This is a genomic window from Scytonema sp. UIC 10036, assembly GCF_009725235.1.
On record NZ_WJFC01000083.1, the window covers coordinates 1 to 54,959 of the forward strand.

43 protein-coding genes are annotated in these 54,959 nt (G+C 42.2%); 24 read left to right on the top strand and 19 right to left on the bottom strand.

The genetic code is table 11. The features are described 5' to 3' along the window. Positions 1 to 79: 79 nt before the first annotated feature. Genes F7734_RS31650 through F7734_RS31660 form a run of 3 tightly spaced genes read left to right on the top strand, consistent with a single transcriptional unit; the run spans position 80 to position 1,578 of the window. On the top strand, positions 80 to 664 hold the full coding sequence (locus F7734_RS31650; RefSeq protein ID WP_155748523.1) for a hypothetical protein: 585 nt from the start codon (positions 80 to 82) through the stop codon (positions 662 to 664). A 12-nt stretch (positions 665 to 676) separates the two neighbouring features. Next, a complete protein-coding gene (locus F7734_RS62310) occupies positions 677 to 1,117 on the top strand; it encodes a hypothetical protein (protein ID WP_207714264.1) in 441 nt (146 codons plus the stop codon). An 11-nt stretch (positions 1,118 to 1,128) separates the two neighbouring features. After that, positions 1,129 to 1,578, top strand: coding sequence for an HNH endonuclease signature motif containing protein (locus F7734_RS31660; RefSeq protein WP_347566321.1), 450 nt, complete (start codon positions 1,129 to 1,131; stop codon positions 1,576 to 1,578). 125 nt (positions 1,579 to 1,703) lie between these two features. On the opposite strand, the gene F7734_RS31665 is transcribed toward F7734_RS31660, so the two are convergent. Continuing rightward, positions 1,704 to 1,880 (bottom strand): hypothetical protein, encoded by a 177-nt coding sequence (locus tag F7734_RS31665; protein WP_155748524.1) that lies wholly within the window; start codon positions 1,878 to 1,880, stop codon positions 1,704 to 1,706. An 80-nt stretch (positions 1,881 to 1,960) separates the two neighbouring features. On the opposite strand from F7734_RS31665, the gene F7734_RS31670 reads away from it, so the two are divergent. Together F7734_RS31670 and F7734_RS31675 are read left to right on the top strand one after the other, a co-directional pair. Then, positions 1,961 to 2,227 (top strand): type II toxin-antitoxin system ParD family antitoxin, encoded by a 267-nt coding sequence (locus F7734_RS31670; protein WP_155748525.1) that lies wholly within the window; start codon positions 1,961 to 1,963, stop codon positions 2,225 to 2,227. Continuing rightward, a complete protein-coding gene (locus tag F7734_RS31675; protein ID WP_155748526.1) occupies positions 2,227 to 2,532 on the top strand; it encodes a type II toxin-antitoxin system RelE/ParE family toxin in 306 nt (101 codons plus the stop codon). The genes F7734_RS31670 and F7734_RS31675 overlap by 1 nt, the downstream gene beginning before the upstream one ends. On the opposite strand, the gene F7734_RS31680 is transcribed toward F7734_RS31675, so the two are convergent. Together F7734_RS31680 and F7734_RS31685 are read right to left on the bottom strand one after the other, a co-directional pair. Further along, positions 2,515 to 2,805: a hypothetical protein gene (locus tag F7734_RS31680; protein WP_155748527.1), complete on the bottom strand. Its 291-nt coding sequence runs from the start codon at positions 2,803 to 2,805 to the stop codon at positions 2,515 to 2,517. The two genes, F7734_RS31675 and F7734_RS31680, sit on opposite strands and share 18 nt — an antisense overlap. A 47-nt stretch (positions 2,806 to 2,852) precedes the next feature. Further along, the gene (locus F7734_RS31685; protein WP_155748528.1) at positions 2,853 to 3,104 is read right to left on the bottom strand and encodes a hypothetical protein; all 252 of its coding nucleotides are present in this window, start codon (positions 3,102 to 3,104) and stop codon (positions 2,853 to 2,855) included. Between the two features lie 456 nt (positions 3,105 to 3,560). Here F7734_RS31685 and F7734_RS31690 point away from each other — a divergent pair, with 456 nt between their 5' ends. The 4 genes from F7734_RS31690 (at position 3,561) to F7734_RS31705 (ending at position 12,517) form a co-directional block, all read left to right on the top strand. Continuing rightward, positions 3,561 to 9,296 carry an alpha-2-macroglobulin gene (locus F7734_RS31690; protein ID WP_155748529.1) on the top strand — a complete coding sequence of 1,912 codons (5,736 nt, stop codon included), beginning with the start codon at positions 3,561 to 3,563 and terminating at the stop codon, positions 9,294 to 9,296. Positions 9,297 to 9,572: 276 nt separating this feature from the next. Continuing rightward, complete coding sequence (locus F7734_RS31695; protein WP_155748530.1) at positions 9,573 to 9,773, top strand: hypothetical protein; 201 nt, start codon at positions 9,573 to 9,575, stop codon at positions 9,771 to 9,773. Next, positions 9,770 to 9,958 (top strand): hypothetical protein, encoded by a 189-nt coding sequence (locus tag F7734_RS31700; protein ID WP_155748531.1) that lies wholly within the window; start codon positions 9,770 to 9,772, stop codon positions 9,956 to 9,958. Before F7734_RS31695 ends, F7734_RS31700 begins: the two co-directional genes overlap by 4 nt. 1,086 nt (positions 9,959 to 11,044) lie before the next feature. Continuing rightward, positions 11,045 to 12,517 carry a hypothetical protein gene (locus F7734_RS31705; protein ID WP_155748532.1) on the top strand — a complete coding sequence of 491 codons (1,473 nt, stop codon included), beginning with the start codon at positions 11,045 to 11,047 and terminating at the stop codon, positions 12,515 to 12,517. A 167-nt stretch (positions 12,518 to 12,684) separates the two neighbouring features. On the opposite strand, the gene F7734_RS31710 is transcribed toward F7734_RS31705, so the two are convergent. The 3 genes from F7734_RS31710 to F7734_RS31720 all read right to left on the bottom strand — a co-directional run bounded on the left by F7734_RS31710 (position 12,685) and on the right by F7734_RS31720 (position 17,062). After that, entirely contained in the window at positions 12,685 to 13,899 is a 1,215-nt protein-coding gene (locus F7734_RS31710; protein WP_155748533.1) for an FAD-dependent oxidoreductase, read from the bottom strand. A gap of 249 nt (positions 13,900 to 14,148) precedes the next feature. Further along, a complete protein-coding gene (locus F7734_RS31715) occupies positions 14,149 to 15,675 on the bottom strand; it encodes an NAD(P)/FAD-dependent oxidoreductase (protein ID WP_155748534.1) in 1,527 nt (508 codons plus the stop codon). Between the two features lie 412 nt (positions 15,676 to 16,087). Then, positions 16,088 to 17,062, bottom strand: a complete 975-nt coding sequence (locus tag F7734_RS31720) for an aldo/keto reductase (protein ID WP_155748535.1) — start codon at positions 17,060 to 17,062, stop codon at positions 16,088 to 16,090. A gap of 330 nt (positions 17,063 to 17,392) precedes the next feature. Between F7734_RS31720 and F7734_RS31725 the strand changes: the two genes are divergently transcribed. Continuing rightward, positions 17,393 to 18,655 carry a glycoside hydrolase family 10 protein gene (locus tag F7734_RS31725; RefSeq protein ID WP_243147196.1) on the top strand — a complete coding sequence of 421 codons (1,263 nt, stop codon included), beginning with the start codon at positions 17,393 to 17,395 and terminating at the stop codon, positions 18,653 to 18,655. 28 nt (positions 18,656 to 18,683) lie between these two features. On the opposite strand, the gene purT is transcribed toward F7734_RS31725, so the two are convergent. After that, complete coding sequence (purT, locus tag F7734_RS31730) at positions 18,684 to 19,853, bottom strand: formate-dependent phosphoribosylglycinamide formyltransferase (RefSeq protein WP_155748536.1); 1,170 nt, start codon at positions 19,851 to 19,853, stop codon at positions 18,684 to 18,686. 130 nt (positions 19,854 to 19,983) lie between these two features. Between purT and F7734_RS31735 the strand changes: the two genes are divergently transcribed. Then, complete coding sequence (locus F7734_RS31735; protein WP_155748537.1) at positions 19,984 to 21,759, top strand: bifunctional serine/threonine-protein kinase/formylglycine-generating enzyme family protein; 1,776 nt, start codon at positions 19,984 to 19,986, stop codon at positions 21,757 to 21,759. Positions 21,760 to 22,010: 251 nt separating this feature from the next. On the opposite strand, the gene F7734_RS31740 is transcribed toward F7734_RS31735, so the two are convergent. Next, positions 22,011 to 22,976 carry a DUF1517 domain-containing protein gene (locus F7734_RS31740; RefSeq protein WP_155748538.1) on the bottom strand — a complete coding sequence of 322 codons (966 nt, stop codon included), beginning with the start codon at positions 22,974 to 22,976 and terminating at the stop codon, positions 22,011 to 22,013. Positions 22,977 to 24,008: 1,032 nt separating this feature from the next. Between F7734_RS31740 and F7734_RS31745 the strand changes: the two genes are divergently transcribed. Beyond that, positions 24,009 to 25,247 carry a glycosyltransferase family 4 protein gene (locus tag F7734_RS31745; RefSeq protein WP_155748539.1) on the top strand — a complete coding sequence of 413 codons (1,239 nt, stop codon included), beginning with the start codon at positions 24,009 to 24,011 and terminating at the stop codon, positions 25,245 to 25,247. On the opposite strand, the gene thiS is transcribed toward F7734_RS31745, so the two are convergent. Together thiS and F7734_RS31755 are read right to left on the bottom strand one after the other, a co-directional pair. Beyond that, positions 25,244 to 25,456 carry a sulfur carrier protein ThiS gene (thiS, locus tag F7734_RS31750; protein ID WP_166482277.1) on the bottom strand — a complete coding sequence of 71 codons (213 nt, stop codon included), beginning with the start codon at positions 25,454 to 25,456 and terminating at the stop codon, positions 25,244 to 25,246. The two genes, F7734_RS31745 and thiS, sit on opposite strands and share 4 nt — an antisense overlap. Continuing rightward, positions 25,449 to 26,570: a thiamine phosphate synthase gene (locus tag F7734_RS31755; protein WP_155748541.1), complete on the bottom strand. Its 1,122-nt coding sequence runs from the start codon at positions 26,568 to 26,570 to the stop codon at positions 25,449 to 25,451. The genes thiS and F7734_RS31755 overlap by 8 nt, the downstream gene beginning before the upstream one ends. A 168-nt stretch (positions 26,571 to 26,738) precedes the next feature. Here F7734_RS31755 and F7734_RS31760 point away from each other — a divergent pair, with 168 nt between their 5' ends. Then, positions 26,739 to 28,709, top strand: a complete 1,971-nt coding sequence (locus F7734_RS31760) for a DUF1565 domain-containing protein (RefSeq protein WP_166482276.1) — start codon at positions 26,739 to 26,741, stop codon at positions 28,707 to 28,709. Here F7734_RS31760 and F7734_RS31765 read toward each other — a convergent pair. Next, complete coding sequence (locus F7734_RS31765) at positions 28,666 to 30,174, bottom strand: helix-turn-helix domain-containing protein (protein WP_243147197.1); 1,509 nt, start codon at positions 30,172 to 30,174, stop codon at positions 28,666 to 28,668. The two genes, F7734_RS31760 and F7734_RS31765, sit on opposite strands and share 44 nt — an antisense overlap. 257 nt (positions 30,175 to 30,431) lie before the next feature. Here F7734_RS31765 and F7734_RS31770 point away from each other — a divergent pair, with 257 nt between their 5' ends. From F7734_RS31770 to F7734_RS31790, 5 genes are all read left to right on the top strand, one after another. Further along, positions 30,432 to 31,331: a pyridoxamine 5'-phosphate oxidase family protein gene (locus tag F7734_RS31770; protein WP_155748542.1), complete on the top strand. Its 900-nt coding sequence runs from the start codon at positions 30,432 to 30,434 to the stop codon at positions 31,329 to 31,331. A gap of 182 nt (positions 31,332 to 31,513) precedes the next feature. Then, positions 31,514 to 31,930 (top strand): hypothetical protein, encoded by a 417-nt coding sequence (locus F7734_RS31775; RefSeq protein ID WP_155748543.1) that lies wholly within the window; start codon positions 31,514 to 31,516, stop codon positions 31,928 to 31,930. A 73-nt stretch (positions 31,931 to 32,003) separates the two neighbouring features. Next, positions 32,004 to 32,765, top strand: coding sequence for a MinD/ParA family protein (locus F7734_RS31780; RefSeq protein WP_155748544.1), 762 nt, complete (start codon positions 32,004 to 32,006; stop codon positions 32,763 to 32,765). 95 nt (positions 32,766 to 32,860) lie between these two features. After that, the gene (locus F7734_RS31785) at positions 32,861 to 34,294 is read left to right on the top strand and encodes an AAA-like domain-containing protein (protein WP_155748562.1); all 1,434 of its coding nucleotides are present in this window, start codon (positions 32,861 to 32,863) and stop codon (positions 34,292 to 34,294) included. Positions 34,295 to 34,316: 22 nt separating this feature from the next. After that, on the top strand, positions 34,317 to 34,472 hold the full coding sequence (locus F7734_RS31790; RefSeq protein WP_155748545.1) for a hypothetical protein: 156 nt from the start codon (positions 34,317 to 34,319) through the stop codon (positions 34,470 to 34,472). Here F7734_RS31790 and F7734_RS31795 read toward each other — a convergent pair. The 3 genes from F7734_RS31795 to bla all read right to left on the bottom strand — a co-directional run bounded on the left by F7734_RS31795 (position 34,426) and on the right by bla (position 39,339). Next, complete coding sequence (locus F7734_RS31795) at positions 34,426 to 35,805, bottom strand: DUF2254 domain-containing protein (protein WP_155748546.1); 1,380 nt, start codon at positions 35,803 to 35,805, stop codon at positions 34,426 to 34,428. The two genes, F7734_RS31790 and F7734_RS31795, sit on opposite strands and share 47 nt — an antisense overlap. Positions 35,806 to 35,923: 118 nt before the next feature. Further along, a complete protein-coding gene (locus tag F7734_RS31800) occupies positions 35,924 to 38,218 on the bottom strand; it encodes a site-2 protease family protein (RefSeq protein WP_155748547.1) in 2,295 nt (764 codons plus the stop codon). A 92-nt stretch (positions 38,219 to 38,310) separates the two neighbouring features. Beyond that, entirely contained in the window at positions 38,311 to 39,339 is a 1,029-nt protein-coding gene (gene bla, locus F7734_RS31805) for a class A beta-lactamase (RefSeq protein WP_155748548.1), read from the bottom strand. Between the two features lie 711 nt (positions 39,340 to 40,050). On the opposite strand from bla, the gene F7734_RS31810 reads away from it, so the two are divergent. The 4 genes from F7734_RS31810 to F7734_RS31825 all read left to right on the top strand — a co-directional run bounded on the left by F7734_RS31810 (position 40,051) and on the right by F7734_RS31825 (position 45,808). After that, positions 40,051 to 41,100 (top strand): RRXRR domain-containing protein, encoded by a 1,050-nt coding sequence (locus F7734_RS31810; protein ID WP_155748549.1) that lies wholly within the window; start codon positions 40,051 to 40,053, stop codon positions 41,098 to 41,100. Positions 41,101 to 41,158: 58 nt separating this feature from the next. Next, positions 41,159 to 42,358 (top strand): FAD-dependent monooxygenase, encoded by a 1,200-nt coding sequence (locus F7734_RS31815; RefSeq protein WP_155748550.1) that lies wholly within the window; start codon positions 41,159 to 41,161, stop codon positions 42,356 to 42,358. Positions 42,359 to 42,429: 71 nt separating this feature from the next. Continuing rightward, positions 42,430 to 43,776, top strand: coding sequence for a pyridoxal-dependent decarboxylase (locus tag F7734_RS31820; RefSeq protein WP_155748551.1), 1,347 nt, complete (start codon positions 42,430 to 42,432; stop codon positions 43,774 to 43,776). Positions 43,777 to 44,155: 379 nt separating this feature from the next. Beyond that, positions 44,156 to 45,808: a heme peroxidase family protein gene (locus F7734_RS31825; protein WP_155748552.1), complete on the top strand. Its 1,653-nt coding sequence runs from the start codon at positions 44,156 to 44,158 to the stop codon at positions 45,806 to 45,808. A 334-nt stretch (positions 45,809 to 46,142) separates the two neighbouring features. Here F7734_RS31825 and F7734_RS31830 read toward each other — a convergent pair whose 3' ends face one another. Beyond that, on the bottom strand, positions 46,143 to 47,174 hold the full coding sequence (locus F7734_RS31830) for a diacylglycerol kinase family protein (RefSeq protein WP_243147198.1): 1,032 nt from the start codon (positions 47,172 to 47,174) through the stop codon (positions 46,143 to 46,145). A gap of 139 nt (positions 47,175 to 47,313) precedes the next feature. Here F7734_RS31830 and F7734_RS31835 point away from each other — a divergent pair, with 139 nt between their 5' ends. Continuing rightward, a complete protein-coding gene (locus tag F7734_RS31835) occupies positions 47,314 to 47,523 on the top strand; it encodes an RNA-binding S4 domain-containing protein (protein WP_155748553.1) in 210 nt (69 codons plus the stop codon). 28 nt (positions 47,524 to 47,551) lie between these two features. Here F7734_RS31835 and F7734_RS31840 read toward each other — a convergent pair whose 3' ends face one another. The 3 genes from F7734_RS31840 to F7734_RS31850 are packed head-to-tail and all read right to left on the bottom strand — an operon-like array spanning position 47,552 to position 50,322. Next, positions 47,552 to 49,063 (bottom strand): adenylate/guanylate cyclase domain-containing protein, encoded by a 1,512-nt coding sequence (locus tag F7734_RS31840; protein ID WP_155748554.1) that lies wholly within the window; start codon positions 49,061 to 49,063, stop codon positions 47,552 to 47,554. A 57-nt stretch (positions 49,064 to 49,120) separates the two neighbouring features. Further along, positions 49,121 to 50,152 (bottom strand): chemotaxis response regulator protein-glutamate methylesterase, encoded by a 1,032-nt coding sequence (locus F7734_RS31845; RefSeq protein ID WP_155748555.1) that lies wholly within the window; start codon positions 50,150 to 50,152, stop codon positions 49,121 to 49,123. 2 nt (positions 50,153 to 50,154) lie between these two features. Continuing rightward, positions 50,155 to 50,322 (bottom strand): hypothetical protein, encoded by a 168-nt coding sequence (locus F7734_RS31850; RefSeq protein ID WP_155748556.1) that lies wholly within the window; start codon positions 50,320 to 50,322, stop codon positions 50,155 to 50,157. A 330-nt stretch (positions 50,323 to 50,652) separates the two neighbouring features. Between F7734_RS31850 and F7734_RS31855 the strand changes: the two genes are divergently transcribed. Beyond that, the gene (locus F7734_RS31855; protein WP_155748557.1) at positions 50,653 to 52,029 is read left to right on the top strand and encodes a hypothetical protein; all 1,377 of its coding nucleotides are present in this window, start codon (positions 50,653 to 50,655) and stop codon (positions 52,027 to 52,029) included. A 153-nt stretch (positions 52,030 to 52,182) separates the two neighbouring features. Here F7734_RS31855 and F7734_RS31860 read toward each other — a convergent pair. Beyond that, a partial coding sequence (locus F7734_RS31860) for a hybrid sensor histidine kinase/response regulator (protein WP_155748558.1) occupies positions 52,183 to 54,959 on the bottom strand: 2,777 nt, incomplete at its 5' end.

The following is a 54,959-nucleotide window of genomic DNA, read 5'->3' on the forward strand; positions in this document are numbered from 1 at the left end:
TAAAATTTGTTATGAAGTTAAGAAATTTTATTCACTTTGTTCGGGAATACCAAGTTATCAACATTTTAGGAGATAACTAATGGCATCAAAAGATGAGCTGCAAAGTACTTTGAAAGAAAAATTTAGTATCAATAAGAATATCAGTCAGCCCCTTACTAAGGAAGAGTGTGAAAGACTAATCAAGCTTCTTGAGAGTGAACCTAGTGCTGTAAAGCTCGTTGACTCTTATGCTAACAAAAACTCTACTCTGGGACGTAATAATTCTAGTTACGCTAGGGCACGCAATCAAGCAGAACATAAATTGGCGGCTTTACAAACAGAATACCTTGAGTTAGAAAAATCTATTGCGTCTATAGAGGAAGCTAAAACAAATCTTGAAAATAGAAAGAGGCTTTTAGAGGAAGAACAGAAAAAGCTTCAAGATGAAGTTGAAAACTTAACTTCTAAAAATCAGTCACTATCTTCTAAAGTTCAGACCTTAACAACTCAAAATGACGAGATTATGAATGCTAATGCACAGTTGAAGAAAGATAACAAAAATTTAAAAAATATAGTCGATCAAATTAAACTTAAGTTGGCAAGAGATACAAAAGAACTTCTTCAGTATGAAGATAACGAGATCCGAAAAGCCATAATTAGGCTATTTAGATGGACATTGGGATAAGGAACCAAACTGATGGCAAGCCTAAAAAAACAAAAAAGAAATTTCAACGGCATGAGTTATGGGGAGTTACAAAGTACTAACTCAAAGAACCGAAGTCAACTCAAAAAAGAACATCAGAAGTGGTTAAAAGATAATGGCTATAAAAATGTTGGATGGGATAATGTTATCAACCTTTACAAAAAAAATGAGGAGTTTCTAGAGAAATCCCAATTTGAGGATATGACTCTAGAGGAACTTTTCTTAGAAGCCGATCGCATTGGTAATAAGTATCTCACTCCCAATGAGATAGAAGAGTTTAACCAGCAGTTGTCTAAGGAAGTTGCTGAGATTGGAGATCTAATAGAGCAGCAATTTCCCGATACTGAGATTGAAATTATTGACTATAGCAATACAATAACTAAGAAATCTCGGCAGCAACGCAATCAAAAGACATACCGCACAACTAAACTTTAGTGAGGGATACCGTGGATTTTGAAGGCAAAGAGCTTAAAGAGTTATTTGAGTTAGCAGACAAGATTGGCAACAAGCGATATAACCGACTGACTCGCCAGGATCTTGAGGATTACAAGAAATTTGATAACTGGCGATATATTAATGGTGACAGCGAGTGTGGGACGACAAAGGAAAGTCAGGATTGGGCAAAGGAGCATTCAGATTGGGACTGTCCAATTTGTGGAGATAGATTCTCTGAATGTGGTGGTAGGACAATTGACCATAAATTACCGCGATCGCAGTATCCTTGGTTGTCAATGGACTTTAGAAATTTTTGGGTAATTTGCAGAGCTTGCAACGAACAGAAAGGGGAGATGCATTGGTTTGAGTACGAGCATTATATGTTCGTTCATCATCCCAATTTATTGCCTGCTATACAGGATGCACGTCCTACCCAATTGTTAAAGTCGTTGAGGGAATAAGTTATACCATTTTAGATTTTGGATTTTAGATTTTGGATTGAGCAAGTCGCAGCTAGACTTGATTTGGACTAACTATTTGTTGCATTCTTAGCTAAAACAATCATATGCCTCACATCTTACCCCCCTTAGTCCCCCGCTTGTATCCAGCAATCTGCTGCTGCTTGCGATTGCCCACACATCAAATAACAGCGTGCAGCATTTGACCAGTTTTTGGCGCTTTGGTAGCACAGAGCGGCTTTTTCCCAATCAGCAAGAGGTTCTTGGCTTCTATCCTGTTTTAATAGGTTTAACCCTGCTTGCAATTCAGTTTTTTGTAAAATTGGGATGCTCCCGCTTTATGATTAAAATAGGGTAAAAAAATTAATTATTTAGAGAAAAAACTATGTATATCCAACTTAAACCTGAACACGAGCAATTTATTCAAGCACAAGTTGCAAGTGGTAGATATACGAATCCTGAAGAAGTTGTAGCTAAAGCGTTAAAACTACTGGAAGAATGGGACAAGGGTTATAAGGATTGGGAAGAAGAAACTCGACAAAAACTGGCTGTTGGACTTGCTCAAATTGAACGGGGAGAGGTGCTTGATAGTGAGGTAGTAATTGCTCGGCTGGAAGGAAAGTTACAAAAAGCCCGTGAGGGTCAAGAATAATGCAATACTCTATTTCATTAGAAGCCAGTCGTGATTTGGATGATATTTTAGATTATTTCCTAACTCGTGATATCGAAGCAGGTGAACGATTCCTTCGGGAGTTTAATAAAAAGTGTCAATATCTTACAAGATTTCCAAATATTGGAAGAAGTTACTCAAATTTTGATCCAACACTTAGAGGAATACCTTTAAATAGCTATATTATTTTTTATCGATTATTTGAAGATAAACTTGTGATTGCACGGGTGGTTAGCGGTTATCGAGATTTAGAATCTTTGTTTTCTGACTCAAATTTGGATAAATAGTTCTTGTGGATTGAGTGTCTTCACCTGTCTGAATGTAGCGTATTGAATTGCAAACCCTGTATGTAATACCATTTTACGAAAAGGATGATACAAATCGAAAACGTAAAGACTAAACACCATTGTATCAATCACCATCAGGGCCGTCCAACGGATTTCCAAGTCTGTACCCGACTTTCTGATTCCATCGGTAACGTTTCCGCCCGTTGACGAATACGAGTCAGCACTTGTTCGCGTTGACCATAGCGTTTTTGCAATAAATCGCGGATTGTCCATTAGAAATAAATAATTTTCACATTATTAGAGAGACGCAAGCACGCTCATTAATTTTTAATCTCGTCCTGCTTGTATTCTTTGCCATAACGGTAAGGAGTATCATGATTCGAGTCGTCATTTTGGTTCCAGAGAGCCAGCAGCCTTGTAGAACCATCGGGATGACATCCAACGGATTTCCAAGTCTGTATCCGACTTTCTGATTCCATCGGTAACGTCTCCGCCCGTTGACGAATACGAGTCAGCACTTGTTCGCGTTGACTATAGCGTTTTTGCAGTAAATCGTAGACTTCTTGCTCCATCGAAATTCTCTTTATGTTCCGCCAACCGTTTAATGCCCTCGACTAAGTCCTAATGATAATTAAACCATTGAGTTGGTATAAAATGCGATTAAATATAAATACGGAAGAAAGTATTGATAATAATTACTGTAAAAGTTTTGCCATCCATGAATTGATTAAGAATTGTATTGATTTTCTGGAAACAGTGGAGAGAATTAGCTATCTATAGGAATCCTCTTTTTTCTCTGCGTACTCAGCGCCTCTGCGGTTTAATAAATTACTTTTGAACCGCAGAGGACGCAGAGGACGCAGAGGTAAGGAGAGAGAGCTATTAATTTCCTGAAGTTTTTATCTACTTTGACAGGGCGCTTCTGTGTCTACCTTACAAAAATAGATATTTTAGAGCGGAAAGGGAGTAACGAGTGATTAATTCCTCTCCCTCTAACTACTAACAACCAACCACCAACCAATCCCTCTATGTTCCCCAAACTTTTTCTACGCTTCCTGCTGATTCTGACACTTTTAATAGGAATAGCAGGGTGTGGTTTTGTCAGCTTTGCCCCAAAAAAAGAGAAGCTTCCTACAGTTTCTATACTTAACCCACCACAGTTACCAGACTGGATAGAACAGATAAGCCCATTGAGTGATAGCGAACCTCTTAACCAAATCCGCATCCGGTTTAAAGAGGCTTTAATTCCAGTTGAGAGTCTTGACAGCACAGAACAACAGGGTTTGTTGCAAAAATTTGAAATAGTACCATCTATCCCAGGTCATTTTCGATTTTTGACACCACGTATGGTGGGATTTCAACTAGAGGAAGCACTTCCAAAAGCAACGCGATTTCAAGTGACGCTCAAAGCAGGTTTGGCAGATTTAAAAAATCACCGCCTCGATCGAGATTTAGCTTGGACTTTCAATACCGAACTTATCAAACTCACTGGGTTACCTGGCAAAAATCCGATTGAGAAGGATGAAATCGAACCAATAGATTTACAGCAGAAATTACAATTCACTTCTAATACGGAATTAAATTTAGCTTCTGTGCGATCGCATTTACAACTTCTTGAAGAAGGCAAAACTAAGAGTATAACTTTCAAAGTAGAATTGGCAAAAGAAGAAAAGCTCTCAGAACCTCAAGACCCTTTAGAAAAATTTGACCCTTCATCTCGTCAATGGATTTATAATTTAATTCCTCAAGAAAATTTACAAAAAGGAACTAATTATCGTCTGGAATTTTCTCCAGGGTTACTTCCTGCTTATGGCAATTTACCCAGCGAACAAGCGTTTGCGAGTAAGCTATCAACTTATTCTCCTTTAGAATTTAAGGGAATCCAGTTTTACGGTCAACCCGATGCAGGTGGAACTTATGGTAGATTTGTTCAAGGTGCTCCCCAACTTGTATTTAATAATGAATTAGTGGCAAGTTCCGTTATTGAAAATATTAAAATTAATCCTACACCAAAAGCTATTTCTCGACTCATCCAAGCTAACGACCGAGAAAAATTTATTCTTATTAATCCTTATGCCTTAACACCTTCAACAAGTTATACAATAACTATTGGTGCAAATATTAAAGATAAATTCGGGCAAACTCTAGGTAAGCCTGTTACGGTTAAGTATGAAACAGGAGATTTAGCTGGGGATATATGGGTTCCTGAAAGTTTGAATATTTTTCCATCAGGGAAAAACTTAAAACTCAATATTTCTACAGTCAATCTGCCAGATTCTAATTATAAAGCCGCTTATCAAGTTGTTCAACCAACAGATTTGGTTTATTTTAATTCTGCTTATCCTAAAGGCGAAGGTAACGATCTATTACCCAAAATCTCTGAGTGGAAAAGCTTTAAGGTATCGGAGAAAAAAAATCAGTCCTTGGAATTGAGCGTTCCCATACGAGAAAAACTGGGTGCTGCTACCGGAATGTTAGCTTATGGGGTGCAAGCACGCACAAATACGTATCAGGAAAATGGGAAGGAACTTTGGCGAGAACCTACGTTTTATGGTATGGTTCAAATGACTAATTTGGGCGTCTTTACACAGTGGTTTCCAGAGTCAGGCTTAATTCGAGTTCACCATCTTTCTAATGGCTCACCTGTAAAAGCGGCTGATATAGCAATTTATCAATCCAAATTAGAGGCAAAATCGCGTCCTCAACCCATACCTTGCGCTTCTGGGAAAACTGATGAAAATGGAACTTTGAGGCTCACCCGTGACGATTTACGAGAATGCTTTGCAGGTTCTCAAAGTTCTACCAAAGAACCTTTATTACTTGTTATTGCACGAGAAGATCGAGATTGGGCTTTTGCTCGTACTGAAGAATATAGCGGTGCTTATGGCTACGGAGTTGACGCCAGTTGGGAAGATGGCAAATTGTTATCCCGTGGAGTCATTTTTCCAGATAGACAGTTGTATCAACCAGGAGAAAAGGCTTGGTTCACGGGTTTTGCTGATTACTTACAAAATGGAGAATTCAAACAGGATAAAAATTCCATTTACCAGTTAACTCTTCTAGCTCCAGATGGACAAAAGACAGATTTAGGGGCTAAAACCACGAATGAATTTGGGACGTTTTCTCTAGAGTTAGCGATCGCAAAAACTCAACTTCTTGGCTACTATACAATCCAAGCCAAAGGAAAAAACGGACAAGAAATTTCTGGAGAGTTTCGCGTTGCTGAGTTTAATCCGCCCAATTTCAAAGTAGACCTGAATTTAGATAAAGAAGTTGCTTTTCTTAATGATACAATAGAAGCTAAATCTACAAGTCAATATTTATTTGGCTCTCCTGTAGAAGGAGGACAAGCTAAATATGTTGTGACTCGCCAGCAGACGAATTTTATTCCCAAAGGATGGGAGGAATTTACATTTGGCAGACAGTGGTTTTGGCCAGAAGAACCCCCTTCTTTACCGAGCGATGTTTTGCAAACAAATGCCGTACTTGATGCTAATGGACAAAGCAGTCAAACGGTGATGGCAAAAGATTTGCCTTATCCAACGATCTACCGGGTTGATATTCAAGTCTCAGATGTTTCCAACTTATCGGTGGCAAATGCCAAAACATTTACCGCATTACCCAGCCATCAACTCATTGGGTTAAAAAGTAATTTTGTTGGTGAAGCTGGTCAAGATTTTCCTTTTGAGGTTATTGTGACTGACCATACAGGAAAACCGCGAGAAGGTCAACGGGTATTGTTGGAACTTCAACAAATGAAGTATAACAGTGTGACTCAATTAGTCGAAGGGAGTGCAACAGGGAAAACCCAAGTTGAATATAAAACAGTAGAAAAAGCAGAAATTACATCAACAAATAAACCGCAATCCGTAACGCTCAAACCCAATGAATCCGGTTCTTATCGCATTAGAGCAAATTTTAGCGATGCAAGAAATGACGTAAGCGCAACGGATATCCAAATTTGGGTGACAGGAGAAAATCCAGTATTTTGGGGTAATAGAGAAAAAGAGCGTCTGGAAATTCAACTGGATAAAACAACTTTTAAACCCGGTGAAACGGCAACTGTACTGATTCAGTCTCCTTATTCAGAAGGAGAATTGTATTTTGCTGTCATTAAAGACAAGCCTCTGTATCAGCAAATTATTAAAGTGAAAGGAGGAGCACCGCAAGTTCAATTTCAAGTTACACCAGAAATGCTACCAAATGCAGCTATTGAAGCTGTATTGGTACGACAGGGTGCGCCTCTCAACCAAGTAGAACCGGGAAGTTTGAGTAACTTAGCTAGGATTGGTTTTGCTTCTTTTAAGGTTAACTTGGATGATAAGTATTTAAAAGTACAAGCGACTCCAGTACAAGCGTCTCTCGAACCGGGTGCAGAACAAACAGTACAATTGGAACTTAAGGATAACCAGGGGAATCCCACCAAAGGACAGTTCACGGTTATGGTGGTTAATGAGGCGGTGCTGCAACTTTCCGGTTATCGTCCTCCGGATTTGGTTGCTACGGTATATGCCGAACAGCCGATATCGACTCGCTTTAATGATAACCGCCAAAATGTGGTAGTCGCACAACAAACATTAGCTGAACCTAAAGGCTGGGGTTATGGCGGTGGGTTATCAGCAAGTGCAGCAAATACGCGCATTCGTAAGGACTTTCAAGCTTTAGCTTACTACAATGGTTCTGCGATCGCCGACACTAATGGTCGAGCGCAAGTTACTTTTAAAGTCCCGGATAACCTAACGACATGGCGAGTGATGGTTGTCGCCACTGACGAAAATCTCCGGTTTGGTAACTCGGAAGCAACGTTTATCACGACCAAACCATTAGTCACTAATGCAATACTGCCACAATTTGCCCGTCCCGGCGATCGCTTTCAAGCTGGTTTATCAGTAACTAACAATACTGGGACGACGGGAACCCTAACTATTAATGGTGAAGTGGGCGGTACAGTTCAGTTTGCTGAAAATAACCCCACATCTGCTGCTTTGCAAACCCAAACTGATGCAGCTACCCGTGCTTATCGCTTTCCCATGGTTGCAAATCGAGTGGGAGAAGGTAAAGTTCGTTTTACCACTCAACTGAATGGGGCGTCAGCAGATGCTTTTGAAGTTCCTTTGGCGATTCAGCAATTAGAAATCACCGAACAAGTTGTGGAAACAGGCGCAATTGCTCCTCGAAAGAATGAAGTCAAGATTCCCCTAAATATCGAGAACAAGACTTTTCCTGATGGGGGAGGTTTAGATATCGATCTGGCGAGTACTCTCATACCAGAAATTAAAGCACCAACACAGCAAGTTTGGGAAAATGATGATTTTCCTTTTGCGGAACCTGCAGCGAGTCAACTTTTCATTGCTGCTGGGTTGCAAACTTTGTCTGAAAAATACGGTCAGACATTTGCGGAGTTTAATCCAAGCAAACGTGCTTCCCAAGCGATGGAGAAATTGCAAAAACTCCAACTCGCAGATGGTGGTTTTGCTACTTTCCCAGGAGAAGAAAAGTCAGACCCTTGGGTTTCTTCCTATGCGGCTGAATCTCTGGCAAAAGCAGATCGGTCTTTCCCAAGTTTGGTAAATTCAGAAATGATATCTCGTCTCAAGAGTTATTTACAGAAAATTCTGGCAAACCCAGGACAGTATGAATTTTGCAAAAAACAGCCATGTAAAAGCCAATTGCAGCTCAATGCTTTGATGGCTTTGGCAGAATTAGGAGATCAGCGCAATACTTTCCTCGGAGATATTTACCGTCAGCGCAATGCTTTTGATTTATCGACTCAGATGAAGCTGACAAGGTATTTATCCCAATTTCCCGAATGGCAAAATGAGTCCAAACAACTGTTGAGCCAGTTGCAACAGAATACATATTATACCAGTCGTGATGCAGTTGTTAGTTTACCTCGCACCTGGGAATGGATGAATTCACCAACAGTTATACAAGCACAAGCTTTGCGGTTGTTTATTGCTCAGCAGTATCAACCAGATGCGATCGCTAAATTATTGCAAAGTTTGCTGGCGTTACGTCGCAATGGTACATGGCAAACTCATTATGACAATGCTCAAGCGCTGACAGCTTTGGTGGAGTACAGCCAACTGCAACCAACACCACCCAATTTTGTTGCTACAGTGCAATTGGCGGGTAAGAAATTGGGACAACAAAAATTTGAAGGTTACCGCAATCCGAGTTTAGCGGTGAAAGTTCCAATGGCTGAATTACCTCGCGGGCGTCACGATCTACAACTGAAAAAATCCGGACAAGGAACATTGCACTATCTGGTTGCTTATCGCTATCGATTGCAAGGAAATCAACCGGGAAGGTTTAATGGTTTGCGGGTTACCAGGGAAATTAGCCCCGTGCATCAAGATAAAGTCTTGCAAAAAGTCGGTTTATATGCTAGTGATAAACCATTGACTGTTGCCACCGGGCAAGTGTTTGATATTGGTTTGGAAGTCATTACAGATCGTCGAGTGAATCATGTGGCAATAACCGACCCCTTACCCGCAGGTTTTGAAGCAGTGGATGAGAGTTTTCAAACGGCGACATCTGCATTACTTGCAAAAGCCGATGCTTGGCAACTTGGGTTCAAGACGATTCATCGCGATCGCGTGGTTGCTTATGCAGACAGTTTGGAACCGGGGGTTTATCAGCTTCACTACTTGGTGCGTTCTGTGACACCCGGTACATTTCTCTACCCTGGAGCGCAAGTCTACTTACAGTATGCGCCAGAAGAGTTTGGACGAACTGCTGATTCTACATTAGTGGTTCAGTGATTCAAAAAACCTCTGCTAGCATAAAAGTTACGATCCGTCAGTCGAATGGCACTAGAAAAGGAAGCAGTATGGCAACAATTTAGAAGCGATTCGCCTCCAGGTTGCGATCGCATCGAAATCAGCCCGCGCCGATGAACCGCAAAGACGCAAAGTACACGAAGAAAGAGGAGAGAAGATCGGTAATCTTATAGCGGAAAGGGAGTAATGTAGAAAAACTGGAGTCTCTTCTCGTATGTTACGTGGTAAACTACGCGGCAATAGAAATGAACGATAAACATGAAGTCAGAAACACGAAATACTTTGCTAAGAGCTTACATTCAGTTACAGCAAATTATTGATGATTTGTACGTAGCTTCTGAGAAAGCTTTAGAAAATAACGATCTTGAAGACGCTAGCTTACTCGAGAGTAGAGCAGATAAACTATATGAAGAAGGTGAAAATTTGGAATTTGTCATTTCAGAATTGGAGGAAAGATGAAAACAGTTGAAGATTTAAGGACACGTGCTAAAGAACTCAGTAAGCAAGCTGTTGAGCTTAGGCGAAAAGGTTCGGAAGTTTACGAAACTAACCAAGAACTAGCAAAACAATTCAGACAACAGGCTAGAGAAGCTATGAAGCGCTGTCAAGTATTGATACAAGAATTGAAACGTCAACAAGGTTAAAGCTAAAAACTGGCGCTTCCTTAAGAACTATCAGTTTTAGCTCAAAGTATATGATGCCTCGCTTATGGGGGCATTTTTATTTTACAAGTATCGCGTGTAAGCTTGGTACAGAGAGTTAAGAGATGAATGAACTTAAAGCCAAAATTAAAGAATATGCACATCTAGTAGTCCTTAATCATCAATAACCGGATACAAGCGTTTGAGTTTGATTCTTGCCTCAGTGGTAGTGAAGTCATTTTATACGATGCTTTAACGGAGCGGGAGCGGTTTCTCTGTTGGCGTGTCTCAGCTATTAGTTGGCTTAACGAGTTACATTTATTACTCTATTTCAACAAGACAACACGATCGCCAAACTTAGCCGCCAGTTTTTGATCGTAAGTCAGCACCTGAGTATCAGATTGATTTGAATTTTTAGCTTAACCGACAAGTATTGGGACCGATGGATTGGGGAGGGAACTCGATCGCTTGTTTCCTCCCTTTCCAAGGCTCAAAATTAGCGAACGGACAGCAACAAGCCTAAATATCTTCGGAATAGCCGTAGCACAATAAATTTTCCTCTGGAGAGGTTTACTTTATCTTTAAAATAGAAAACCATATTATGAATTTTATGTAAAATTTTTGAATGTTTCCTGATTGAGTTGGATGATATACCCTAGTATGCAGTTGTAAGAAAAACTGGAATTATATTCAGTTTAGTTAGATACAAAAGCCAAGATATTTGCCCAAAATGTCTCAGGGTTTTGTAAGCTAGTCTTTTAAGCAATCTCGTTGAAACGGGCATATTCCAACTGAGAAAAAACACCGGACGATTGGAAACCGCAAATATGCAGGCAAATTCCTCCGACGTAGACTTAATTAAGTCTCCAAAAGCAGGCTTTTGCTGATTCTGTCAATGCACAAGCAATGCTAGCGCACACAGATTTGAGTGGGTTCAATACGGTTCGGATGATTTCTCAGGCTAGAAGCCTGGGACTAAACAAACGAAGCCTGCGCTTCTCTGGCTTTGTATGTCTAGCCCTAGGTTTCTAGAAGCGTAAATACTTTCAGATAGAGCAAGTATATTCTCAATTAGGAGTCACCATAATTATGACGACAACGAAAAACTCTTCACCGATTGTTAGCTTAAGTTCTGAGCCAGCTGTTTCCTTTGAATTAAAAGATGTTGTGATTCCAGCACAGTCAGGCGTCGCCAACGTCAGTGTGAATCTAGACTACAAAGCAGGAATAGACAATACTCAGTTCCGCAATATCTTACCAGTGGCGGAGTTTGTCAAAGATAGCCTGACGAATTCTCGCAATTCGAATGAGTACTATGAAATCATCAACAGAAATGTCACCACATCACTGCTGAATAATAGCAGTTTTGATTTCGCATCGGTTCTGGACTCAGCATCAATAAAATTGGATATAGCACCAAATGCTGGCATTCCTTTCGCATTTAGCAACACCATCGCACTCACTCCTGATGGCAAAACTGATGCATTAGTTTCTTTTGAATTAAAAGATGTTGTGATTCCAGCACAGTCAAGTGTCGCCAACGTCAGTGTGAATCTAGACTACAAAGCAGGAATAGACAATACTCAGTTCCGCAATATCTTACCAGTGGCGGAGTTTGTCAAAGATAGCCTGACGAATTCTCGCAATTCGAATGAGTACTATGAAATCATCAACAGAAATGTCACCACATCACTGCTGAATAATAGCAGTTTTGATTTCGCATCGGTTCTGGACTCAGCATCAATAAAATTGGATATAGCACCAAATGCTGGCATTCCTTTCGCATTTAGCAACACCATCGCACTCACTCCTGATGGCAAAACTGATGCATTAGTTTCTTTTGAATTAAAAGATGTTGTGATTCCAGCACAGTCAAGTGTCGCCAACGTCAGTGTGAATCTAGACTACAAAGCAGGAATAGACAATACTCAGTTCCGCAATATCTTACCAGTGGCGGAGTTTGTCAAAGATAGCTTGACGAATTCTCGCAATCCGAATGAGTACTATGAAATCATCAACAGAAATGTCACCACATCACTGCTGAATAATAGCAGTTTTGATTTCGCATCGGTTCTGGACTCAGCATCAATAAAATTGGATGTAGCACCAAATGCTGGCATTCCTTTCGCATTTAGCAACACCATCGCACTCACTCCTGATGGTAAAACTGATGCATTAGTTTCTTTTGAATTGAAAGATGTTGTGATTCCAGCACAGTCAGGTGTCGCCAACGTCAGTGTTAGCTTAGACTACAAAGCGGGAGTAGACAATTCTCAGTTCCGCGACATCATACCAGTGGCGGAGTTTGTCAAAGATAGCTTGACGAATTCTCAAAATCCGAATGAGTTCTATGAAGTCATTAATAGAAATGTTACTGAGCAGACGTTTTCCGATTTAGGATTGTCCTCCGTTCTAGACTCTTTGAGTATTACATTAGGTGTGGTACCAAATTCAGGTATTCCTTTCCCCTTTACTAATACAGTAACCATCACCCAAGACGGGATTACTCAATTGCACGGGAATCACGTACTTGAACCTAACAGTGTGATTGCTGGGATCTAGCTTGGAATTGACGACAATTTGATATTGCTGTAGGTTTTGGTTGACAGGTTCAATCAAAACCTACTTTCTTATTTACGTCTCAGTCAAGTCGAACTCAAAGTTCTCGAACATCGTCAAGACAGCTTTCCCTTATATGCAAAAGTCCAAGACACTTACACAGAAGAATATTACCCAATTAATTGAGCAACCTGGATTGCGGAAACAATCGCTCCTTCATGCAATCCATCTCCAAGATAAGCTCCTGCATAGTAGGTGTTGTTTTCTCCATTGGTCATAATAACTTCGTTTCTGTACCTAAAGGAATCAACAGTGTATAAGGGAGTGTGATGTTCCTGAATATGAAGGATTTTGTCTTTAGCGATCGCATCATTTAGATTAAAAGCCAGACTGTATTGTAGAGTCGATGATATTCCACAAAGCTGGTTGAGGTAAGCGTTATATCCCCATCCAGTATCAGTTTGGAAAAAATCAAATTCTGAAGATTGTTTAATGCCGTGTCTGTCATACATCGAAGTATCTGTATGTATAACCGTTTTTGCTAAATTTTTCTGCCAAGGTGAAAACCGTTTCCTTTCTTCATCTGTTGGATCGGATACTAATTTCATTACCTGGTCGGGAGGTGTTGCAAAAACCACCTTGTCGAACAGATATTTTACATCACCAGATAGTCGAATTGTAACAGAGTTTGGTTGTCTGAAAATTTCGCTAATTTCAGCATTAACCAAGATGTCACCCTTAAAGCGTTCCAGAATTTTTTCAATATAGGAATAGACTCCTCCTTTAATCCTTACCCAGTCTACAAAGACATAATCTCGCAGCGTAGGAATTGCTAGTTCTGCTGGGAAATTATCGATGGCATTAAATGGCATTGAGTAGCTATACATAGTGAGCAATTTTAGCCACCAATTCTGAACGCATTGGCGTTTCAAAAATTTAGACATTGACCGCTCGCATAGCTCCTGTATTCGGATAAAGCGTATCTTTAAAGATAATCCCAAGGAACAGGCGTAGAAAGTTTTAAGCTTAAGTGACTCAATGGTACGCTGAATTCCTGCGAAGTTTTTTTGGATTGCCAACTCTGAAAGAAAGTGACGACCATCTTTTAAGAAGAGTGCCGAACCCATATTTACGGGTTCTAATTCTACGTCTAGTTCTTGCATTAATTTTAGGAAGTTGTGAAATGCACGAGGAAATTCGAGTACGCCTCCTTCTAAAAGCTGCTGACAATGGGAGTGATTGGGTTGAACGTTTTTATTTAATGTCCGAATATGCCCGCCTAATATGGGTTGTTTTTCAAAAACTGTAACGTGATGACCTTTTTTATTAAGTAGATATGCAGTGACCATACCGCTTGCGCCGCCACCAATTATTGCTATTTTCATATGTCATTCTTTACACCTCTTTCGTTATTAGTAAAATCCGTGAAAAACTAGTTTCTTTAAATTAAAAGATACCTTATAATATAAAAACTCTTGTATCGGAATTATTTCTCTTTACCCTTTCTCTGCGCTCTCAGCGTCTCTGCGGTTTTTTTAATCATTCAAATGCTATTTCATTTTTGAAAAATAATACTTATTTAAATGAACCGCAAAGACGCAAAGAGCAAGGGAGAAAGAAGAGAGGTAATTTTATCAAATTGGATCTCTTGATAATGTTTGATATAGAGTGGCTCCAGTCCAAAATGTAGGAGCAAATCCTGGATAACCAGATGAGGCATTACAAAAGTAGAAGTTTTTTAAGGATGTTTCGTAGTTTAATCTGCTAATTCCCATATTACGGGGGGTAAGGTTGGAACCATAGGAATTTCCTTGTGGACACCAGCAAAACCTTTCGTTTGTTGTTGGACTTCCAGTAATTTTAAAGACAATGTATTTTCTGAAATTAGGAATGTATTTTTCTTCAACTACATCTAAAATGGAGTTCAGGATTTCTTCTTTTTTTTGTCGGTAAGCTTTTTTGTCGGTTTCTTTCAGTTTTTTAAAGTAATCGTAGTTAGCAACAGTCAAGAACTCGATAATTTGACATCCTTCTGGACATTCTTGCTCAGCTTCGGTCATTAATGTGGGTGTTGTGATGGCAAAACTAGGTTTGGAAAAGTCATGCTTTTCATACATTTGATAAAAGGCTTCATTCAAATCTCTTTGTTCGGTATGGAAGGTGTTCCATTTTCCAAATCCATAGTCTCGAAGATCGATATCTTTGACGACGCAATAGACCATATAGTTAGAGGGGGAATACTCATAATTCAGTTTCTTGCGTACTGTCCTGGAGAAGTTTTCTACTCCTATCATATGGGCAGCTTTTTGAGGATCTATATTGCAGATAATGTTTTCTCCAGTAAATTCACGAATTTGATGGGTGATGCGATCGCGTGCTTTGACTCCTGTTATAGTTTTGTTTGCGATCGCAAAATGCGTGACTTCCTGATTGAGAAGAATTTCGCCTCCATTCTCCTCAATAACTTTGACTAATGAGTTGATGACATGCTCAAAATGGTGTGTGGGGTAAAAAGCGCCTTCTTGATATCCTGTGAATAAGATCGTCCAAGCGTAAAAAGAGAGTTGATTGGGTGGTAACAAAAAATCAGGCCATTGCAATGCTAAAAGTGTTTGTGCTTCTTTAGGTAGTTTGAATTTGTCAAAAACATCTTGAAGCGTACTGTTAAGATACTTGACGGCGCAGGATACTTCACCAAAATGTTTGAATAATTCAGTAGGGTTAATTGGCGGTGCTAGTCTCTTGAGTCCCTCGCTAGCCTTTCGTACTTCAAGGACAAATTTCCGAATCTGGGAGATATGTTGAGGAAAGAGATCGGACAGTCGCCGGATTAACTCTTCGGATTCTGACGGAATGTTTAGCGAGTAGTCTGGCATTCTCATGCGATCGAAACCGTTAGGATCGTAGCGCTCGAATGTCACTTCTTTATCTAAGTTCAGTTTTTTCAAAACCTGGTTTACGGTATGCCCTTCACCGCAATCCCAAACATAATGGAGTTGGGCATTAAACTTATACTTTTTTGCCAACGTAAAAGTGTGACCAAAACCTCCTGGATATTCATGGGCTTCCAAAATTTGAACTCTCTTCCCGGATTTTGCCATAAGAGATCCAAATACCAATGCTGATAAGCCACTGCCTACAATCAAGTAATCCGGTTGCATTTTGACCTCCGTTTGGATATACCTTTGCAATGTTTATTCGCTGGCTATACTATGTCGCTGGCTATACAAGCAAGTTTAAAACCCTTGATTCTTGGTTTTTGATTAGTCCGCGTAGGCAGACTGTGTTTGTGCAGTAGAGAATTCTATCCGCTCAGAACTTTTCAAATATCCTCTGTCTTTTTTCCAACATAATTTCTACAACTAAACATTCCCTCTGTCTTTTGGGAGAAGAAATTATTAAATTTTTTCGCTTATGCAAGCAGATAAATTTACATATTGACATAATTACTTGTTCTCGAACGACATTCACAGAGCGATCGCAAAGTGTGAAAATAAACAGTATTACGCTACCAAATATCAATCCGCCTCAAATCCTTACCAATGACCAATGACCAATGACTAATGACAAAATTTACTTCGTCTGAAAAATATTTTGCACCATTTTTTTCCCCGAACTTCCTGCCGCATTATCCAATTCTGCCACTTCCCCAGCATCCAACTGCCAACCCAAAGCGCCAATATTGTCCCTTGCTTGCTCCACAGATTTTGCTCCAGGGATCGGGATAGTTCCTTTACTAATACACCAATTGATTGCCACTTGCGATATAGTTTTGTTTCTTGCCTCCGCTATCTCTCGCAAACAAGCCAATAATGGACGAATTCCTGGTAATAACTGCCTAAATAATAAACCACGAATCCCTTTAGGAAAAGGACCCTTTTCTGAATATTTTCCTGTCAATAATCCTAATGCCAAAGGGCTGTAGGCAATCAATTTGATTCCAAGCGCATCACACGTCTCTTTCAATCCCAGTTGAGTGACAGGATAGGTAGATAACAGCGAATACTGAACTTGTAAGGTTGAGATTGGCACTCCTCGCTCTGCAAATCTTTTATATACCCATTGCAGCCATTTGGGACCATAGTTCGATAAACCGACTCCTCTAACAAGCCCTTGTTCGTAAAGATCGGCAAGTCCATCTAAAAGTGCGCCCTCTTGCCAAGGAGCATAATTTGCTGTAGACCAATGCATTTGTACCAAATCCACATTTCTTCCCAAGCGTTGGGCTGAGGACTGACAAGCAGACACCATCGATCGCCGTGTCAATCTCCACGGATAAGCAGCAAGTTTTGTGGCAATGCAAATATCGTTTTTGTTTGAACCCACATACGCCTGGGAAAACCGTCCCAAAAGTTGTTCGCTTCGCCCGTTTAATCTCCCTGTTCCGTAAGAATCTCCCGTATCAAATAAGGTTACGCCATGACTTACGCAAAGGTTAAAAACATTTTGTAACTGACTATCCATACTTTCATCGTATCCCCAGAGCAAGCGGTTACCCCATGCCCAAGTTCCACAACCCATAAATGGAAGGGAGAGTTCATGCGTCATTTTATACTCGTCCTTTACAGAAGCTTCTTCAAAAGTTCATCGTAAGACAACCTAGTCAAGAAGATTGGTATCCATAATATGACATATTCACTATTTATTCTCTAACCAAAAGCCAAAATTGGCACAATTGTCTCAATATATGCGTCTACCTTACCAAGCGTGCTCCGTATTTTTCAGTTTCCCATGCAACAACAAATGCGTCAGCTTGAATCAACAAATATCCTCCCTCAATTCTTTAATAAGCATAAATGCTTGTAAACTATAAGATTGGTGGGTTGAATCGGGGACGCACGCGATGGGGTGTGGTTAGTTACAGCATTTTATAAAGCTATGAAATTGACATCACGTTTCATGAGTCAAGGTTGGCGGCGAATAATCAAATCTCTTTTCCCCCTCCTTGTTGTACTCTCGTTCGCTACGGTACTACTAATAGATAGTTTGACTCCCACATTGGCACAACTTCCACGTCATGAAATTCGTGGAGTTTGGATGACTAATAACGATTTCAATGTCATGAGGGATCGTTCTAAAGTACAGGATGCGGTAACTCAATTGCGGAAGTTGAACTTTAACACTATTTATCCTGTCGTATGGAATTCCGGCTATGTCATGTATCCCAGTGCTGTGGCAAAACGTGAGGGGATTCAGCCTTTTGTCTTGAAAGGCAATGATGGACGTGATATACTTGCAGACCTGATTGCCCAAGCGCACAGTCAAGGTTTGTTTGTGATTCCCTGGTTTGAGTTTGGATTCATGACTCCAGAAACATCAGAGCTAGCTTTGAATCATCCAGATTGGCTGACTCAAAAGCGTGATGGCAGTCAAACTTATGTTGGCGCGGCTGGTGAAGTCGCATGGCTCAATCCATTTCATCCAGAAGTACAGCAATTTATCCGCGATCTTGTACTGGAAATTGTTACCCAATATGATGTCGATGGCATTCAGTTTGACGATCACATGAGTTTGCCCTCGGAGTTTGGCTACGATAAATATACAGTTTCACTGTACAATCAAGAAACCAAAAACAATCCTCCCAGCAATTCTCAAGAACCATTGTGGTTGCGCTGGAGAGCAGATAAAATCACGGCGTTTATGGTACAGCTCAATCAAGCTGTAAAAGAGAGAAAACCAAACGCAATTTTTTCAGTTTCTCCCAATTACTACGACTTTGCATACAAGTTACACCTGCAAGACTGGCTCACTTGGGTACGCATGAATATAGTAGACGAACTGATCGTGCAAGTTTATCGCCCCAATCTGGACAGTTTTATCCAAAAGATTTCCCGCCCGGAAATGCAAGAAGTGCAACAAAAGATTCCAACAGGAGTCGGGATTATGGCAGGGTTGCGAAATAATCCAGTTCCCATAAAACAAATTAAGGCTCAAGTGCGGGCTGTTCAAGAACGCGGTTTGGGTGTCGCCTTCTTCTACTTGGAAAGTTTGTGGAATTATGCTCCCGAACCTACTGCACAAAGACTGGCTGGGCTTCAAAGCTTGTTCCCCTATCCCGCACTCCGCGCTAGGGCTGAAGTCCGTTCAGTAAGCACAACCGAGATTAACACTGAACCCGAACCAGTCATCAGTAACCAATGACAAATGACAAATGACAAATGACAAATAATTAGGGCTGAATTTTCACTAAGCTTGCGGCTTTTGTTGCTTTTTCTCTGGCTTGTTGCACGTTCTCTCCTTTGGCTAAAGCAACTCCCATCCTTCTATAAGGATGGGCATTTGGTTTACCAAATAGTCTAATATCTACGTCTTTATCTGCTAGCGCTTCGGCTACACCAATGTAGTTTATACTGTCTGAAGGTTCGGTAGCTAAAATAACGGCACTAGCAGAAGCACCTAATTGTTCTATGTTGGGTATGGGTAAGTCTAAAATTGCTCTCAAGTGCAGTTCAAATTCGTTGAGGTTTTGCGAGATTAATGTCACCATACCAGTATCGTGGGGTCGGGGGGACAGTTCGGAAAAGATAACTTCATCTTTCGTAATAAAAAACTCAACACCAAAAATTCCCGCACCACCTAACGCATCAGTGACCTTTTTGGCTATTTCCTGCGCTTCTAATATCTTTGTTTCTGTCATTTCTGCTGGTTGCCAAGATTCTTGATAGTCTCCTCTTTCTTGGCGGTGACCTATAGGAGAACAAAAAATCGTTGGGGAATTCCATTGTTTTATTGTTAGCAATGTAATCTCAAGTTCAAAGTTAATAAATTCTTCGACAATGACTTTTTGACTGTCTCCTCTAGAACCTGCGATCGCATAATTCCACGCTTTCTCTACTTCGCTTTTGTCACGCACGGTAGACTGTCCTTTGCCTGACGATGACATCACGGGTTTGACAACATTGGGAAATCCAATTTTGTTGGAAACTGCTATCAATTCTTCTAAGGTTGTTGCATAACCGTATCTAGCAGTCCGAATCCCTAACTCTTGATGTGCTAATTCTCTAATTCTGTCACGATTCATCGTATAGTTAGTGGCAGCCGCAGTCGGAATGATTGTTATTCCTCGTTGCTCAAATTCGAGAAGTTTTTCTGTTCTAATGGCTTCAATTTCTGGTATAATAAACTCAGGCTGATGTTTGACGACAACAGCTTCTAGATCGTCAGGGTTGAGCATCGAAATAACTTCATTAGCATCTGCAACTTGCATTGCTGGAGCATTGGGATAGCGATCGACAGCAACAACATAATTGCCAAGTCGTTTGGCTGCAATAACAAATTCCTTACCGAGTTCTCCCGAACCTAGCAACATTAATTTTTTTGGCAGCTTGATGGAACTCATGGTTTTTTCCTAGCTATATCGCTTCAGTATCTTGAACAATTTAGACTTGAGTCATAATGAATAAACTCTGTGAGTTACACTCTATAGTACTGGGGCTAACTTCACATCGGTATGCCAACACAGGCTCATTATGCTAATCTGCCAAAATCTTGAATGCTCAAACCCGTTTAACTTCGATGGTAACAAATTTTGTACTAGCTGCGGACAAAGTCATTTTAGCAACCTCCTGAGACATCGGTACTATGTGAAGAGATTGTTAGGGGAAGGGGGTTTTGGCAGAACATATGCGGCAGCAGATGTTGACAGATTGGATGCGCCCTGTGTTATCAAGCAATTTTTCCCACCCATACAAGGAACAGCACGTATTAAATCGGCAGAATTGTTTAAGGAAGAAGCCAAGCGACTTTATGAACTTGGAGAAGATCATCCTCAAATTCCGAGGTTGCTTGCTTACTTTGAACAAAGTACAAGTTTGTATCTCGTACAGGAATTTATCGAGGGACAAACTCTCTTACAGGAAGTTCGACAACATTCCTTTGAAGAAAGTCACATTCGAGACATTTTATTGGATTTATTACCAGTTCTGCAATTTATCCACGAACGTAACGTTATCCATAGGGATATTAAACCGGAAAATATCATTCGCCGCAAAAGTGATGGCAAACTCATATTAATTGATTTTGGCGGTGCTAAACAAGTCACTCAAACGACTTTAAAACCAGGTACGGTTATTTATACTCCCGGTTATGCGCCTGTAGAACAGATACAAGGATATGTCTGTGCAGCTAGCGATTTATACGCTTTGGGTGTAACTTGCGTGCGTTTGTTAACTCAATGTTTGCCTGTAGCAGATGTATCGGGAAATTTCTCAGACAATCTCTATGATGCTTACAATGCTCAATGGTTGTGGCGGGAACGTTTACAGGAAAAAGGTGTTAGCATTAGCACCGAGTTAGAGCAAATTTTGGATAAGTTGCTGCAACATTTTGCTAAAGATAGGTATCAATCTGCTGAAGAAGCTTTACAGCATTTGAATGGTAAACAAAAATCTGAATTAAAATCCTTTGAATTTTGTGTCGTTAATGTAGATGCACGAGGGCAAGAAATTAGTTGCGATCGCCACAATGCAAACTTTTTTGTTCAAGCCTTGGGGAATGGAGTGACTTTAGAAATGGTGGCAATTCCTGGTGGTAGTTTTATGATGGGATCGCCGGAAAATGAGGGGTTTCATGATGAATATCCGCAGCATCTCGTAACAGTAGAACCTTTTTTCATGAGTAAATTTCCCATAACTCAAGCACAATGGCAAGCTGTTGCAGCTTTACCTTCTATTAATAAACAATTAAATCCAGATCCATCAGATTTTAAAGGTGCAAATAGACCAGTGGAAAATGTCTTGTGGTATGATGCACAAGAATTTTGTGCAAGACTATTGCAAACCACTAAACGCAATTACCGTTTACCTAGTGAAGCGGAATGGGAATATGCTTGTCGTGCTGGCACTACAACACCTTTCCATTTTGGCGAATCAATAACAACCGATCTGGCTAACTATAATGGAGATTATACTTATGTAGGAATTCATACCTTTAAGAAGTCAACAACAGGTAAATACCGCGAGCAAACAACACCAGTAGGCAGCGTTAACGTTGCCAATGCATTTGGGTTATATGATATGCATGGCTTAGTTTGGGAATGGTGTGCCGATCCTTGGCACGATAATTATCTTGGTGCTCCCAATGATGGAAGTGTGTGGGAATCTGACGGAGAGAGCGATCGCTGGGTGCTTCGAGGCGGCTCTTGGTACGATCATCCAGCAAAATGTCGCAGCGCAAATCGTAGTAAAAATGCATCAGGGGGACATGGCAATTGTGGCTTTCGAGTCGTGTTGTCTTCGTTAACTTGAATTGCTATTGAGTCTCAGATCCCCGACTCCCTCGTTCCCAGGCTCAGCCTGGGAATGCCTTACTCGAGGCTCCGCCTCCTTTTGTAACTTGAACAAGATGATGCACAACTTGTCTGATTAAGTCAGTCACGCGAGGCAGAGCCTCGCAGCCTGCGTTCCCAGGCAGAGCCTGGGAACGAGGGACGAGAAATAAAAAAGGTGAGCAATTTGCCCACCTAAAAGGAAGTCGATATTGAGACTATAGAGAATCTCTAAACTAGTTTCAAATCTGGATACTCAGCTAAGATGTCATCAGAGGTGAGGGTGTCGCCAGGAGCTTGTGGAGTCCAAAGTACTTCCATTGCTAGGAGTTGCTCGCCGGGAATACTACCCATAACACGTAAAGCTTGACGCAAATCATCAGCACTGTTAACTTCTGGAAGTTGGAATTTACCCAGTGTTGCAGCTAGTAAGGTAACTATAATATATTCACCAGGACCTTCTGCAATCAACTTGGTGGGATTGTCGAGTTCACCCCCCACAGCAGGTAAAGCATCTTTAGGTGTTGCTCCTTTGAGCTGGTTATTAACGTTAGTGAGAGTTTCTTCACTAAATTTGCTGCGTTCTGCTATTGACAAACGATTAAACTGTGCCTCAGCAGCATTTAAACGTGCTTGTTGCGTCCCTGAACCAGTATAAACCCAGTATTCTGGATGGCGTAACAGGGCGAGGCTTGCTTCTTGTAAAATTTCTGCTCTACCTTCAGGAGAGTTGGTATCAGCCGTTTCAGCAATGTAGTTCAGTTCGTTTTGCAAACCACGGGCGCTCGCTAACAAACCAACTTGCAATTTCGTGACGGAAACATTTGGGTTGCTGCCAACTTCTTCACCACTACCAACGCGTCGGAAGGTTTGGACAAAAAAGTTTGCGATCGCTAGAAATATCAAAACGCTAAACAGAGTACCTAACCCGCCCCCAAACCCAAAAAAGGGAATCAGGAAAGGAAAGCCAAAACCACCACCAGGATAGGGAGCATAGTATCCTCCACCAGGAGGTGCGTAAGTCCGGGGAGATGAGTAAGGACGGCTCGAAGGGACTCTGAAAGAACCACCTCCGATTCTACCTCCGCTAGCGGCTAACGCTCCATTAGCTTGACCGAATGCTAATGCGAACACAAGGCTTAGGAGGAACAGGGATTTTAAAACGGGTTTGATAGCTTGTTGTAGTTTTTTATGCATAATCCAGTCACTTGAAAAACAGTATTGGTTATCTTTTCTCCCAATCCTAATTATGAAGGTCTGTGGGTGACGTCAGCCTGTAGCCTCTAAGGGGTTGTTGGTTTGATAACAAGGTACATTTCCAATGTACTGTCTTACCTCTCAACTCAACAGCAAACCGTGGGTGGATTTCTGGAGTAGATAACCGAACAAGATGGGGATTGGCGATTGGGGACTGGGGACTTGGGATTGGATAGTTATCCTAAATCTACCTGTGGTTGTACATCCTACAGATACTTGTTCTTCACCAGTTATTTTTTTTACTTATTTTTTAAGATTCTAAACTCTTGATTTGTAAGTAAGGTTGGCAATACCCACCTCCCGACTAACGCTGTCCCCTTGGGATGCTGTTGGTGAATGATAGGTCTGACCCCCCACTTCGTTCCCAGCCCGAGGCTGGGAATGCCTTTTCGGGAGGCTCCGCCTCCTGTAGCGATCTGTAAGGCGAGGCGGAGCCTCGCAGCCTGCATTCCCAGGTAGAACCTGGGAACGAGAGAGTACAGATGAGGGGTCTCCTATATAGTTATTCTAAATCGATCCAAGATTTTGGACTTCTTTAAGAAGTCAGAAATTTTACTAATAAAAATAAAATTATTTCTTAATTTTTCTCAAAAATCTAATTAAGAAAGGTAGCTTTTTGGCATTTTGGCATCACATTTCAGTGGTATTCAGATATTCTAAGAACAATAGCCAACCAGCGTAATTTCAACAGGAGTCGGCTGCTGTGTATTTTACAGTCACTGCTAAGTTTTTTGGTTCAAGCCCAAAAAGCAGTTATCCAGCAGCTAACACTCCGATATCAACTGAAGGTCAAGGGATAACTATGTACTCTCGAACTAATCCTTTAGATGGAATAGAATTTTCTCAGGAACCCACTAGACTAATGGTAAGTTTGAGCTAAACGTTACCCAGCAAGCTAAAAATACATTTTTCAATTCTGTTGATAATATTTCGTTTTTCAGCTTTCCTGATGTTGAATTATTCAGATGTCTGATGGAAAATATTTCACGAATAAGTGCTCCCGCTAGAACTAAAGCTGCATCTTACCCGGACATCCTGGTTATATCTCGTTCCTTTCAACCCCAAGAAGGAGGAATTGAGGAGTACATTTACAGTCGTTGTCTGCAAGATCCAGAACGAGTGATTGTTTTAGCCGCTAGTTCTAATGGGGATCGCTTGTTTGATAAAGCTCAACGGTTTCCCATATATCGCTGGCCTATTTCCCGCTTGTGGTGTGGTAGTCTTTTGGGGAATCTAGTGCAAACTCTCCTCAATGTGCTCTGGGCGTTTGTACTAGCGATTAAACTCTACTTTCGCTATCACTACCGCTATATTGAATGGGGTCATGGCTACCATTTTCTTTCTCTGTTGCTCTTAAGCTACCTCCTCCCCGTTCGCTGTTTCATCTACCTACACGGTCAGGATATTCTTGGTCTATCACATCACCCTATATTGCGCCCTCTGTTTGAACTTACACTAAACCGAGTGCAAGGGATTGTGTGTAGCAGTTCGTGTACGCAAAATTTTTTGGCGACTCATTTTAATTTTAAGACACCTACCCATGCCATCAAGCCTGCTGTCAGAGGAGAAAAATTTGGTGTGACAACTCCAGATAGCGTCAGGGATTTACGCGCTAGCCTCCGCTCTGGGTATAAAATTCCAGAGACAGCAGTGGTTATTCTTTCAGTAGGACAGTTGACGAAGCGTAAAGGCTTTGACCGCGTTATTGAAAATTTGACACTCCTGCTAACTTGTGGGATTGACGTATACTACATCTTGTGCGGGCGGGGTTCTTATGAGTCTGAACTGAAATCTTTGGCACATCGCTTGCGGGTACAGGGGCGGGTTCATTTTCCTGGGTACGTTTCAGACCGAGAATTAACAAGTTATTATGCAGCTTGTGATATATTTGCAATGCTAAGTTTATGCGATAATAAGAAACTATCGAGTTTTGGTGGTGGCAGCATGGCTTGCTTGGAAGCAGGTTACTTTGGCAAGCCTGCGATCGCTTCTCATTTGGGAAGTGTCTCAGATATTATCTACCATGAAGACAATGGCATTCTCGTAGATCCCAACTCCGGATACGAAGTTTTCCAAGCGTTTAAGCGTCTTTGTCAGGATCGGAACTTGCGCGAAGCATTGGGGCGCAGAGGGAAACAATTGGCAAGTCGGAAAACTTTAATGCGATCGCTCTATACTCCCGATTCCCAAGGATCGAGTTTTTTAACCTAGCCACCACCCACTATGGTGACGACCTCAATGCGATCGCCTTGTTGAATTTTCGTCTCCGACCAAAACTGTCGGTGTAAAATTTCACCGTTGTATTCTACGGCAACCAAACGGGGATTGAACCCCAATTGTTGGAGTAATTCTGGTAAAGCAGTTTGAGGTAGGCAATTGCGAGTTTCGCCATTCACCTGAAGTGTAATTGGATCAGATATAGGGCTTACCATGTTGTGGTCTCACACGATTTGTCAGTTGAGAGATAAAAAATTGTGTCACCAGGGTGGGTTGTTCCGCTTGTATGAGACTGCGTACCACAGCCACGCGATTTGCTCCTGCATCAATAACGTCATTGATGTTGCTTGTATCGATCCCACCGATAGCAAACCACGGGATAGGACAATTTTTAGCAGCATAGCTGACGTATTCTAACCCAGCTGCTGCCTTGCCCTCCTTTGTAGGAGTTTCATAAACTGGTCCGACGCCGATGTAATCTGCACCATCAGCAATAGCTGCTTGCATTTCTTGTAAATTTGTGGTAGAACGACCTATCAAGCGGTGAGGACCGAGTAATTGACGGGCAACAGCAATAGGTAAATCCTGTTGTCCGAGATGCACGCCATCTGCATCTACTGCCAAAGCCAAATCCACTCGGTCATTGATAATAAAAATAGCACCGTAGGAGCTACACAGCTGCCGCAATTTCTTGGCTTGCTCCAAAAGTTTAGTATCATCGGCTACTTTGTCGCGGTACTGCACCAGAGTCAATCCTCCTTTGAGAGCAGCTTCCACAGTTTCAAGCAACCGTTCGTTCGGGGAGGTGACTAGGTACAGATGCGATCGCAATAAAAGTTGTTGCCTCTCATATCCCATCAGACGACTTTCTAGGGTATAAATACGATAGCGCATCTGCTTAAAAGCTTTCCCCATATTGGGGTTATCAAGCTTGCCGTACTCTTCTAAAACCCTCAACGCTTCTTGCACCCGGCAAAAATTTGCTTGTAACAATGACTTAATGTCCGTGCGTTGTTCCTCTTGAGGGTGAGTCAGTTCCGTTCCGGGGTCATCAGGAGTATTTCGCGCCGCCCGCAATTCGGGGGTGTGCCAGCTTGCCAATTCTTGTCGCTCTTTCTTACATTCCCCAACCAGTTGGGCGCTATTCAAGCCAAACCGACACCATTCCTCAATGATACGCAATCCCTCGCGAGCTCGATCCAGATTGGCATCCAGTATCCGGTAAACAACCTGCTGAATATGTTCCTTTTGGTTATGGGCTTCGACCATTACAACAACCCCATTCGTGCTTTCATCGTAACAGCCAGCCTCTTTCATATTCGTAATATTCTTTGTATTTCAATAAGTTCTTTCTTAAATTACTTTGTATCAACAATCCCCATTTGGTCAACATACGAGTAACATTATGGTCATACTTACGTCTAAAGAAGTATATAAAGTGCTAGTTAGTCAAAGGAGTTTGTAAAAGTGAATTGCCTCCACGTTATGACAAAGCCTTCTTGGACATATACTTTACCAGCAAGATTAATGACTGAGAAACTCAAGTCAAATTCTTTTATTCATGTATCAATGATGTCAGTGCTTCGTTCTTCAATTTTATTATGTGCCGTTAGCATAGGAGTGGCATTTACAGGATTGCTAGATGCAAGCCGAAATGCTGCTCTTGCTCAGCTACCCCCCACCGAAATTCGGAATGGAGGACAACCCGGTGTCAGAACAATGTCTCAGGTAAATGTACTCTTTGTCAACCCAAGTATCGGAGATGACAAAGTAGGAAACGGAGGTGAAAACACTCCTTTCAAAACAATTACTCAAGCACTACAAGTCGCCAGTTCCAATACGGTTATTATGCTCTCAAAGGGAACCTACAGCGTTGAAACAGGAGAAAAATTTCCTTTAGTTCTTAAACCAAATGTATCAATTCAAGGGGACAATCGTAGCAAAGGTCGTGGTATTGTAATTACCGGAGGAGGCAGTTACCTCAGCCGTACCTTTGGAGGTCAAAACGTCACTATTGTGGGTGCAAACCAAGCAAGCTTGACTGGAGTGACTCTCAGCAATCCCAATCCACGCGGTTATGGTTTGTGGATTGAATATAGTAACCCGTTAATTATAGAAAATACTTTTACTGGCAGTACCCAAGATGGGATTATAGTCACAGGCAACAGTGCGCCTGTTATTCGTAATAATTTCTTTTATGAAAATGGAGCAAACGGAATCACAATTTCTGGTTCCTCCCGTCCAGAAGTACGAGAAAACGTATTTCAACAAACAGGTTTTGGCATTAACATTGCTCAAAATTCTCAGCCAGTTATAGTGGGTAACCAGATTCAGTACAATAGAGTTGGCGTAATCGTACAAGCTAAGGCTCGTCCCCTATTGCGAAATAATCTCATTCAGGGTAGCAAAGAAGATGGATTGGTTGCTCTTGCCTTGGCAGTCCCCAATCTGGGAAGCGCTTCCGAACCTGGAAGGAATGAGTTTCGCAACAACACCCGCTACGACATCAATGCCAGTGCTGCCAAAGAAACTTTTCCCGCTTTTGGTAACAAAATAACTCAAACCCGTGTTGCAGGTAAAGTTGATTTGACAGGTAATGTCGCGATCGCAGATGCAACCACACTGAGTCTTGGAGGAGAAGCAAATTATACAGAAACTAGATCTATTTCCTCTGTCCCTGCGTCACCACCTCCCCCTCTCTCTCCCTATACATCTTCCCGCAGTACTCCCAGACAAATCAACAATCAAGTTCTACCATCATCGCCAGAGAATTTTCCACTTTCGGCATCCCCTGTAAACAGACAACCCTTACCTAGAAGCATGAGCACATTCCCACCTAATGTACAGACAGGATATCGAGGGCAACCTTTACCCACTAGAACAATCTTGCGTCAACCAGCACCTTTCCCCAGCCGTACAACTCAACCACCAGTCAATAGTTTTTCAGAAGCTCCACAATCAAACTATAGGCGAATTTCTCCCGATACTATCGAGTTTGTTGCCCCCCAGGCAGATTTCCAAGAGTCAAATACTATACTTGCACCCGCACCAGTGCAAAGAGCAAGATCTCAAGCAGCATCAATGCCCGGTTTAGAAGCAGCCCCTGTCGGCGAGTCAGCCCTTCTACCAGTTCCCAATGCTAATATTCCTATCGGTAACAGTCGCGGTAGGCGAAAAGCACAACCTCAAAACTCTTCAGCAACAGCTTACAACCCAGCATTGGCATCCCCTGCCCGAGAAGGTCAAATTAATTTACGTTACCGAGTTATTGTTGAGATACAGAATGGGAAAGACCAAGAACTAGTAAGATTTCTCGCACCAGGTGCTTTTCGGACTCTCTGGCGGGGACGTGATGTTATGCAAGCGGGCATTTTCAGCACTCGTTACAACGCCGATAGTATGGTGAAAATATTTAACAACAATGGTTTAAGAGCCTCTGTTGAGCCGATAAATTAGGGGGTAGGGAATAGGGGGTAGGGTTGTGTTGAGTGTTTCCTTCTCGTTCTCCATGTGGCAATTCTTGAATTTCTTGGGATATTTTCTCAATGATTTGAGTAATAGCGTACTCCATTACAACGGGTTGCTGAGTAAAGCCACCAGCCGTTTTTTCGATAAAAGAGCGTCTTTGCAAAGATGACAGGGATTCTAGCAATTCACGAGGGGGAACATGAGTCACAAAATCTGTTTGCAAGTTCGATAAGGAAACAGGTTCGCGATTGATGGCAATCCAAAACATAATATCCCGTTCTAAGGAGGAGAGGCGATGGAATTGTTGGTCGAGTAAATCGCGAATATCATCGAAGATGAAGATACCCTGTTGGGAGATTTCTAGAAACTGGGAAATGCTACCATCAAAAAAATCGCGGATAGAAGAGGCGACTATTTTCAGAGCCAGGGGATTGCCACCATAGCGCGAAATTAGGGCTTGCCATTGGGTATCAGAGCCTGTAAATTTTCCTTTAGCATGAAATAATTCTCGCCCTTCTGTTTCTGGTAAACCGGAAAGTTGTAAAGATCGCACGGGTAGATTATCCCCTTCATACTTTGCCAGTCCTTGGGGTTTTTCCCGTGAAGTGAGAATCAAACAACTTTGATGCAAAGTTTCTGCCACACATCGCAACAGTTCTCCGTATCCTTCGTATCCTACCCGATAACGACCCGTGCGATCGCCAGGAAGTAAAATGGATTCAGCATTATCTAGAATCAGCAGACAATGGGAAGAACGTAAATATTTTAGTAACAGCAAGATTCTGCTACTGACGCCATTTGGCAAATTCGTTTCTTGTTGTTCGGATAAAAATTGAATCAGTTCAGTCAAAATATCTTCTGGTGGGGGTGCATTGCGAAGACTGCGCCAAATGACACGCCTCGTATCCTGCATCTCTGAGATTTGTTGCGCTAACTTGACACACAGTGTCGTTTTGCCAATCCCACCCATACCCAGCAACGTTATCAAGCGGCAATTTTCTTGCACAACCCAGTGCTTGACAGTATTTAATTCTTCTTCACGACCATAAAAAGTTGATACGTCAGGTGCTTCACCCCAATCTGCGTTAAGTGGAGGAGATGGGGAGATGGGGAGATGGGGAGATGGGGGGCTTTGGGGAGAAAAAATGGTTTCTCGGTTGCTAGGTTTTGTTCTATCTTTTACCTTCTTTTCGGCAACTTCTTCCCAACTCAGCCCCAGTACCTGGCAATAAGCCTTAAATGCTTCGGCATTAATTGGGTGTTTTCCTGCTAAAAATCTTTTCCAAGTTCCTTCAGAAATACCCACAGCTAGTACTCCCTGTTCTTTCCAATTCGTTCCCAAAATTAGACTAGCTGCTTCCATCCACCTGAAATCATCCACAGACCAACCTTTTTGACTTCTCGCTTGCTTGATTTTTACCAGTCCTTGTTGAGAAGCATTTAATGTAGCCATGTTTTGATTGGGGATTGGGTAACGTTGATAGGTTTTCCTTACAAATCTATCTCTATAGATAGAAATATCAAAATTTCTATGCTTAGCGCAATATCACAGGCACATACTATTGCCAAGATCAATTTCAGTCAGCGCAATGAAACCAAAACTGATCTTGGAGAATTTAAGCTAAGTCATTAAATATGTAGATAAGTAAAGATTTTTATCAAGTCAAGGCATCGCAATACCATTATATTTATTATCATTTTTATTGAAATATGGATTTTCATCCTGGAGAAATCGCAATCCAAAATAAAGCAGGAGTTCGCGAAGAGGCACAACGTTTGTGTCAGACGATTAGCAATATCATCAAGCCAGCAGCTCAAGAGTTTCTCAAGAATCAACAACTAGCAGTTGCAAGTACAGTAGATGCTAACGGAAGGGTTTGGGCTTCGTTATTAACAGGGGATTCAGGTTTTGTTCGAGTCTTAAGCGAACATACAATAGAGATTCATCCTACTTTTTTACCGAGAGATTTACTCAGCCAGAACCTTGCTAGTCATAATACCATTGGTTTGCTAGTCATTGATTTAGCAAACCGCAGGCGCTTGCGTCTCAATGGCAGAGCGAATTTACAATCAGATGGTAAAATTAAAGTTGAACTTAAACAGGTTTTTTTTAACTGTCCAAAATATATCCAATTGCGTTATATAGAAACCGAATTCACACCGTCACTCAAACAACCAGAAATATTCACGAGAGATGCCCTTAGCCAAACTGATGAAAGTTGGATAGCTCAAGCTGATACATTTTTTATTGCTAGCTGTCATCCAGAATTTGGCACTGATGCTTCTCATCGTGGTGGTTTTCCGGGGTTTGTGCAAGTCATAAATAGCCACAAATTGGTATTTCCCGATTATGCAGGAAATAATATGTTTCAAACCTTTGGCAATTTACTTGTAAATCCTCATGCAGGGTTACTGTTTGTCAATTTTGAAAGCGGTGATACACTGCAATTGACAGGGCAAGCAAAGGTGATTTGGGATGCTGAGAAATTAATTGAGTTTGCTGGAGCGCAACGTTTGGTGGAGTTTGATATCGAGCAAGTGGTGGAAAGTAAAAATGCTTGCCCTCTCCGTTGGCGGTTTGGGGAATATTCACCCTTGAATCCGGGTTAAGATTTAAGACTATATGTATTACATAAAATATTATTTTTGTCAAGACCAGTTTTCCAAGTCCGTCTTCGCTGAAAAACTGATCTTTCATTGGGTTACGCGATCGCCTAATTGTAGAAAAGATGAAGTAGCTAGGAGATATCTCCTGCTGTCAGGAAAATCCTGAGATTGATGTGGAGTACATTATGTCCCAATATTCTCGCGATGACTGTATCGAAGCAGTCCCCTTTGGTATGGAGATAAGCACCAAAATTGTGAATTTCGCTGCTTTCGTGAATGCAGCAAGCAGTATCTTTACGCCTTTTCCTTTTAGAAGAACCAGGAAGCAGTTTAGGAAGAATAGAGTCAAAGCAAAGTCTAAGTCTTGGTTACAGAGTACTGAAGAGGATTTAAGGGCAGAAATTAAAGCTTTAAAGCAGGAAAAAGCTGAATTAGAAAGCCTACTGAAAAGGCAGGAAGAAGCAAGGAAACTCCAAATCCAGGAGATACAAATCGAGATTGATTTAAATAAACTTGTACACCAGGTTGCGGAAATTACTCAGACAGATTATTTTCAAAAATTGCAAGCAGAAGTTGAATATTTGCGGAATGCCGATCGCTAGTGCATAACGGCTCTTCCGTACTTGCCAAGATAAAAAAGATTTAGAATTACCATAGGTTAAAACTATAAATATAATGTCTAAGATTATCGCGGTTCACTCATTTCGGGGCGGAACTGGTAAATCTAACTTAACAGCAAATTTAGCAGTAGCAGTCGCACTCCAAGGTAACCGAGTTGCAATTGTAGATACCGATCTCCAATCTCCCGGTATCCATGCCTTATTTAATATTAATGAGACAATTACAGGCAAAACTCTAAATGACTATTTGTGGAATCGCAGTTCTATAGCTGACACCGCATATGATGTTAGCTCTGATTTAGACATTGAGGGAAAAGGCAGGGTTTTCCTCATACCTTCAAGTATAAATGCTGATGAAATTGCCAGAATTCTCTGTGAAGGATACAACGTTAGTATTCTGAAAAGTGGATTCAGGCGGTTGATTGAAGAACTGCAATTGGACTATTTATTCATTGATACTCACCCCGGTCTGAGTCGAGAAACTTTGCTGTCTATCGCTATTTCTGACCTTTTAATGGTCATTTTACGTCCAGACCGTCAGGACTTTCAAGGAACTGCTGTGACTGTTAATGTTGCCCGCCAGCTGAAAGTCCAGATGATGATGGTTATCAACAAAACACCAAATCGCATGAACTTTTCAGAACTACAACAAAAAGTAGAAAAAACTTATAATGTCCCTATTGCAGCTATATTTCCACTTTCGGAAGATATGGCGCAACTAGGCAGCAGTGGACTCTTTTGTTTGGAATATCCGAATCATCCCTTAAGTCAAATGCTTCAACAGGTTGCAAAAAAAGTATTGATTAACAAACAGTAACCAGTAACCCGTCCTCTCGTTCCCAGGCTCCACCTAAGAACGAGGCGAATGACAAATGACAAATGACAAATGACCAAAAAAGTGAAGTGAAACAAATGACAGGAAGTGTTAAAGAGCAAACAATTAACTTTGAAACCGCCTTAAAGCTGGCAGATGCTGCAGTCTTTGCTAAGACTCAAAGACATCTGAGAAATATTGAAGTAGCCGTACTGCGGGGGGCTTTGCTAGGTCAAAAATATGACCAAATTGCAGTGGATTGTAGCTATGCTCCTGAATACATTAAGCATGATGTGGGACCGAAATTGTGGCAGATTCTTTCATCTAGCCTTGGGGAAAAAGTCAATAAAAATAATTTGATGGCAGTATTGGCACAAAGAACTTTTTATGAACAGGAGAAAGACCAAGACGAAAGGGAAGAATTTATCTTGTCCTCCTTGTCTTCTTCTACTGTTCCATCTCGTAGTGTTCAATCTCCGGAATTGGAGTCCCTAGTAGGGCTGGTGCCATTGAATTCTCATCTTTATATGGAGCGTCCTTCCGTAGAATCTCGCTGCTATGAAGAAATTAGCAGACCAGGAGCACTGATTCGCATTAAAGCACCAAGTCAAATGGGTAAGACTTCGTTGATGGTAAGAATTTTAGCTTATGCCAAACAACAGTGTTCTGCTCGTGGTAATAATATGGCAGTACGGACGGTGGCGCTTAGCTTGCAGCGAGCAGAACGTTGTATTTTTAATGATTTAGATAAATTCTTACGTTGGTTCTGCGCTTCTGTGACTCGGAAGTTGCAGTTACCACATCGAGTAGAGGATTACTGGAGTGAAACTTTTGGCTGTAAAAGTAACTGTACCGCTTATTTTGAAGACTGTTTGCTACCAGAGATTAATGGTGTTTTGGTATTGGCGTTAGATCAAGTTGATGAAGTGTTTTTACACCCAGAAATTGTTGATGATTTCTTTACGCTGTTGCGCTCGTGGTATGAAGAAGCGGCTTATGGGGATAGTGGCAATCCTCTGTGGCAAAATCTTCGGCTGGTGATTGTCCATTCTACAGAAGTTTATATTCCGTTGGATATCAATAAGTCTCCGTTTAATGTTGGTTTGGCAATAGAGTTGCAGGCATTTACACCCCTGCAAGTGTTGGATTTATCCCAACGTTATGGGCTTCATTTATCTGAGGATGAATTATCAGAACTTATGCAGCTTGTGGCAGGACATCCGTATCTCCTACAGCAAGCATTGTATTATATAACACAACAAGACTTGACTTTGAAACAGTTAATCCAAACGGCTGCAACAAATGCGGGTATTTATTGCAATCACCTCCACCGACATTTACGAAGTCTACAAGAACATCCTCAATTAGCAGCTGCTTACGAGCAGGCGATCGCATCACCAACACCTGTAGAAATAGAGCAATTAAGTGCGTTTAAGCTACATAGCATGGGGTTAGTCAAGCTGCATGGAAATCTGGTTATGCCTAGCTGTGAGCTTTATCGACGGTATTTTAGCAAGCATCTAGACTCATGATACGATCTCCGGTTAAACAATTATGATTAACCTCACGCTCAATTATGCAGTCACTAAAACAACTAGCCAAAAAGCTGAAACTGCTAAGTCTCAAGATAAACCGACAAACTGGATAGCTGCTGGCGCGATCGTCACTCTTTGGGTATTGTTTGGAGTTTTAATTGTGCATGATTTTTAATGACGCTATTATATCGCTCCTGTACAACCAGGCGGTCTTGTTCATCAGGCAATGCCTGGATCGCACTTTGCAAAATCATGCTCGCATGACGCTGTAGAACTGTTTGGTATTTAGAATTGTCAGTATATGCAGCGATCGCAGCAAGTGCTTCTATAAGACGAATCGTCACTGCTGTATCGGATCGCCCATACTGCCGAATTTCATTAAACGCACTCTCAACCAACTCCTCAAAAGTTATCGATTCAACAATTACACGCAGATTGTTATCTTTATCGTAGCGGTAGCGTGAAGGAAAATCCCGTTGAACTAGATTGCATAGTCCGGCGCATAATCGATCGATACACCGAATTGCAGTAAACGGATCGTTGACAGCAGGAGACATGGCACGTAGGGCTATTTCTACCAACTGATTGATAGGGAACTCCACATCCTGCTGTTCGGTACGCTCATTACCCAAAATAAAAGCATCATTGATTTGTTTCTGTAAAGACCTGCTGTCATGGCGCGTCTTGACGTTATTTAACCGTTCTTCAGGAAGAACCATGACCAAATTGCTGCCTTGAACGACAAACTTTCCCGGTCGAGTTTTGAGATGTAATAGCAAATTGTACTTCCGGGCAATCTGCATCAATTTTTCGTCATCAATGATTTGCAAGTAACCCGTGCTATTTGCTCTAATAGGGCAAGCTTGGTTCTCAAAAGAAACTGGAATTTCTGCAACGAGTTGCCTCTGTTCTGGTTCACCGTGTCCAATTTTCTCTGGAAATAAGCGCTTAATAGCTTTGTCTAAATCATCGCTAACACTTCGGATGACGTGAGATGCTTGAATTATAGTAGAAGCATGATGTATAAAATAAATCAAAACGGCAATACCAACAATTGCTAACACGATACCGACTGTAACTGAAAGTTGCGGCACAAATTGGCTGTATCCATCTCCTTCGCCATGAATTGTCCGCAATACGAGCAAGCAGTAGATGAATGTACCAATGAAAGTTCCAAGTACAATTTGATTACCAGTATCTTGCATAAAATTACGCAAGAGCCGAGGTCCAAAGTTGGAAGCAGCAAGCTGAAGCGCTACAATTGTAATCGAAAAGGCTGTAGCAGAAATGCTAATCATCGAACCCGCAACTGCTTCCAAAAGCGATCGCGCACCATCAGCACCACCAGTGTAGATCCACCACCATTGCTCAATCGCTGTTTGACCTGTACGGTCAAAGGTTAGCATTGTAAACGCCAAGGCTATTGCCCCCACCGCCATAACTGCTGGTATAAACCAGTAGCTGGAGTGGAGCGCATCCCACAGCTTGCTCAATTTAACGTTTCTCATTCTTCGTTGTTAGCAGTTTTTGAAAAGATTAAGTCAATGACTGATAAGCACGATAGTTCCAAGATAAACGCAAATAGTGCAAAACTTGTGGACGTATCTTGAGTTTTTACCGACTCATTTAAATTTCTTCCTCTCCCTCCGAAGCTTGGTAAAGCTTATCCGCTATTTGTTCATCTGCGATTGCACCTTGCATTTCTCCCAAATGACGGCGGGCTTGACTGCGAAGTACATAAGCTTTGGGTTGTTTTGAATCAATTTTTAGAGCAGAGTTTGCATCGGCGATCGCCGCCTTATAATCTTTTAACAGCAGGTAAACCTGTCCCCGTTCGAGATAAGCCAAGAAATTGTTGGGATTTAATTTGATAACTGTCGTGTAATCAGCAACCGCACCTTTATAATCCCCCGATAAATTACGTACTTGCGCCCTTCTGCGATAAGTTCGCCTATCGTTAGGATTTAAGCTTAGTATCCAATCGTAATCCTGAATCGCACTTTTGTAATTTTGCACACTTAAATGAAAATTAGCCCGAGTGAGACGATGGGGAACATTATTGGGGTTTAGCTGCACAACCCGGTCATAATCTGCAATGGCTCCTTTATAGTCCTGCATAGTGCGACGTGCTTGTGCTCGCCTAATATAAGCATGGGTATTGTTGGGATTTAAACGCAACGCTTCAGTTGCACGCTCAATTTCTTGTTGTTTGACCTCAACTGCACGTTTTCTGATTGTTTCCGGTGCTTCAAACAAAGAAACTGTTGCCATAAACCAATTGGGCGCGAGCGCACTCAAACTCCCAGCAATCCCCCCAAGTAAGCTACCACAATAAACAAGGGAAAGAAAGAAAACCGTTGTCCACCTAGCATGAGATTCATAGTGGCGCTCAATGAGATTTTTTGCCAAAACATATCTTGTATTAAAAGGTAAATTTCCATAACCCAAGTGCTTTAACTTATGGAAAATAGAATGCAAAAGGCTTTCTGGGTTTGTAGGTTTTTGTTGCTTCAGTTCTTGTTGCAACTGAGAGTTTACTTTGGCAGTCCTAAAGTTCGATGGAATGCTAAAAAGAACTATCAGAACTAATAAGAAAAATCCCGGTTGAGATATTGCTAGTAGTCCCAAAATGACTGTACCAGAAATCTTAAAGAGGACATCAGTATAAGGCAATCGAGAAAATAGCAATAAATTGGCAATTTGACCTCCATCTAAAGGGTAGACAGGAAGTAAATTAAATAAATTCAAACCAATCAACATCCAAACAGCTTCTGTTACCCAACTCGAGTAACCACCGTTGCGAGAAGCGATCGCCAATCCTACACCCAGAATTAATCCTGGTAATGGACCTGCAAGGGAAACCCAAAATTTTTGAGCAAGTGTAGCATCATCTTTACGAGCGGTAGCGACTGCACCCAAAAAAGGTAGAAACAACATAGATGCGTCTTGATAGCCAAAAAGTTTCATTGCCAACAAGTGTCCACCTTCGTGAAACAACAGAACCGCTATAAAAATGATTAAGCTTTGAGCAGCAAATAACTTAGTATAACTAGCAATAAACAAACACAAGCTCCCTAATAGCAACCAGGTGCGTAATTTACCTCCTAAAAGTCCTTGTTGCTGAGACTCCATCCATTGAAATTGCTCTACTTCAAGCTCTACAGGAATTTCGACTTGAAGAGCGCTATTTGTTTTAGCTTGTTGTTTGCGTTGCGCGACCAAACTTGATGCCTTGTTAGCACCCTGTACGGTCTTTTGTGTCATTTTTAAAGCTACTAGCCAATGCAATTGAAATAAATCTGAACCGGGAATAGGTAAGATTTCTTTTTTCTTAAGCAAACACTCTACGTAGTTGGTGATGTATTTTTGAAGAGCCTTAGCAAAAGTTTCAGGCATTAAACCCCAAGGTTGTACCTTAGTCGCTAACTGATTTAATTTATTTTCATGAGTTTGCCATTGAATGAAAGTTTGAGTTGTATATGCATCTTGAATAATGACATTGGAAGTGTTGCCAAGAACGCTATACCCCTTACCATTCATCGTTACAAGTAAGGTTTCGTCTCGAAAGAAGGTGAAAAACTCAATATCAAATATATTGACGGTTTCAGCTGGACGGCGAATGCTAACTATGGCGTAGGTTTTATATGCTTTGTGATAAAGTAAAAGCTCGTAAGTTGTAGGGGGATGGAGTCTAAGCATTGCTTGAACCAGCAAATAGCTACATGGTTGAAACCCAAATTCCTCTAATTCTTTAATTGAAGCCTGAAATAGCTTTTTGCGGTACGTTGGTACTGCGTTAGCATTTTCAAGCTGGTACTTTGGGTATTGGAGCCTTGACTTACAAAGTTGTAAAAAGGTGATGAAGTACGTAAGAACAATCAGCAGGACATAGAGAGCGATGGGGTAGAGCAAGTATTGCATAGCAACCTGAGAGCTTAAACTATACTCAGTATTCCCAAATTACAACCCAGAAATTCAGTGTCGTAGAATTGCTGGAAAAAACGAAGATATTCTTACTCTACTGCTTTTACGACTACCGAGGCAACGTCAGACATCACTTTTTCACGAGCTTCTATAGGAGCTTTTGAACCAGCTACAAATACAGCGATCGCAACACGCTTCCCATTTGGTGAACTCACTATACCAACATCATTTGTAGCAGTACCGATTCCCAGAACATCAGGACCAGTACCAGTCTTATGTGCAATAGACCAATTATGAGGTAGCCCTGCTTTCAGCCGCTTTGCTCCAGTTGGTGAATCGGTCATTATTTTTAGTAATAAAGCAGTAGATTTTTGAGACAATAACTGATTGGATTGCAACTTAACCAAAAGGTCAACGATACCTTCAGGAGTAGCAGTATCTCGCGGATCGGCAAGATACTTTTCCAGAGCCGATTTTTTAACACTATCTGGAATCTTTCCTACAGCTTCAGACCATTTTTTTTTATCAGCTAATTCCGGACGGAACTTTGTCAGCCCCACACAATCAGACTGTAATTGCCGCTCCAATCTATCTACACGGACATCACGAATTTTCAGCTTACCTAAAATCGCATTAACTTGCTCGGTTCCACCCACCAATCGCACCAAAACGTCAGCAGCCGTATTATCACTAATTCCTACAGAACGTTCGAGCAGGTTTTGAACCGTAAATTGTTGGCTATTACCCTTGAACTCTTGAGTCATCGGACTCCATTCTGGTGCAAATTCCTGACGGGTAACAGTGACGGATTGGTTGAGCGCAAGCTTACCCTCATCCACTCGCTTCAAAACAGCGATCGCGATCGGAACTTTGTATACACTTTGCATGGGAAAGCGCTGCTTGCCATTGCGAAACCAACTTTTACCAGTCTTCAAGTCTAAAACCCCAATCCCAACATTACCTCGAGCGGCTGAGACATCAATACTGTTTAACGGTGTTGTCTTAATCTGTGCTGCTGTCGTGACAAAAGATTCTTGTGGTTGAAGTGGCAACAACATAGATACTAGCAGCATCACTGCTAACGAAAACAAAAAACGACGTACAAAAACTGAAAGCATCGCAATCTAACTTTATGAACAAATCTGTAAGTTAATTTTAAGTTTCCCCATATTATAATCAAGTGGGGCGACATTTAACGTAGTTGGCAGGTAGACTGAATATACTTTCAAAAGTAATTAAGTGTTAAAGCAAATTTGACAATGCGATCGCCACTCAAATCTCCAAGTCTCAAAACACGTTTAAGTTTACTGAAAAAGCTGATAGTTTACACATTAGGTGGCTTAGTAGGGTACGCATTTATTATGTTATTAAGATGGACATTTATACATATTGTTGCCAGCATACCATTTGCGCTTCTAGGAGCAATGATTGGATTTAAGCGGAAAAAAATGGTCATATTTATGGGAATTTTTATTCCTATTTACATGGTGCTGGGCATAGGATGGATGTATACAGAGCTCTATTAGATCGCATTTATGTTCATTTACTTGAAAACTACTGTAGTATAAGACAGCGCGGGGTGAGGTTAACGAAAAAGTATCGGAATCCATGTCACTGACCCCCGAATTTTATTCGGGGGCTTGTAAGAGGAAAACTCACCAATTTCTTAATGCGAGACTAAACCAGTGTCTAGCCTATGTCCTTGAGACAAACTGAGCCATTTGGGAGTGGTATCCCACAAGACGTTAAGAATGCCTCCCTAGTTTTTCACCTCTCTAATGTGCCAGTGGCGAAGGGAAATATACACCTAGAGATAGGACTTATCGTAAATGTTTGTTCCAGTAGTAGATAAAAATAACCGACCCCTCATGCCAACGACCCCTTCAAGGGCTAAACGTTGGATAAAGTCGGGTAAAGCTACGCCATTCTTCCGCAAAGGGGTGTTTTGCGTTCGACTTAACACCGAACCAAGTAACCGGAATTACCAACCGATTGCAATTGGAGTAGACCCAGGCAGCAAACGTGAAGGGTTTACCGTAAAGTCTAAATCGCACACCTACCTAAACGTACAAACTCACGCAGTTGATTGGGTAAAAGACCATATAGAGACACGTCGGAATATGCGGCGTGCTAGACGGTTTCGCAAAACGCCTTGTCGCCAGAATCGCCAGAATCGATTAGTCAACAAGGAACGATTAGCACCGTCAACTAAAGCTCGTTGGCAATGGAAGCTTCGTATCTGTAAGTGGCTAGAATCCATGTTTGGCGTCACAACTTTTGTTGTTGAAGACATAAAAGCTAAAACACGGAAAAACGGACGCAAGTGGAATTCCATGTTTTCGCCTTTAGAAGTTGGCAAAGAATGGTTTTATTCGGAATTGCGTCAAATCACAAATCTAGAAATCCGTTCGGGAAATGAAACTTACGAAATGCGGCAAGAATTGGGCTTAAAGAAATCTAAAAACAAACTATCTAATAAGTTTGAATCCCACTGCGTTGATTCATGGGTTTTAGCCAACTGGTACGTTGGCGGTCACCTGATTCCTGATAACACCAAACTTATTGAAGTTATCCCTTTGGAATTTCATCGCCGTCAACTGCACAGACTACAGCATCAATCGGGAGGGACTCGACCTCGCTATGGTGGAACAATCAGTGCTGGTTTTAAACGTGGTTCAATTGTCAAGCACTCCAAACATGGGGTTTGCTACGTTGGTGGTTGGCAAGAATCGCCAACTAAAAAAGAGCCAAACAGGAAGACAATTAGCTTGCACAGTTTAACCACTGGCAAGCGGTTAACTCAAAACGCAAATCCCAATGATTGCAAATTTAAATCTTACGGCTCGTGGCGCATTGTCACTGCGGATAAATCCGCGTGAGTCGTGTTTCCTCCGCCAAATAGAATTTGGCGGTTTCCACACTCCCAGGAGTTTTTAGATGAATCAAGTTGTCATTGTTGGAGCAGGGCCAGCAGGTGCAACACTTGCACTCCTTATAGCAAAATGTGGCATATCAGTCAAGCTGATTGAAGCATCCCGTAACTTCCAAAGAGTCTTTCGCGGTGAAGGACTGATGCCCAGTGGGCTAGATGCCCTAGAACAGATGGAGCTACTAACCGTGCTAGAGTCCATTCCCCATCGCCCCCTGGATGGTTGGGAATTCTCCATCAATAACCGAACCCTATTTCGAGTGAATGAACCAATAGAACCAGGTGGTAAGCCTTGCACCCTCGTTTCACAGCCCGCCCTCCTCGAAAAATTAATTAATCTTGCCAGCACCTATCCCAATTTTGAGTTCGTGCAGGGTTCAACCGTCAGGGATTTACACTGGAGCGACAAACGAGTTTCTGGTGTAAAACTGGGTGACGATCGCTCGTTTTTTGCCGATGTAGTTATTGGAGCAGATGGTCGTAATTCCATTGTTCGTAGTTGTGCCAACTTGCATTTAGAGCAACAATCTCAAAGCTTTGACATTCTGTGGTTTAAATTAGCAGATAGCCCGCGCTTTGAAACTGAAAATATCTTTTATTCAATTCTTAAAGACGAGAACGCATTTGGATTGTTCCGCTCCTCAGAAGGCAATCTCCAAGTAGGGTGGGCGCTTCACGAACGTGACTCTCTAGACTGGAAGCACGTCGATTGGTCTGTTATGCTTGCTTCCGCATCACCTCCATGGTTGGCAGAGCATTTCCAGCAAAATGCTCACTCTATCGAGCGACCGGTGTTGTTATCCGTTGTCGTTGGGCGCTGTCCGCGCTGGTATGCACCAGGATTACTCCTTTTAGGAGATGCAGCTCATCCCATGTCACCTATCCGCGCCCAAGGTATTAATATGGCGTTACGAGATGTAATTGTTACAGCCAATCATCTCGTTCCCCTGTTGCTTTCAGGAGCCGGATATGAAGCAATTGATGCAGTACTGCCACAGATTCAAGCCGAGCGAGAACCGGAGATTATCAGAGCACAAAAACTTCAAAGTGAGGAAGCATCTCTTGCGGAACGACTGGGGAAAAGCGCATTCCTAAGATGGGGTGCGAGTCAGTTTGCTCCTTTAATTCGCAATGGTGTTCGACAGTCTTGGCTCAAGCGACAGCGCGAATTGCGCCAAGGCGTCAGGCAGGTAAAATTAACTGTTTGAGGGAATGAAATCTGAAATTCACGTCCATTATAGGTAAGAATGATTCTGCCACTTTAAGATAAACTTGAAAAATGCGGAAACTTTTGGAAACGACCTCTAACCTTGCAATTCGTTATCTTGAGGAATTGCAAAGCCGTAATGTTGCTCCATCAGCAGAAGCGATCGCCAAGCTGACTCAGTTCGATGAACCACTACCGGAGGATTCTGCCGATCCAGAACTGGTTCTACAGTTGCTTGATGAAATTGGTTCCCCTGGAACGATGGCAATGGCGGGATCTCGTTTCTTTGGCTTCGTGACAGGAGGTTCTCTCCCTGTTACGCTAGCAGCAAATTGGTTAGCCGGAGCCTGGGATCAAAATTCCGGGCTGGCTCACATCACACCTGCAACTGCCTTTTTGGAACAGGTTGCTCTATACTGGCTTTTGGATTTATTACACTTGCCTCCTGAGTGTGGCGGAGCATTCGTTACGGGAGCAACTGTTGCCAACTTTACAGCGCTCGCGGCGGCTCGTCACGCTGTCCTCGAACACGTTGGTTGGAATATAGAAGCGGATGGGTTGTTTGGCGCACCCCCTATTACAGTCGTGGTTGGAGAAGAAGTGCATCCGAGTTTGCTCAAAGCATTGGGATTATTGGGATTGGGGCGCAATCGAGTGGTAAAAGTACCAGTGGACTCCCAAGGGCGAATGCGTCCGGAGGCGATCGCACCTGTGACAAGTCCTGCGATCGTTTGTACCCAAGTCGGAAACGTCAACACGGGTGCATGCGATCCCGTGGGGGACATTTGCGATCGCACACGTACACCGGGAGTGTGGGTACACGTTGATGGTGCGTTTGGACTTTGGGCAGCCGCATCTCCATCTTTAGCTTATCTGACATATGGTGTGGAAAAAGCTGACTCTTGGGCAACCGATGCTCATAAGTGGTTGAATGTTCCTTATGATAGCGGGCTGGCATTTGTTCGGAATGCGGATGTGTTAAGAGCGGCAATGGCAGTTAGTGCTTCATATTTACCAACTGTGAGCGATCGCCGCAATCCATCTGACTACACACCTGAATTTTCCAGACGCGCTCGTGGAGTTGAAGTTTGGGCAGCACTGCGATCGCTAGGTCGTTCTGGAGTCGCCGATCTCGTTGAACGTACTTGCCGTCATGCAAGACATTTTGCCAGAGAGATTCAAGCAGCTGGATATCAGATTCTCAACGATGTAGTCTTAAATCAAGTCTTGGTATCTTTTGGAGATGCAGAAACGACTCTTCGTGCGATCTCAGAGATTCAAGCAGATGGTACTTGTTGGTGTGGTAGTACTGTTTGGCAGGGACAAGCCGCAATGCGAATTAGCGTATCATCTTGGGCAACAACTGATGAAGATGTGGAGGGCAGCCTAGAGACTATATTGCGTATTGCTAAGAAATAGTATCAGAAACCAAACTTGTGCTATCAATCCTAGTCCCCAGTCCCCAATCCCCAATCGCTGCGATCGCAATTATTAAATTTTACAGAGCTTTTTTTCGTATTCAATCAAACTGTACGATCATTAGCTTTTGTACAGGGGCAAACATCAAGCACTACGCAAAATTACAGATTGTTAAAGGTACCCTTAAAGGTAATACCAGAAGAGGGTTTTTTCTGACACCTTAGAAAAAAGGTAGTCATGTAGCGTGAGTGCTGATAGTGCATAAGTTGATTTCACTGACACATATAAAAAAAAGACGGGAGTTTAGGAAGAACGAGCAATATTAACAACTTTAAACTACAAACCCTTCTAATTGGAAAACATAAACGAGGAGAAGATAATGCAAAACATTCCATTTCAGTTTAGTCATGGTGGTTATATCAAGCAAGAGGCTGTAACGAGGTCTGTTGAAGAAAGTCGCACGCGAGCGATCGATGTGGAAACAGATTTTGATTACCTTTTTCCAGAACTTGCTAAAGATCCAAACAGCCTACTCCCAGTTACAAATACCAAAGATGTGATTGCAAAGCTCAAGGCTTTGGGCGATGCAATGATTGACAGTACTGATTTCACTGAGCCTCCACCACAAGCACCAATTAGCTCAACCATACCTCCAGTTTTTACTTATTTCGGGCAATTTATCGACCATGACATCACCGCCAACACAGATCGCACCTCTGAAGATCTAAAAACTGACATTACCAAGGAGGATTTCAAACCTCTACCACCCAGTACTGTCATTGAAAAACTCAAAAATTTGCGCCGACCCACATTCGATCTTGATAGTGTTTATGGTGATGGTCCAACCCTAGATCCCAACTTCCCCACGGAAGCAAAGAGTTTTTATCAAGAAAACGACCCAGTTAAACTGAAAGTGGGTCAAGCTACTGATAGTCCTGATATACCTGGAGTTAAAATTCCACCAGAAGGCGATTTGATGCGCGATCTCCCACGTGATGAGAACAAGAGAGCTATCATTGGTGATAGTCGCAACGATGAGAATCTGATTGTGGCACAACTCCATGTTGCTTTTCTACGGTTCCACAATGCAGTTGTAGATTGGGTACGGGCTAACGAACCTAAAAATGCCGGAGACAACATAACTTTGTTTAAACGGGCGCAACAGTTAGTTCGCTGGCACTACCAGTGGCTGGTTATCAATGATTTTCTGAAAACATTAACAGTCAAAGGAACAGTAGATAGTATCCTGACAGGGGGTCTGAAATTTTATAAACTCCGGAATGGAGAACTCTTTATGCCCCTTGAATTCTCCGTTGCAGCTTATCGCTTTGGGCATAGTTTGATACGTGGTGCCTATGACCACAACCGTAATTTTACAGACAGACCATTAACTCCACAACCCATAACTAATGCAACTTTCAATCTCCTCTTTCTCTTTACAGGTAAAGGAGGTTTAGGAGGTACTTCCACTCTCCCCTTTAACTGGATTATTGAATGGAACCGCTTTGCTGACAAAGGAAGAGCATCTATAAGAGGCAGAAATTCGGCACGCAGGATTGACACGCGTTTGACAAAGTTTTTGTCAGAGATGGATAATGAGATCGATCAAAGCAACACTCAGGCAATTAACGACCTTCTCAAGCATCTTGCCAAGCGAAACCTGCTGCGTGGATACTTGCTCAGTATTCCCACCGGGCAGAGCTTAGCTGATAAACTAGGTGTCAAAAGATTGACAGCCGAAGAACTTCAGCGTCGCAATTCCACACAAATGAATCAAGCCCTTGCACCTTTTCTAGAAAAGACTCCAGCATGGTATTACATTCTTAAAGAGTCAGAAATTCGTGCCAACGGCGACTCCTTAGGTGAAGTTGGCAGCCGCATTGTCGCTGAAACCTTCATTGGTTTGATGAAAAACGATCCATTCTCCTACCTTAACAAAGATTGGAACCCATCCCAAGGTGTCAAGCTACCAAATGGTAAAGAAATTCGCGAGATTGGCGATTTTTTGAAGTTCGCTGGAGTCATGCTTTAATCAGTGAGCAGTGAGCAGTAAGCAGTGACCAACAAAATTACTCCCGTCCCGCTCTAAAATTACCGATTTGCTTTTCCTCTTTCTTTGTGCTCTTTGCGTCTTTGCGGTTCATTTAAATAGGTCATCTTCGGGCGGAAAGGGAGTAATAATAAAGGGGTGGGACAATAAAATTCCACCCTTATATTTTTCTATTAGACATCTCCAGAAATGAAGTACCGACCCTAAATGTACAGGACTTTTATCTTCTTTTTTGGAGATGCCTATTAAAAATCCAAAATCCAAAATCCAAAATCCAAAATCCAAAATCCAAAATCCAAAATCCAAAATCCAAAATCTAATCATCCACTTCTTTCTGTGACTCAACGGGAAGCACTATAGGCGGATTGGCATCGTCTTGAGATTGATAAGTTGGCGTATCAGCACTTGGAAGAACCACTTTCAATGCTTGCTTGACTACTTTCAACGTCACTGGGACTTCCCCAATTTGATTCCCATCTATATGAACGGGTAGTTTGGCGTTTGAGGAGAGACGAACCGATGCAACTTGGTAAGTCTCAATTTTGGGGTTGTAGTTGTACTGTCCCCGACTGATTGACCAAAAATGACGCACCAGTTCCCACTTACTAAACTGACGGTAAATAGTGACTGTTAGCAAACCGTCATCTACGATCGCATTTGGTGCAACCATAAATGCCGCACCATAGTAAGGTGTATTTGCAATCACAACTAACAAAGCTTTAGTCTGAAATTCTTTGAGACTAGCTATTTTTCGTCTTAAAAATCTTGGGCTTGGTATTGGGTGAGTCCTAGCTTGGGCGATGGGACGATCTAACTCAATCTTCAGGGCTTGCGGTTGATAACCCATTGCCAAGCGAAAAGCTTGAAGCATCCGTCCCCACCTTCCACCCTTGATTTCTTCGCCAATAGGAAATAGAGTTGCATCTAGCCCTACCCCAGCTGCTTCTAAAAAGAAGTGCTTGTCATTGGCTTGTCCAACATCAATACTCTTAATTTGCCCCCGACCCAATACTTGACAGGCTTGGAGAAAATCCATTGGTAAATTCAGGGTTCGAGCAATATTATTATAAGTACCAATTGGTATAATTCCCAGTGGAATTGGGGCATGAAGCAAACCTTTTGCAACTTCACTGACTGTACCGTCACCGCCCCCCACGATGACCATATCATAGTAACCTTCTTCAACAACTCGTTGGGCAATTACCGCCGGCGACTCATCAGGCTTGGTAAATGCTAAGTCAGCCCGAATGCCTTCTGCCTCTAGTGCCGCCAAAATATCTGGCAATTTCAAGGGATTAGGCTCATCAGTTCCAGACACCGGATTCATAATTAGACGTGCGTGTTTCATTTGCCCAACTCCAGGGTGCTGTGAGATAACCCCTACAGACAATTCTAGCAATTCTAGCCCATCGGCTAATAAACTCTTGACTCCCGATTTTCAAGCTAATATAAAGAAGATTTTTTGCATTTCACCTTTCCCATGCGTTATGGACACAAGCGAAAGTAAAATTAAATTAGACCAGTTTTTGAAGTTGATGGGTATAACATCCACTGGAGGGCAAGCAAAACTGATGATTCAGGGGGGCGAAGTCAAAGTGAATGGTTCAGTGGAAACCAGGCGGGGACGGCAATTAGTATCGGGTGATGAAGTGACGGTGGGAGGGCAAACGCTTAAAGTAGATTTGAATAATTCTTAGAGAAACTGCAAAAAACAAATTATCGTTTTTATTTATCAGTAAAAGTCCACACGCCATTCCAGTTTTTGGGGACTCCCCTTTGCTGTAATGTTTCGACTCGTTCTAAATAAAGCATTGCCGTCTTATCTGAAGGATGGATAGCCAGTACTTTTTCAAAATGTGTTTTTGCCAATTCTAACTCACTGTTTTTGTAGTACTCTAAACCCCGCTCAAATTCTGGTTGTGTTTGAAGTTTGAGCGCACGGATTTCTTCAATTTCTGCATCTAGGACTTCATAAACTGCGATCGCTTCCGTCCGTCCCTTCACAATCGCCCGATCCAAAAACCGAATGTGATACTTTTCGGGGGTACTCAGATGATGTAGCGTTTGCTCTGATATTAACAAAGACACACCATAGAATTTCGTCAGCCCTTCCAAGCGAGCTGTTAGGTTAACATTGTCAGAAAAAGCATCTCCCTGCATCCGGTTTTCTTCACCCACCATACCCAACATCATATGCCCAACGTGAATGCCTATGCCTACCTGAAGGGGAAGGTAACCTTTCACTGCACGTTCCTTATTGTATTCGTGAACCCGTCGATGTTTGGCAACTCCCGCCGCCACTGCATCATCGGCTCCCTCAGGAAACACAGCCATCATGCCATCACCTAAAAATTTGACGATAATACCATAGTGAGAGCGAATTTCAGGGCTGACACGCTTGAGATATGCATTGACAAAATTAAAATTCTCCTGAGGTGTCATACCTTCAGAGATGGTTGTGAAAGAGCGAATGTCACTAAACATAACCGCCATGATTTTGCTGACATGATCGCCCAATTGCACATCTGTAATTGCTGATTTCCGCAAGAACCTAAGGTATTCGTGAGGTACAAATCGCCCGTAAGCTTTTAACAAAGACTCTAACTGAGCATTGGCACTGGTTAGCTCTTTTTCTCTTGCTTTAACAGTTTTTACCATGTTGGTAAAAACTCGTGCTAATTGTCCGAGTTCATCGCTTCGTTTAGTCACCTCTGCTAGAGTCTCTGCTTGAAAGGCATCTTTTTCTACATCACTAGCAGCAGATGTCACCTTATCCACCTGCTCGATATATGCTGCTTGACGTAAAATTTCAGCTTTAAAGAGGGCTTCTGCTTCCAATCGCTTGAGAAAATTCACGTAAGCTTTTGAGTGATAGCGGATGCGAGCAATCAACTCCATGCGATCGGGCAGTTTGACTAAATAATCATTTGCCCCCAGTTCAAATGCTTTGGCTTTAATAACAGGGTCTTCTTTACTAGACAGCACAATTAGGGGAATATTGCAAGTGGGTGCGTCTTTGGATCGCAGAAACTTTACCAACAGCAGCCCTTGCATTTGTGGCATGACTAAGTCTTGTAAAATGACAGTTGGTTGGCAATCTTTAGCGACTTTGATTGCTTGAGTTGGATCGCTACAGTAATGAAATACAATATCCTTTTCGGGAGCCAGCATTCGAGAAATGGCTTCACCGATGATGGATTGGTCGTCAATAAGTAATACGGTTATTTGCTCGTCCATTGGGGGATTTTGGATTAGGAGATTGCGGATTTTGGATTTTGGATTTTGGATTTTGGATTAGGAGATTGCGGATTTTGGATTTTGAATCAGGGTGGATGCGATCGCATCTGGGGATAAAATTTCGACGGCTGCATCTAACTCAACGGCTGCTTTAGGCATTCCATACACTACACAACTTGCTTTGTCTTGGGCAATAGTGTGCCAACCTCGTGTTTTTAAGGCACTTAAGCCAAGAGCACCGTCTCGTCCCATTCCAGTTAACAACACACCGATTCCTTTGCGCGTCCAGTGTTGAGCGAGACTTTTGAAGAATACATCAACCGATGGACGGTAAGGGTAATTCACGGGTTCTTTTGTGTAATTGAGGGTTAAGTCGGGCTTTAAATAAAGATGATCGTTTGTACCAGCAACGAGAACTGTTCCTGATTCCAAACGATCGCCTGCAACAGCCAATCTCACTGGTAATGCTGTTTGTTGGTTTAACCACTCTACAAATCCTGCTGAAAAATCGGCATCAACGTGTTGAACAATGGCGATCGCTGCATTAAAATTGGCTGGTAACTTTGACAAAATAGAGGCTAGTGCTTTAGGTCCGCCTGTTGATGACCCAATAGCAATCAAAGAGGTTGCAGACAGAAGATTGCTGCGCCGCTCTAATTGAGGAGAACGAACAGACGGCTTGGTGTTTGTCGGAGGTACTTTCAGGAGTTTGCGGATTCTAGAAATTTTAGTCAACAACTGGTTTGCAGTGCGATCGCTTTCTTGACCCAAAACAGGGGTATCAACTGCATCCAGTGCGCCATAACCCATGGCTTCGTATACTTTGGCGACGTTTTGCTCGGCGCTCACTGTCACAATTAGAACTGCACAGGAAAAGTTTTGCACGATTTGACGGGTTGCTTCTACCCCATCCATCACAGGCATCACCAAATCCATTAAGATTAAATCTGGTGGATCTTGTTTGCATTTGGCAACTGCTTCGGCTCCATCATGAGCTACCCAAATAATTTGATAATCGGAAACGGTCAGCAAGACTTTCCGGAGTGCTGCCACTGCAATGGCTAAGTCGTTAACGATAGCAATTTTCATAATTAACGACCTATTAAATCAACAACGGCATCAATCAAGGTATTATCATGAAAACTACTTTTTGTCAAGTAGTAATCTGCACCTGCTTCTAATCCCTGAATGCGGTCTTCCTCCCGGTCTCGGTAGGACGTACTACTAGATAGCGGAAACTTGGAGTATCTCGGAGTCAATCATAGTCAATCTGTCTCATCAAAGTTTCCAAGTATTCACTCACACTTTTATGAGCATCAATTGCTTTCTTATTAGAGTTTTTTCCAGGTGAGGGGTGTCAAGTTGCTTGGCTCCAATTCGGAGTTCGGAATTCGGAATTTTTATGTTTTTAATTCCGAATTCCGAATTCCGAATTATTTTGTCACCATTATTGAGTGTTGCTCAATGACCTTGTTCATGCAGGACTGGTTATTTCTTGTGATTTTTTGCCTTGACCTGTTGACATAATATAGAAGCTCATCGTAGTATCCTAAAAATAGGATAAAAGGTCGAAACAAAGCAATAACATTATGGCGCTAACACGTAAGAAAGGCTATTCAATTGAATCCAAAACAGCACGCTTTACATTGAAGCGTGATGGGATTGATTTGGATGAAACAAAAGAAGCTTTTAACGAATTGGTGTCATTTTACTTCGCTGTTGTTGCCACCCACCCAGAAGGCACAGTCAAAGTTAACGAATACTACAAGGTGTATGAGGGATTAACTTTAGGCGAAAAACCTCAATATCCTCTACCTTTCGATGCTCCATCTGTGTTTCGCCGTGCTGCTATTAAGAAAGCAATCGGTGCCTACAAGTCGTGGAAAACGCAATACGACAAGTGGTCAGTTCGACCACCACGACATAGATCCCATCGACCGCCAGTGCAGCCACGTTCTTTTAACTTCAACCCAGTATTTTATGCTGGTATGTGGAAAGAAGATACAGGCGATAGCATTATGCTCAAAGTTCGTAGAGATCGTGCCTGGATTTGGATGAAATTCCAATATCAAAGCTATGACTTTGGAGCGGAGTGGGTAAAAGCATCGCCAACTGTCACTTTAAAAGGTGGTCAGGCGTACTTAGACTTCACCATAGAAAAATATATACCAGCAACCGGAGGATTAAAAACTGTTATTGGGCAGTCAGATTTGCGTATCTGTTCTGTTGATTTAGATTTAGATGGTCACATCGCTACTTGCACCGTTCTAGAATGCAACGATAACGGGGTTGTGCATGAAATTAGCCGCATGACAGTTCCAGGTCATACAGCCCATGTCCGTCGTAGGAAGCGCACTCTGGGAAGAATTGCACGTAAGATGAACCAAACTGGCTCCGTTGACAAAGGTTTTGCCAGTACCATATTTGCCAAGATATCTCGCCGTGAGCGCAACGAGGGATTCAGAATTTCCAACGAGATTATCGAATTCGCTCACCGCCACGGTTGTCAAGTGATTGTCTTCGAGCATCTTGGCAATCTAAAACCCAAGCGTGGCAAGTATTCAAGGCGTTCTAATCAAAAGAGAGCCTATTGGCTTAAAGGTAAGATAGTTGATCACGTCCGCCGGATTGCGTATCAGCGTTATGTAATTCTTACCGCCAGAGTTAATCCGAAAAACACCTCAAGGCTTTGTGCTGTCAATGGTGTAGAAGTGTGGCGCGGCAACCATTATTTGCCAACTCTTCTAGAATTATGCCAGCCCTACGAGTATGGCGGAAAGTGTTTTGCCACCGTGACGGGGCAACGTGGAAGCTCGGCTTTGAACGCCGCACGTAATATTGGGTTGAGGTTTTTATCCCGTAGATTTGTTATGCCAGCACTCGCAGTCAAGAAGGCTGGCAACGTCCGAAAAGCCAAGTCTGTAAAGACTGGGTGTGATAGGGTTGCAAGCAAGGTCGGCGGCTAACCGTACCCCAACTCTATTACAGGTGTTGTGTAAACACCTCGTGGTTCTCTCCTACCATCCTACGCCTACCCGGTTGAATCTACGATTCTTGATTCTAGGTAGAGCGCTCACAGAGGAGAGCAGGAACGAAAAGTTATGGTTGACTCTGTTTGACTACACTTTTCGCTTACACATAATGATAACGGGCATAGAGTGCAAGCGAGGATGGTTCTTGATTTGCCGAACCAGTTCAATTCCATTCATGCGCGGCATATCAATATCGCTGATGACCAAGTCGTAATGATTGGTACGAACAGCGCTCCATCCTTCCATACCATTAACGGCAATATCCACTTGATAGCCGCGATTTTCTAATAACTTGCGCTCCATTTCTCGTACTGTGATGGAATCATCAACGACCAAAACTTTCTTACGCTTGTCTGCTATTTCTTCTGCTGCTACAACACCAACTTTGGTAAGCTGTCCCACATTCAGGATGGCATCCATCGATCGCACCATGTCCGACACATCCACAATCAGAACTGGTGAACCATCACTGAGTAAGGATGTGGCGCTGATATCGGGAACTTTCCCCAAGCGGGGGTCTAGAGGTCTGACAACCAAATCGTGTTCGCCGAGAAACTTATCTACGACCAATCCATAGGCATCATCGCGATCGCTAACCACAACCACCGAAAGCGCTCCAGATTTAGGTGGAGGTTCGCTAAGTTCTAGAATTTGATGGGCAGCAATCAAACCAATATTTTTCTGATTCATGGTAAAATATTGACGGTTTTCGACATCAGAAATATCAGAACGCTCCACCGTTATAATGTGGTCAATTCGAGCCAAGGGAATGGCATAAGGTCTTCCAGAAATTTCAACCAATAGCGTGCGAACAACAGAGAGTGTCAACGGTAATTGAAAGTGGAAACTTGTTCCCAATCCTTTTTGAGAAACAGCACGCACCGTTCCACCGACTTCCTGCGCCATACTCTTGGCAATATCCAACCCAACACCACGTCCGGAGATTTCCGTCACCTGCTTTGCTGTGGAAAATCCCGGTAAAAACAGGAACTCCATTAGCTCGCTAATTGAGAGTTGAGCTGCCATTTCAGATGTTGTGAGGTTTTTATTAATGACTTTCTGACGTAACTGCTCTGGATCTATACCTTTACCATCGTCAGCAATGGTAATTGCTAACATACCTCCTCGATGAAAAGCATCCAAACGGATCGTACCCGTACTTGGTTTTCCAGCAGCAGCCCGTTCCTCTGGAAGTTCAATCCCGTGATCCACAGCGTTCCGGAGAATGTGAGTTAGAGGTGCTTCCAGTTTTTTAAGAATGTCGCGATCGACTGATGTTGCTTTCCCAACAATTTCTAAATTCACCTGCTTGTTCAGCTTGCGTGCTAAGTCGCGAATCATACGTGGAAAACTCTGTACGCCATCAGCAAAGGGGCGCATGTGAGAAGTAATGACTTCTCGGTAGAGACGATCTGATAAGTTAGCAGTTCGTTGGGCATAAAGTTCGAGTTCGTTGAGGCGATCGCTCAAAAAATCAAGACATTCTTGCTCCCGGTGTCGCGCCTCCTCCAAGTACTCCTTCCCATCTTGTTGATATGCTCCTCTGTCAAGAGCATCTTGCAAATGTTCCAAAGTTCTAGAAAGTTCAACCAAACGCCATTTGAGAGACATCATAGAATCAGCATGAGGTTGCAACCAGTTTGCTTCAATCAATGATTCCCCAGCCAAACCCATGATGCGGTTCAAGTTTTCAGCACTAACCCGCACCACCCTGTCTTGAACAGCCATTTGTTCAGATGCAGAATTAGAAGGAGCAGACAATTCCGAACGCTCTTGAACCATCACTTGAGCTGGTGGTGGAGATTGGTTCACCACAACAAGGGCTAAATCGGGATTCAATTCAGGTTTAATTTCGCTTAAAGTACCCGGTAGAGATGAAACAGGGACAGGAGCGCTAGAAGATACAGAAGACAGAGAAGTTTCTTTCTCCTGTGTCAGTAAGGGTGCCGCTCCGGGATTTAAAATTGTCGCTACAGATGCTCGCATCCGTTCAAAAGCCACTTTATTATTAATCAACCATTGGGGTAAATCTGCATGACTCACCCGGCTAATGCCTTGCAATAAATCTACAGATTGGAGCAGTACATCCACTTGGTTGGAATCCAAAGCAATAGTTTTATTTTGTGCTGCAACAAAACAATCTTCCATGACATGAGCCAAGTTAACCACTGCATCCAGTGAAACGATTCGAGCAGATCCCTTAATCGAGTGAGCGGCTCGCATTAAAGTTTCCAATGCTTGTGCTGAGCGAGGGTTGCTTTCCAGTGCTAACAGCCCATCGTTCATAACAGCAATCTGCGCTTCTGCTTCCAATCGAAACAGATCCATCATAGAACCATCATCATCACCAGGCAGTACATTCACAGAACTAACTTCATCTGATTCTGGTAATTCTGGTAATTGTGGCAATTCTTGTAATTGTGGCAATTGTGGTACGGGCATCTCGCCCGTCATCTCATCCTTCAAAACATTCACATTCAATAAGATTGAAATAGCTTTCTGAGTCGTTGCTAAATCCCAAGAATAATCAGAGAGCCATTGTTGGAAATTTTTATCCGCCGCTTTGCTTATACTCAGGAGCAAATCGCTAGCATGAAGTAAAAGCTCGATTTGCTCTTCACCCAAAGTAACTGTTTTGTTCTGAGCAGCCAGAAAACATTGCTTCATAGCTTCCGCCAAATTAGAAGCCACTTCCAAGTCAACAAGTCGAGCAATTCCCCACACCGAATGGGCTGCTTGAGTTGCTTGTTCCAGTTCTGTCATAGAGAAAGGCTGTGTTCTCAGTACCCCAAGAGCTTCCCGAAAGGTTGTAACCTGAGTTTGGATCTCCTGACGAAACAGATCGATGATAGAGTATTCATTCA

Coding starts and splice junctions, on each gene's coding strand:
- F7734_RS31650 (WP_155748523.1), top strand. CDS start 80: ATGGCATCAAAAGATGAGCTGCAAAGTACTTTGAAAGAAAAATTTAGT.
- F7734_RS62310 (WP_207714264.1), top strand. CDS start 677: ATGGCAAGCCTAAAAAAACAAAAAAGAAATTTCAACGGCATGAGTTAT.
- F7734_RS31670 (WP_155748525.1), top strand. CDS start 1,961: ATGTATATCCAACTTAAACCTGAACACGAGCAATTTATTCAAGCACAA.
- F7734_RS31675 (WP_155748526.1), top strand. CDS start 2,227: ATGCAATACTCTATTTCATTAGAAGCCAGTCGTGATTTGGATGATATT.
- F7734_RS31680 (WP_155748527.1), bottom strand. CDS start 2,805: ATGGACAATCCGCGATTTATTGCAAAAACGCTATGGTCAACGCGAACA.
- F7734_RS31685 (WP_155748528.1), bottom strand. CDS start 3,104: ATGGAGCAAGAAGTCTACGATTTACTGCAAAAACGCTATAGTCAACGC.
- F7734_RS31690 (WP_155748529.1), top strand. CDS start 3,561: ATGTTCCCCAAACTTTTTCTACGCTTCCTGCTGATTCTGACACTTTTA.
- F7734_RS31695 (WP_155748530.1), top strand. CDS start 9,573: ATGAAGTCAGAAACACGAAATACTTTGCTAAGAGCTTACATTCAGTTA.
- F7734_RS31700 (WP_155748531.1), top strand. CDS start 9,770: ATGAAAACAGTTGAAGATTTAAGGACACGTGCTAAAGAACTCAGTAAG.
- F7734_RS31705 (WP_155748532.1), top strand. CDS start 11,045: ATGACGACAACGAAAAACTCTTCACCGATTGTTAGCTTAAGTTCTGAG.
- F7734_RS31710 (WP_155748533.1), bottom strand. CDS start 13,899: ATGAAAATAGCAATAATTGGTGGCGGCGCAAGCGGTATGGTCACTGCA.
- F7734_RS31715 (WP_155748534.1), bottom strand. CDS start 15,675: ATGCAACCGGATTACTTGATTGTAGGCAGTGGCTTATCAGCATTGGTA.
- F7734_RS31720 (WP_155748535.1), bottom strand. CDS start 17,062: ATGACGCATGAACTCTCCCTTCCATTTATGGGTTGTGGAACTTGGGCA.
- F7734_RS31725 (WP_243147196.1), top strand. CDS start 17,393: ATGAAATTGACATCACGTTTCATGAGTCAAGGTTGGCGGCGAATAATC.
- purT (WP_155748536.1), bottom strand. CDS start 19,853: ATGAGTTCCATCAAGCTGCCAAAAAAATTAATGTTGCTAGGTTCGGGA.
- F7734_RS31735 (WP_155748537.1), top strand. CDS start 19,984: ATGCTAATCTGCCAAAATCTTGAATGCTCAAACCCGTTTAACTTCGAT.
- F7734_RS31740 (WP_155748538.1), bottom strand. CDS start 22,976: ATGCATAAAAAACTACAACAAGCTATCAAACCCGTTTTAAAATCCCTG.
- F7734_RS31745 (WP_155748539.1), top strand. CDS start 24,009: ATGGAAAATATTTCACGAATAAGTGCTCCCGCTAGAACTAAAGCTGCA.
- F7734_RS31755 (WP_155748541.1), bottom strand. CDS start 26,570: ATGAAAGAGGCTGGCTGTTACGATGAAAGCACGAATGGGGTTGTTGTA.
- F7734_RS31760 (WP_166482276.1), top strand. CDS start 26,739: ATGACAAAGCCTTCTTGGACATATACTTTACCAGCAAGATTAATGACT.
- F7734_RS31765 (WP_243147197.1), bottom strand. CDS start 30,174: ATGGCTACATTAAATGCTTCTCAACAAGGACTGGTAAAAATCAAGCAA.
- F7734_RS31770 (WP_155748542.1), top strand. CDS start 30,432: ATGGATTTTCATCCTGGAGAAATCGCAATCCAAAATAAAGCAGGAGTT.
- F7734_RS31775 (WP_155748543.1), top strand. CDS start 31,514: ATGTCCCAATATTCTCGCGATGACTGTATCGAAGCAGTCCCCTTTGGT.
- F7734_RS31780 (WP_155748544.1), top strand. CDS start 32,004: ATGTCTAAGATTATCGCGGTTCACTCATTTCGGGGCGGAACTGGTAAA.
- F7734_RS31785 (WP_155748562.1), top strand. CDS start 32,861: ATGACAGGAAGTGTTAAAGAGCAAACAATTAACTTTGAAACCGCCTTA.
- F7734_RS31790 (WP_155748545.1), top strand. CDS start 34,317: ATGATTAACCTCACGCTCAATTATGCAGTCACTAAAACAACTAGCCAA.
- F7734_RS31795 (WP_155748546.1), bottom strand. CDS start 35,805: ATGAGAAACGTTAAATTGAGCAAGCTGTGGGATGCGCTCCACTCCAGC.
- F7734_RS31800 (WP_155748547.1), bottom strand. CDS start 38,218: ATGCAATACTTGCTCTACCCCATCGCTCTCTATGTCCTGCTGATTGTT.
- bla (WP_155748548.1), bottom strand. CDS start 39,339: ATGCTTTCAGTTTTTGTACGTCGTTTTTTGTTTTCGTTAGCAGTGATG.
- F7734_RS31810 (WP_155748549.1), top strand. CDS start 40,051: ATGTTTGTTCCAGTAGTAGATAAAAATAACCGACCCCTCATGCCAACG.
- F7734_RS31815 (WP_155748550.1), top strand. CDS start 41,159: ATGAATCAAGTTGTCATTGTTGGAGCAGGGCCAGCAGGTGCAACACTT.
- F7734_RS31820 (WP_155748551.1), top strand. CDS start 42,430: ATGCGGAAACTTTTGGAAACGACCTCTAACCTTGCAATTCGTTATCTT.
- F7734_RS31825 (WP_155748552.1), top strand. CDS start 44,156: ATGCAAAACATTCCATTTCAGTTTAGTCATGGTGGTTATATCAAGCAA.
- F7734_RS31830 (WP_243147198.1), bottom strand. CDS start 47,174: ATGAAACACGCACGTCTAATTATGAATCCGGTGTCTGGAACTGATGAG.
- F7734_RS31835 (WP_155748553.1), top strand. CDS start 47,314: ATGGACACAAGCGAAAGTAAAATTAAATTAGACCAGTTTTTGAAGTTG.
- F7734_RS31840 (WP_155748554.1), bottom strand. CDS start 49,063: ATGGACGAGCAAATAACCGTATTACTTATTGACGACCAATCCATCATC.
- F7734_RS31845 (WP_155748555.1), bottom strand. CDS start 50,152: ATGAAAATTGCTATCGTTAACGACTTAGCCATTGCAGTGGCAGCACTC.
- F7734_RS31855 (WP_155748557.1), top strand. CDS start 50,653: ATGGCGCTAACACGTAAGAAAGGCTATTCAATTGAATCCAAAACAGCA.